The organism is Bartonella sp. AP258QHHD (assembly GCF_042196145.1).
GTDB lineage: Bacteria > Pseudomonadota > Alphaproteobacteria > Rhizobiales > Rhizobiaceae > Bartonella.
The window spans coordinates 5,935-48,876 of sequence record NZ_JBHIPR010000051.1 but is presented as its reverse complement, the minus strand read 5'-3'; the positions used below and the strand labels follow the sequence as shown (position 1 = coordinate 48,876).

Genomic DNA, 42,942 nt, shown 5'->3' with positions numbered 1-42,942 from the left:
ATTAGACATATCTGTAGCATTTTTATCTTCTGTCGAGATTGGCAAAAAATCTGTTCCTGTAGGACTGGAGGAAAAGATAATTGAACTCTATGCTTTAGATCAAGAGGTAGCAGAAATTTTGAGAAGAGAATCGGATGCTTGTCGCAAAAGTTTTACAATCAAGACTTCTGATCCGTTGAGAGGTGAAGCTGTTGGCATGTTTTTTAGAACTTTAAAAGATTTTTCACAAGAGGATTTAGAAGCATTCAAAACATTATTAGAGATGATTAGCGAAGCGCAAAGAAAAGAAAATGCTACTGTTGTAGACAAATGTTAGAAAATCCTATTCCCTAACTTTTATTTACGCGTCCCTCACAGTAAAAAAGCTGTATAAATACAGCAAGTTATTTTTACATAAAACTTACATGTTATCCATAAATGGTATAACCGTAAAGCCCCCGTAAAATAATCAAAAAATCTATCGAACCTCACTCTCTTTATGCTGAATAAAAGAGTAAGCGAGCACCATTATCGTATTTATATTTTTTTCCAAGACAGTGTTAATATACGTATTCATTGTAGGCATTTTTTCAGTTTTTATCTACATGCTAACCACGTTTGGAATGTGAGAAACATGCTTTTGATTGATTTAATATAAATAGGCTTGCCATGAAACAATCTTACAGTATTGAGATTTCTCATTTAAGTTGAAAGACAATTCATTATTATTATAAATCAATATGATGTATAGATTGTCGACATTACAAGCAGTGTGTGAACGCTCAATGGTTAATGCCAATGTTTTTGTTATGGGGAGGGGTATCTGGTGATAATGAAGTTTTGTATAGCGTGAGAGACGTAATTGAGAGATGCTTGTTTAGAGGTGCGTTTAGTGAAAAAACTTTGAAAGCAAATGCGCATTCCCTCTGCACTTTAAAAGCGCAAAGAATTTCCAGTGAAAGAGTGGTTGGAATAAGTATGTGTGTTATTTTGAGAGGAGCGATTTTTCAGAGCTTCTTAAGTGTGTCCCGTTGAACCAAAACCTCCTGTTCCACGGCTCTCGTTATGGCTTTGGGTATTTTGCTCTGGTTCAATGGCGCAAACATTAACTTGGGATACGGGGGCGATGACTGTTTGGGCAATGCGCATGCCCCGTTTAAATGGAAAAGTCTTCTTGGTCTAAATTGATAAGAAGGAGTTTGACTTCACTTCCGGATAGTCACACTCAATCGTTCTTGGAGTGTTGAGGCATGTAATGCCCGTGTTTTAAGGCTAAGCCAGAGCGTGGACGGATGCGTGCTTCACAAGCCCCACGTGATAAATGAAAAATTGAGACCTGTTGGAATAAGTGTCCGCTGCTCAGGGGCAAGAACCAGTGTTTCTTCTTTACCAATTGCTGCTTGTAAATCCAAGACCAGCAGAACCAGCCGTTGTGTAGTGAGGAAGTTCTAAATCTTGTCCCAAGTGCAAGACACTGAACGGATAAAGTCAGGGGATGTGAAGATCGAGAAGAGACAGGAGAAGAGTAAGGATACTTGTTTAGAGGGGCGTTTAGTGAAAAAACTTTAAAAGCAAATGCGCACTCCTTGTGTACTTTAAAAGCCCAAGGGGTTTTAAGTGAAAGAGTGGTTGGAATAAGTGTGTGTGTTATTTTAAGGATAGCGATTTTTTCAGAGCTTCTTAAGTGTGTCCCGTTGAACCAAAACCTCCTGTTCCACGGCTCTCGTTATGGCTTTGGGTATTTTGCTCTGGTTCAATGGCGCAAACATTAACTTGGGATACAGGGGCGATGACTGTTTGGGCAATGCGCATGCCCCGTTGGATTGAAAAGTCTTCTTGGCCTAAATTGATAAGAAGGACTTTGACTTCACCACGGTAGTCACTATCAATCGTTCCTGGAGTGTTGAGGCATGTGATGCCGTGTTTTAAGGCTAAGCCAGAGCGTGGACGTATTTGTGCTTCAAACCCAAGGGATAAATGAAAAATGAGACCTGTTGGAATAAGAGCACGCTGCCCAGGGCTAAGAACAAGCGTTTCTTCTTCTCCAATGGCGGCGCGTAGATCAAGGCCAGCAGAACCCGCTGTCGCGTAGCAAGGAAGTTCTAAACCTTGTCCGTGTGCAAGACGCTGAACAAATAAAGTCTGGGCATGTGAAGGTTGAGAAGAGACAGGATGATTGTTTAGAGGGGCGTTGGTTTCAGTGTGCGACATGATCGAGGCATTTCCAAAATATGAGGTCTAGAAGAAAATGATACTTTAACAAAAGATATCTATAAAACCAAGTCGATAAAGGTGTGTGGATATAGGTTGTCCCCAGAGCTTGCTTATCATCTTTGGCTGACCTAAAATATTCCACAACACCACCTAACATCATCAAAGGCATTTTTCAATAATGGCATCATCAAGGATGGCTTATGCCTAGGGGCATGCGCTTATTTGAGATCTAAATTATGGTTACAGATAAGATTTTTTAGATACTACCGATAAGTATACCCGTGGCAAAAACCAGAGCTCCCCCAATGATAACCTGTAAAGAAGCGCGCCAAAAGGGAGTTGACATGAATTTGTTCTGAATCCAGACGATGGCGCCTAGTTCGAAAAAAACAATGATAAAAGCAATAATTGTCGCTACATAAAAAGAGTTGATTAAATAGGGAAGCGTATGGCCTAATCCTCCTAATGTGGTCATAATGCCGCTGGCAAGGCCTCTTTTTAATGGCGAACCACGCCCTGATAATTTTCCGTCATCATGGGCTGCTTCTGTGAAACCCATTGAAAGTCCCGCACCAATTGAAGCTGAGAGCCCTATCAAAAAAGTTTGATGCGTGTCTCCCGTGGCAAAAGCTGCGGCAAAAATGGGGGCAAGGGTAGAGACAGAGCCATCCATTAACCCTGCAAGACCTGGTTGAATCCAAGTCAAAAGTGTTTGTCTTTGCGTTTTCGAAGGCTTTTTTATGGTGTGATTTGCCGCTGTTGTTTTTTGGGAGGGATGGCGGTTCTTGCCTTTCACAAGAGAAGTTTTGTCACATAATGAACCGATAGTGTTTGCACGATTATGGCAAGAAAGGCACAAAAGTTGCTTATAATTTTTAAGCTCTTGAAGCCCCATGGCGGTAAAAACCGCGGCTTCCTTAGAGGAATAAGGTTCTAGAGCTTTTGCATATTTTAAATAGAGCGCCGCATGTTGCTCTTTTAATTTGAGCGCTTTAAGTATCACGTTTTGTGCTGAACGAAAGGACAGAGCTTTACGTTGTACAAATGAAAAAAACAATTTCAACATTTTCTGTTCCTTTGCACTTTAGAATAATTCTAAAACATAAGAAAAATAAACCGAAAGTCAATCTAAAAGTTCAAAACTGAAAAATTGCAAAAAGGTTGCAGTAAAAAAATGCTGGGATGTTGAGAAAGTACAAGGAGATTTGTCAAATGGAGACGACAGGGGCGCATGAAAGAAATGATTACGTGAAAAAATTTAAGAGACAATGTGCTTTATTTTGCTAAAGGGGCGTTTGAATGGAGCATTTCAATGTATTGATGCTCGAGAATATAGGAAAGGAATAAGCTAGCATCATCTTCATTCGATGCGTTCAAAAGACTGTACAGCTCTTAGAATTTGAAATGATTCTTTAAAGGAGATCTTTATTCAAGGGATAAAAGCCCATTTCGCGAGGGGGCCCCGTGAAGAGTATAGAAGGGTAGAGCGGCAAAATTTCCATGAAATAATATAAACTCCATTGAGTCTTCTTAATCTTTACGCTTCATAAAAGAGCAAGCCGGCATCATCATACACCTTAGCTCCCAGTGTTGCGACAGTCTTTAGCACTGTTCATTATAGGCATGACATTTTATTGTACAGTTTTACGCCACTCATTCTGCTTGTGGAGGTGTAAGACAGTATTCTTATGATATTTACGCGCATTTTAGCGTTGTTACAGCTTTTGCATTTAGGTGGATTTGTTAGCGTGTAACGAATTATCTTTTGTGCTGTAATTGCAGGGACAGATAAAGGTGGGAGTGCATAAATGACAGAGATATTATCATATCAAATTGTTTGATCACGCATAAAAATTTATGCTTTATGAAGGGGCATTTATCGCCTTGTAACTGGCCTGATATCTTGCATGAAAGCCCAAAATTCAGTAAAATTCTCTCACTTCAAAACTTCTTATCTTAAATCAATTCAAATCATTTGCTTGTGTATCACAAGGAAGGGTGTGGGTGCTGTGTTTTTATTTAAAGTATGGGATGAGTTGAAATGTGAAAAGTGCATAATCTCTACGCGTTAACAAACGTTTTTGATGTTTTTAACAAAGAGTTAAGTTGTGCAGAAAAAAGAGGAACTCTATGGAAATTGATGATAGTTTAGAATGGTTTTTGGGTTTGCACAAACTAACAATACCGCAGGCAGCGCTTTTAATAGTTGGATTAAATCCAGGAAAGTGTCTGTTTGACGATGAAACGGAACCAGAAAAGAGTGATATTTACGAAGATAACCTTTCCGTATCATCAGAGAAAACTGCTTGTTTCCGAGGAGCTTATAATGCCATAATTCAGGCAGGAAAAGAAGGGCAATTAAAGATGAAATTGTCGTATAGTTATTCGAGTTATATAGATCCAGATTCTTCATATGTTCGCGTTGATGATTTAAAAGAATGGCTTTCATCGCGTGGTAAGAGACCTGCGTTTTTTTCCTGAGGATGATTCTGCTGAGACTAAGGATCAGAAATATTATGCGTTTCAAGATCCAACGCATCCACGTTATGCTCCAAAGCTTGCTGCTATTGTTGCAGCATGGGAAGCGGTGAGTGAGGCTGAGGGTGGTAAAACTGTTAAAGGAACGCTTATAAAGTGGCTTAGTGAACATGCCGTTCAGTACAAGTTGGTGGATGATGATAATTTACCAAGAGAGAAGCTCATTGAGGAATTAGCGGCTGTTGCGAATTGGGAACCTACCGGAGGGGCGCCTAAGACACCTGCCAGCTCTCTTTTATCAAAAGAAAAAAAATAAAAAGATCAGTAAAATTGCGCTGTTTTTTTTTGATAATTTTGAAGATAATCTCTTTTTCTGGGGGATATTTTTACTTTTCTTCCCTAGATTATAAGTAATTGTTTTTCAATGAAAATAATTTTTATAGTGTTCCTCTGACTGTTCAGGCGGGGAAAAATAGACATTTTGGGGCAGTAAAATTTACCCTGTAGTTTTCGTAACTTACCTCTCTATTTTTGTTTGATTTTTTGGGGCACTTTTAAAATCCATTATAAATTGAAATGAGAATGCAACATGAGAAAAATATTTTCTTTTTTTACGGTGCGTGGAAGTGCAAAAAATCCTCAAGTCAATGCACCGATATTGGAGCAGCCTGTTGCCGATGAGGTGGTGCGTAAATCGTTTAGAGTAGGTGTATTGTCGTGTTGGTTAAAGTTTGAACTTACCCTTGTTATGGAAAAGGTCAAAGCTGAGCGTCATGTGCGCTCTCCATAAAGAAATCTTGTCATCTATGAGCGAATGAGGATTTCTCTTGAAAAATTTGCACAATAGTAAAACTCGTTAGCAAAACCCGTTCTTTGGCGTAACAAAAAGGATGTCATAAATGATTATCTCATCATAAATATGCTTTAAGAATAACCCTTGCGTGGCGAAAGTCTATGGCGTAGTCTCTATAGACTTTTGTTCCGTGTGTGGTGATTAATGCTCTTGTTTATCTCTTGTCAATGCAAGTGCCCATGAAAGTGATGGGTGTCTATTGCTCCATTGTGATGCTTGGTTGTTCATGTTTAGAAACGACAAGTGTATTAAATGCGATAGGGCTGATAGAAAGGAAAACGTATCCTGTAAAAAATAGGTATGTCTTTAAAATAAAGCTGATAAACGAAATTATTTTTTTATCTACCTTTTATATGGTGAGAGAAAGGTATTCAAAGTGCAAGCATACGCAATTTAGCAGTAAATCCCAAAATAGCATAGATCGTTTCTCGGAAAAGGGGAAGAAAATCTATCTGTAAAAGCTATGTTGGGTCGTGTGACAGGTGAAATAATGCGGTTAGGGCAATAAACAATTGTTATTGGTGAAGAGATAGAAATCGGTTGGGTGTTGATTTCTGGTTTATTAGAGAATTTTCTTTGTTATTTTGTCAAATACGATCGTTTGAGGTGTGGTCATATAAAGCGAAGCTTTTTTTCAATCTTGGAAAGATATTCTTATTGCGGAAAATCATATAAAGTTTAAGCAACGGCAGCACGATTTTTTGTGCAATGAAATGATAAGTATGTACAATATCTCGGTAATCTCCATGGGAAACTTTACCGGATCCAAGGTGTGGATATTGTCTTCTGCTTACCCCAAATCGCAGATATTTCAAAACAACAACGGTGGAGCAAAACAACAACGGTGGAGAATGAATGTTGGATATGTTCTAGGGAAGGTTGCAAAAAATGGCAGTTTTCAAAAAAATACTAAAAATGACGAAAGGAGCGGTTTCCCACTCCTTCGTTCCTATCTCCCCTTGCGGGGAAGCGGCCACCATTACTGATGCCGTGTATGCTGATATAGGTACACTTATTTTTCTCAAAAGTCAATACTGTAAATGCGGTAAATATTTGAGCATCAGAGCTACAACTTTATGAAAATCTTCGCAGGATAACCTTGGAACGGTACGTGAGCAACTTAAACGACTTACAGAAACTGTTGTGACATAATTGCAGATAATCCACGCTTTTTTATTCTCTATGGGAGATTGTATTGGATACGCAGCGGGATTATTGGGTTGTGATTTCGTTGAAAAAGGTAAAACTGTCACATTTCCATATAATTTTGCATTCTTAGAAAGCACTAAAACAGGCCGCTTTTTCCAAAATTCAGGGAGTATCGAATCATGAGGAAAATCACACCAAAAAACTTGTCTGATGCGTGGTGCCGATTTGATTCGTGGTTTTATATGAGGTGGTTTTTCGTAAGGCGCATTTAAATCCCTTTCTTTTATATGCTCACGCCATGCATTATGATCATGTTCCATCATAACACATGGTTCTTCAAGTTTGGTTATATCTAAGGAAATAGGTGATAGGGTAGAAGGCTCTGTGTTCTTATCTTCAGCCATAGCAGACCATTTATATTTATTGGTCCCCTCACTTATTATTTTACGGCTTTTCTATCACGAGTTTTTATCAAAATGTTGCTTATAAGTACAGAGAGGTGAAACCATAAAATGGATGTATCTGCTTATTTTTGTCTTTTGAGTACAACGCTAGAGGAGGGATGTTGGTGACTCGTTGGTGTGGGTGGGTTGGTTTGGCGGTGGGTGGTTTTGGGTGGGGATTGGTGATTGGAGGGTTGTTGGTAGGGGAAAGCGATTGGAGAGAACGAGTGCACGCGGTTTCGTTTCTATTTTATGGTTAGAGTTTTTTATGGATTGAAAGGAGCCCTTTTGAAGTAATATAGAGGCTTATAAGGGAGAAAAATAGGCTTGAGACGACATTCCAACCGGCAAATGAAAGAAAAAGAAAGCGTGCGGATGCTTCAGAACAAGAAGGGGGATGAATGCTATTTAATTGGTTAAGCAGCTGGTTAATGTCTGAGGTTTTTCTGACTGCGCTTAAACCACAGCTGAGGGGAGCTTCCCAAAAGCCATATTCAACACCCGCATGATAAACGGCTAAAACAAGGCTGATGCACATTAAGACAAAAACACACAAAAACAAAAGTTGTATCCAAGCAGTTATGCGAAAAAAATATGCCCCAAAACCTGCTAAGAGCAAAAATGGTATGGCTCCATAATAAGGAAAACGCTCTATGAGACATAAATCGCAAGGAAGATACCCTCCGAAATATTCAAAACCAAGGGCAATACCTATTGTGGCAGACAAGCAAAAAGCGAGAAAAAAAGCCCATAAACTTTGTTCTTTTCTGCTGGGTTCAAGATGAAGGTGTTTGTGTAAAAGTGGGTGAGAAGACAAAACGCATGCCATTAAGTCTATTCCTTATAAAAGCTTCTTGTTTAAAAAAGCTATGAAAATCCCATAAATTAAAAGGAGGCTAACACAACCAATGAGAACAATCCATTTGAAATGCTGTACTAGAAAATTCATTGCTTTTTGTCCAAAATGTTTAATCAGCCACGCGAGAAGATAAAAACGAGCGCCTCTGGAAAAAATACAAATAAGAATGAAAAATTCAAGACGCACACTCATAACACCGGCCAAAATTGTGACAATCTTGATGGGGGGAAGATGAAAAAAACCTGATGTTATCAGTAAAATGATTAGAAATTGCAGGGTTGCACTATTTTTCAGAGATTCAAAACTTTCAACCTTACCATAAATTTCTAAAATGGGTTTGGCAAGGGTATCATAGGCAAAATGTCCGATAAACCAACCGGCAATGCCTCCTAATACAGAACAGATCGTCGCAATCAAAGCATAGCGATAAACCCGTTTTTGATGGATAAGAAGCATCGGAATATATAAAACATCTATGGGAATTGGAAAAACAGAACTTTCAATAAAGGCAATGAAACCAAGCCAGTGTGGTGCTGTACGCCGATTTGCTAAAGAAATCGTCCAAAGCTTTAATTTGTTTAATATCATGAGGCTTTTTATAAGTTTAAGAGGTAAAGACTTTACAAATGAGATTGCTATAAATCCGGTAGAGAAATCCAATAAAGAAAGTATTTCATAAAATAGATAAGAAAATGATATGAATTCTTAAAAAATGAGAAGTCTTCTGTTGACGAATCTGTTCTTCTTCATATAGTGCAAAGGAATAATCGACAAGTCTGTCTTTTATAGTCCTGTCTTTTATAGCAGTGTGCGGGTGTGGTGGAACTGGTAGACGCGCCAGACTCAAAATCTGGTTCCGAGAGGAGTGTCGGTTCGAGTCCGACCACCCGCACCACTTCATAAATATTTTCCTTTATCCTGTTATGGCGCATCGCTTTGATTTATAAAACATGGGGGGTATAAAACGTGGGATTTATAGACCGTGTTCAATGTTTTGTATGTTGAATGAAAAACCTCGAATACCGTAGGATTCTTTCATTTCAAGTCTGTTTGTAGTAAATCAACTAAAATCATGTCGCTTGTACGTTACAAGCTAGATGAGCTCGCGTGGAGTGAAATTTTACAAAAAATGAATAAAAATGCCTCTTATGAACCGTTTCAAGGGCATCATTGGAGGTAAAGTATATGATGGATGGTGCCAGCTTGCATTTTTATGAAGTGTAGAGATGGTGCTCTATAGATTTTATATTCCTGTGGGTGCTTTCGCAAAATGGGCTTGAGGGTTTTGAGAGCTGTTTCTTTAAAACACGCATGTGAATTGGCAACCAAAGTGTCTTGAATTTGAGTGTGTTTGGTTTGAAGCGTTGTCGTATGACATGAGGGGCGTGATCGCCAAAAAGATATGTGAGCAACAAAAACATGGGGTAGTGCGTAATCTCCACTCTTTAAAAGGCAGGAGCATGAGAGGCTTAAAAGATTTTGCTTTAGAGGCTTTTGAAAGTCGTAAAGCAGAGGGAAATGGTAAGATTGGAAATTGGTTTTTACCTTGACAACTTCATGTTCTCCCTAAATGAAGCTGTCTCTCCGTTATAGAAATTACATAAACAGAGAACCGCAATATCCTCTCTCCACTCTGGCATACAATAGCGGTAAAATACTGTCGTTTGAAGTGTGGTCATATAGGGCATACTTCCTTGAAACGTTACAGTATTTTTTTCGGTGTGTGTTGGATATTCTTCAGTGTTTGTCTTGCTTGAGATTTAAGGGCATTCCATGAGGAGGAGCCCAAAGAAGCCCGCCCAATATCCCCCAATATCCCCCAAGAGTCTCCAAGGGTTTTTGTGCTTTTATAAACGGACATGGTGTTTAAAAATGGGTGTTTAAAAATGGGTGTTTAGAATCTTTATCCTTTAAGAGCGGGGAGGCCAAGTCAACATCATCTTATAAAACTGCAATTGATGCACAATATCCATATTTATTTTAAAGAAATATCTCTTAAATAACGGCTCTCATTTATTTTACGATGGCGCCCAGTGGTATGATGGTAAAGCTTTTATATTCCAAAGGCATTACATGAAAGGCTGAGAGGATAGGAGCTTGCTTTAAGAGAGGGAGAGGCTTTATTGTTTTGTGACTATTTGTTTACAGTTTAGTACAGGTTTTTAGAATCTACGTCTTTTTAGGGGGAAAGGGGCATTAAAAAACCCCGTTTTTAACAGGGTTTTTTAATCGTTCAACTTTTCTAAAAAATTTAGAATTTATAAGCGATACCAAAGCGAACATCATGCGTTTGAGAAGAGATTTTAAGGTTATCGTTTGCAAATTTCTTTTTAAAAAAATCTGAATAACGATATTCTGTCCGCATAATGATATTATCTGTCATTGCAAGATCAAAACCACCACCAACAGTGTAACCAAACATTGTTTTTGTCTCATCTAACACATTGCCAGAAGCAAAAATTGTCGAATCTTCTTGCGATTTTGATAAAAGTGACATGATATATTGCATCTGTCTATAGGCTATACCCCCTGCAATATAAGGCATAAGACGATGGGAAGCAAAACCAATGCGCGCGCGCGTGGCACCAGACCACGTTTCTTTCAATGTTACACTGCTAACAACAATGTCACCATAGTTGGATATCGTTTCACCCTGAGCTGCAGGTTTTATGATAGGAATCCCAGCTTTTTTAAAGGCAATGTTAATGGAGTTTGATTCATCTAGAATTTTCTTTCCATTGTCTGTTTGGGTGCTTTTCCTTCCAGACCAGACCATATCGGTATCAAAACCGAAAACAAGATCTCCCAGATCAATATTAGAACCTGCATACAAACCTGCTCTCAATCCTGATAGTTTCGGTGATAAATCTCTATCAACCCAAGCCCATTTTCCGCCCCTAGCTTCTTGTGCGTAATTTAGAGTATTTTTATTGGAAAAATATCCAATTTGTCCTCCAAAATAAAAACCAGACCAAGAAAAAGGCGCAGAAACAGTAACCGGTGAAATACGTGACGATGAAACATCTTGCAATGAAACCTTCGGTTCTGATTGCTTAAAGATTACCGTATCTGCTGCTTGCGCTGTTGAAGCGGTAATGAAGGTGAAAATAGATAGTGCAACTAAACATTTTGTTTTCATAAAAACGTCCCCAATTTATTTCAGATACAAATCGTATTATATACAAATTGGTTAAAAAAATCTATACTTAATATCATTATGAAAACTAAAACACTCAAAAACTCTATAATTATCCATATTTAAGCGTTCTTAAAACTTGTTTTCATGCTATTATGCCGGGTTTATATTGATTTTTCAGGATTTTTTTATACGCCTTCAGTGTTCTCTGTGTTTTAGAAAAAATTATAGTATAGTAAATAAGCTTTCTATTTGTTAAAAAAACATTATTTTATATATATTAAAACACTTTTTGTTATTAAATGTATTATCCATTATGATTGACATCAATGTGCTTACATATTCAATTGATCGTAAAAAATGCATATTGGCACCATCATATTCTTTGCTCGTTTCTGATATTGCATAGCTTTGTATTGCGATAGCCTTTTGAGCACTTGAGGGGATGAGCGACTTTTTTATCTATATGCCACTTTTGCTTATGATAATCCAAGCGAATAGTTTTGATTGATTGAATGGAATACGAAGAATAAGAAGGAGTAAAGTGCGAGAATCTCAAGTCTCATGAGGTTTCTTATGCGCCATGTAAAACGGATAAACTCTCCGTTCCGTTCACTTAAAGCCAGAACGTGGATGAGAGCCTAAAAACTGAAAGTCGTTGGCGATTTTAAAGAGATTAGCGCGTGCCATTCAGGTTTTTGTGGAAATGGGTGAGGGCGCTATAATGGGCAAATGCCTCCAATTTCTTGCGAGCTGTCAAGGATATCCCCGTTAGAGAGCTGATTGTTTCAGCAAAGGTCAAAACCTTTCGGTGCATTGAATTTTGTTCCAACAGCTGTTCCTCTATTGAGCACTCCCATCTTCACGCTTCATAAAGGAGCACGCCGGTACCATTACTATATTTGCCAGTTCGTGGGGTTGTTGTGACAGTCCTCTCCACAATGTTGTGACAGAGGCCCCTTTGTCCGTTGTGACAGTCCTTGGCACTTTAGGTGGTTCATTAGAGGCGTTTGTAGTCCTTATCGGATACAATTTCTATTCACACATTCATTGCGTTTGTGATGTGCAAGTCAGTGATTTTGATTGATGCAACATGGGACCGATTTAAAATGAGAAAATCTTACGGTCTTTAGGATTCTCATTCAATATGGATAACGCTAGATTATCATTATAAATAAACACATTATCTCATTGAGATAAGAGTTATCTACCCAATGTTATCAATAATGATAACATTGTAAAGCGTAACTACGATGAATTCATTAATCTTTTTATACTTCGATTGAAATTATGTCTATTAATACCGATAACACCGATTTTTTTGAGCTAATTCTGTTTAGTTGATAGCTAATAGATTTTCAAAATCAAGACGCGAAGCTAGAATGAAAAACACCTTAAGGTCATATCCATTTAAATCACTTTCTGCCAGTATAGCCATTGGGTGTTGAGCTATGACTATCCATGCCTTTGCAAAACCGTTGTGCCTTTTAAGTACAATATAAGCAACAAAAACACCCATAGCATAAATGCGGCTCAGAGCCTAAAATGAACGCTGTGGGTAATTGTTATCGGTCATCATCGGGGTGTTTACACCCCGATCTTTTGACAAAAAGATTTGTTTTAAGATGTTTGCATCTTTTTTAGTGGGTTGTTTATTGGGGAGCAATCATCTTTTTAGGATCAACTAATCGGTCATAATCCTCTACAAAAACGCCTGCTTTTAATGCTTCGGTGCGCAAAGTTGTATCATTTTTATGCGCTGCTTTGGCAATTTCAGCAGCTTTTTCATAGCCAATTTCTGGTGCAAGAGCTGTGACTAACATGAGTGAGCGCTCCATGAGCGAGTGAATATGAACACGATTGGCCCGTAATCCTTGAATGCAATGCATATCAAAAGAACGCATGCAATCACCAAGAAGGGTAATTGATTGTAAAACGTTATAGCCAATAACAGGTTTATAAACGTTGAGTTCAAAATGTCCTTGGCTTGCGGCAAAGGTTACGCTGGTGTGATTACCAAAAACTTGGCATGCAACCATGGTTAAGGCTTCACATTGCGTGGGGTTGACTTTGCCGGGCATAATAGAAGAGCCTGGTTCATTTTCAGGAAGACTGAGTTCCCCTAAACCGGAACGTGGACCAGAGCCTAAAAACCGAATGTCATTGGCAATTTTAAACAGATCAGCAGCGAGAGCATTCAAGCTCCCGTGGAAATGCGCAAGGGCACCATGATGGGCAAGTGCTTCAAATTTATTGCTGGCAGTTTGGAACGTTATTTCTGTGAGAGTGCTCACTGTTTGCGCAAAAGCAACGTCAAAACCTTTTGGCGCATTCAGCCCTGTGCCAACAGCCGTACCACCTTGAGCAAGCATTTGGACATCGGTTAGAGCATTTTCAATACGCTGAAAATTGGCTTCTAATGCGGCACGATAGCCTGAAAATTCTTGCCCTAAGGTTAAAGGGGTTGCATCTTGCGTATGGGTGCGGCCGATTTTAATGATATCTGCAAATTCTTGCTCTTTTTGTTTTAATGTCGCAATAAGAGCTTCAAGGATTGGCAGTAAGTGTTGGCGTGTTTGCAACGTGGTGGCAATGTGAAGCGCCGTGGGAAAGGAATCGTTCGATGATTGGCTCATGTTGACATGGTCATTGGGATGAACTGGTTTTTTGCTTCCAAGTTTTCCTCCCAAAATCTTACTAGCACGATTAGCAATGACTTCATTGACATTCATATTGCTTTGTGTGCCAGAACCTGTTTGCCAGACGGACAGTGGAAAATGCGTATCAAAATCGCCAGCAAGCACTTCATCAGCGGCGGCAATAATTGCTTTTCCAATATTTTCTGGTAGTTTTCCTTTGCCCATATTTACAATCGCTGCTGCTTTTTTGACAAGGACTAAGGCATAGATGATGGCAAGAGGCTGCTTTTCACTGCCAATATTAAAATTATGCAGAGAACGTTCAGTTTGTGCGCCCCAATAACGATCTTGACGTACCGAAATCGTTCCAAAGCTATCCGTTTCCTGACGTGTTTCAACCATGATAAGATCCTTTTTTGTTCACGGGTTCTCAAAAAAGATAGATAACGCGAAAGTGCAATAAGAGGCAAGACTTTGAAGCTTCGTTTAGAGAAATTATTTTTATGGCTATTCTTGACATTGAGAGATGCCGATTTTATATCTAACACATGCTAGCACTCGTAATTTGAGAGTGCTAGCAAGAACTTTTAAGATTAATTCAATTATGTTCAGTTTTAAGGATTTAAAACATGGCTAATATACAATTCCGCCCACTTCACGACCGTGTCGTTGTCCGTCGGGTTGAATCTGAAAATAAAACGGCTGGTGGGATTATCATCCCTGATACAGCAAAAGAAAAACCCCAAGAAGGCGAAGTGATTGCTGTTGGCAATGGCGCTCTCGATGATAACGGAAAGCGCGTGCCTTTAGAAGTCAAAACAGGAGACCGTATTTTGTTTGGAAAATGGTCTGGAACTGAAGTCAAGATTAATGGGGAAGACCTCCTCATCATGAAAGAATCTGACATTATGGGAATTATGGGCTAATTGAAGCACTTAGTTTTTCATTGTGTACTATTTTGAGAAAACTCCAAGGAGAAATTAAATGGCTGCTAAAGAAGTCAAATTTGGCCGTGAAGCGCGTGAGCGTTTGTTGCGCGGTGTCGACATCCTTGCTAATGCTGTTAAGGTGACACTCGGCCCTAAAGGTCGCAATGTGGTGATTGATAAATCATTCGGTGCGCCTCGTATCACAAAAGATGGTGTATCCGTTGCAAAGGAAATCGAACTGGAAGATAAGTTCGAAAATATGGGTGCACAAATGTTGCGCGAAGTTGCTTCTAAAACCAATGATATCGCTGGTGATGGAACAACAACAGCAACTGTTTTAGGACAAGCTATTGTGCAAGAAGGTGTTAAAGCTGTTGCTGCGGGCATGAACCCAATGGATCTTAAACGTGGGATTGATGCTGCTGTTGAAGAAGTGGTGGCAAACCTCTTCAAAAAAGCAAAAAAAATCCAAACTTCAGCAGAAATTGCACAGGTGGGAACAATTTCCGCTAATGGCGCTGCTGAAATCGGTAAAATGATCGCTGATGCTATGGAAAAAGTGGGCAATGAAGGCGTCATTACCGTTGAAGAAGCTAAAACTGCTGAAACGGAATTAGAAGTCGTTGAAGGAATGCAATTTGACCGTGGGTATCTTTCCCCTTATTTTGTCACAAATGCTGAGAAAATGGTCGCTGATCTTGATGATCCTTACATTCTCATTCACGAAAAGAAATTGTCTAATTTGCAATCTCTTCTTCCTGTGCTTGAAGCTGTTGTTCAGTCTGGAAAACCACTTCTCATTATCGCTGAAGATGTGGAAGGTGAAGCTTTGGCAACGCTCGTTGTCAACAAATTGCGTGGTGGTTTGAAAATTGCTGCTGTAAAAGCTCCTGGATTTGGTGACCGTCGTAAAGCAATGTTAGAGGATATCGCTATCTTGACATCCGGACAGGTTATTTCTGAAGATGTGGGCATTAAACTTGAAAATGTCACTTTGGATATGCTTGGACGTGCAAAGAAAGTGAATATTTCTAAAGAAAACACCACCATTATTGATGGTGCTGGACAAAAGGCTGAAATTACTGCTCGCGTCAATCAAATCAAGGCTCAGATTGAAGAAACAACTTCTGACTATGACCGTGAAAAATTGCAAGAAAGACTTGCTAAACTCGCTGGTGGTGTTGCTGTTATCCGTGTGGGTGGTGCAACAGAAGTTGAAGTGAAAGAAAAGAAAGACCGTGTTGATGATGCTTTGAATGCAACACGTGCTGCTGTTGAAGAAGGTATTGTTGCTGGAGGTGGTACCGCATTGTTGCGTGCAGCAAATGCGTTGACCGTTAAGGGAAGTAATCCTGACCAAGAAGCTGGTATTAGTATCGTTCGTCGTGCTCTACAAGCACCAGCGCGCCAGATTGCAAGCAATGCTGGTGAAGAAGCCGCTATTATTGTGGGCAAAGTGCTGGAAAATAATGCTGACACTTATGGTTACAATACCGCCACGGGTGAATTTGGTGATTTGATTGCTTTGGGAATTGTTGATCCTGTGAAAGTTGTGCGCTCTGCTCTTCAGAATGCGGCTTCAATTGCGAGCCTTCTGATCACAACAGAAGCAATGGTTGCTGAAGTTCCAAAGAAAGATACACCAATGCCTCCGATGCCTGCTGGTGGAATGGGTGGAATGGGCGGAATGGATTTCTAAGCTCTTATTCCATAGAAGTAATAAAGAAACGGGCCTTCTGTGCCCGTTTTTTTTTGTGCTTTTTCATGTTTTTCAACCGGTGAATTCGGTGATTTGATTGCTTTCAAGAATTGTTGATCCCGTGAAAGATGTGCGCTCTGCTCTTCAGAATGCGGCTTCAATTGTGAGCCTTCTGATCACAACAGAAGCAATGGTTGCTGCAGTTCCAAAGAAAGATACACCAATGCCTCCGATACCTGCTGGCGGAATGGGTGGAATGGGCGGAATGGATTGCTAAGCTCTTATTCCTAGACGTAATAAAGAAACGGGCCTTCTGTGCCAGTTTTTTTTATGCTTTTTCATGTTTTTCAACCGGTGAATTCGGTGATTTGATTGCTTTCAAGAATTGTTGATCCCGTGAAAGTTTTTGCGTTCTGCTCTTCAGAATGCGGCTTCAATTGCGAGCCTTCTGATCACAACAGAAGCAATGGTTGCTGAAGTTCCAAAGAAAGATACACCAATGCCTCCGATGCCTGCTGGCGGAATGGGTGGAATGGGCGGAATGGATTTCTGAGCTTTTTTCCATAGAAATAATAAAGAAACGGGCCTTCTGTGCCCGTTTTTTTTATGCTTTTTCACGTTTCATACAGTTTTTCCTTTTATGATAGTTTCTTTATCTTATAGGATTGTTCTATTCTCCTCTGGTTGATCTACCGTTATTGTGAATGAATTTCACTCTTAATCCATAGCTTTTTCTCTTGTTTTTATGAAATGTTTCTATTGTGCGGGGATCGTGGTTTCCTTTGAAAATATTGTGCTAATAAAAATATAACTATTTGATTTATAATCATTTATTCATAATACAGTTCTGTTTTTTCATTTCAGGTTTATGCATGCACCGTTAAAAAATCCTGTGTTTGTGCTTCATAAGGTGAGAGGTCACTACGGTTTTTATGAACCAACGCAATCATTAAAAGTCAGTAGTTAAGAGTTAGTACCTATTGAGCGTTGGAAAGACAGAGTTGAAAAGAGCATGATGGGGCTGGTTTGTTTTTTATGAATAAGATGCTGGTATTTCAAGCTTTTGCATAGGAGAATAAGCATCTCTCTGTTTCGTTGATCTCTGAAATGGGGAGACTGCTCCATTTGAGAAGCTTAAAGATAAAAGCTAATTTTTCGCCTTGCTCTCATCTTTTTTTCGGTAAGCTCATCACCTAAACTGGAGCCAAACCCATATTGTTATACTCAAGTTCTGTTTGTTGCCTATATTGTGACAGAAAATTCTTGAGTGGGGAGCAATTTTTGAACTAAGGGGACCATGACAGGTAGCCGAAAAAAATCATTACGAGACAGTAGGCGCGCTTGTGTTAGAATTTTTAATGCTTCTGATGATAAAGGCACGCGAAATTCTGTTGTAGCCTCATGCCTTCTTTTCATATTTTCGAGCCAAGGATTTTCCATATATTCTCTTCAACTTGACCTTTATGCATAGAACATAAGGGAATTGAGAGGGTGGAAATTGAGAGGCAGGGAATTGGGAGGCAGGGTATTTAGAGGCAGGAAATTGAGAGGCAGGGCATTGAGAGGGTGGAAATTGGGAGGCAGGGCATTGAGAGGGTGGAAATTGGGAGGCAGGGCATTGGGAAGGTGAGAGGAGCCGGCTTGCTTTTTTATTCAACGTAAAGATGAGAGGCTTTATGTAAGGCTACCATTACATTGCTTGTTTATGCACTTCTTTAAAAGAAATGTCTTTTAATACAAATTCTTGGCAATGCTATTTATGAAGAGTATAAAATCATTTGGATATCAATAGTTTATTAAAAAAATGTATGTTGGTATGATCCTTTTCTTATGTTACCAAAGTTGCTGACTTACGCGTTGGTTAAAAATCTCTCTTCATACCCCTAAATTCATTTCATGAAAGTGTTTGTGAAGAGTGTATAAAAATTTCTCGTGAGACATGAAAAATCATCAATAAAATCTCCATGTTTTCAAAAAATAACGAATGGCTTTTTATATTTAAAAGATTTAACACGTCTCACGTTTTTTATTTATTTTAGAGCTGAATATTCGATTTTTGTGTAAAAATACTTCCCAGCACATCTACGATCCGTGAAAAATCAAGTGCTAATAAGAAAATGATGAATATAATCCATTTCGTATAGCGTGACATCATTTTTACACTTTTATACGTTGTGATGATTTCTTGTAGGACTTCTTTTTCCTTTTCTGTAAGCTCTGTTTGTTTTTCCGTTTTTTTTCTAGCCATGTTTCCACCCACACATGTGTTCCCCTTGTTTGTTATGCTTTAAAATATCTCTTGCGAGATTTGAACTGATGATATTGAGATCTTTTTTGTCTAAATAAATGGGCATCCAACCAACGCAAGAAAAAGGCTCATTGATTGTTTTTATCGCGCAACCAGTGAGTAAGAGCAGCGCGTATATCAGCATCACTTTTTTGATTAATTTCATTTTCCACCTCTAGCCGTGTTGTTGATGACTTTAGCGTTTTTTCTATTTGCTTTTGTTGTTCAACCTTCTTTCCAAGAGTGAAAGCTTTTGCTAAAGCGATAAAAAAAGCGGTCAGAGCCGCTCCTGTTATCATCAGATTTTTTTCAACCACCACATCATAAGCGCTGCTCCCGAAACCGTTTTGCCACAAAGAAAATGCCAACGCAGGCGGCTAAAACCATAATGGTTGCTAATGCCCATTGGATGGGACCATTGCCTGCCAATAAGCCCCCAAGTCCAGAAAAAGAACCAATAATCGGTGTAAGCGCTTCTGCTTTGAAAAATCCCATTGGAGCTTGCGTTTCTACAGTTTGGTAGTTGGGAGAAACATAAGCCCCTTTTGCCCATAATCCCGATTCTGCTGCACGACGGTGCACTAAACCGTGAAGACGTTTCCCTCCTGCTTTAGTCCACTTTTGTAACTCAGCAGGGACGGCTTCATATTCGCCATTATTGAGTTTTTTGAGCAGGGTCGAATTACAAAAAGCCGATGTTCCTATATTATAGCAAAACGATACGAGCGCGGCGAATTGTTCATCCGTTAAAGAAACCGTCACATGTTTTTCAACGGTATTTTCAAATTGTCTTAAATCTTGAGAAAGAACTTCTTCTGCTTGTTTTTCAGTAATGATCATGCCCTTGTGAACGAACGGTTTGCCAGCCGCGCTGGTATGACCATAGCCAATTGTCCACACCCCGATGGCATCTTTATAGGCTTGTAAACGCAATCCTTCCCATTGTTTAATGAGCGCAAGCCCTGCTGATGATATTTTTCTCATTTGCTTCTCCATAAAATAAAGCCTCACGTTACCGTGAGGCTGGTTGACAGATTAAAAATGAATTTTTTCACGCTTCAAAAACAGAAGAGATGTGAAACTTTTATGAAATCAAAAGGTTGGTTATGACATCTTAGGGAATGGGGGAATGGTTGGTCAAAAGGGATAATAGTTGGGTAAGTGGAATAATGGCTGGGCAAGAGGAGTAATAGTTGGGCTGGTGTTTTCCGTTAAGAGAGGTTGTAGATTTTAAGAGCTTGTCCTGGTGTTTTTTTATGGAGCCTTCTTGGTGTGCGGGCAGTTGTTGGGTTGATGCACGATAAGTGTGGTCTATTGCGGTTGTTTGGTCGTATGGTATTGATGTGGGGGTGTTTGAGATACGAAGTGGATACTCTCAGAAAAAAAAGACATATGCTTTTACTGAAGACGAAAGCATTAAATATTTTATGTATCAAACGTTTTGCTTATCCAAAGAGTCTCATTGTTACACAGAGCTTTGGGCTAACAAGAGCTGTGGAATTTTGATACAATTTTAAGAGGGGCTGGTTTTTATAGGACAATGGTGCTTTTTCTTTAAGAGGAAAGTTGTTGGCTATTTTTGTTTTATGAGCGCAAAAGCTGGTTTGCTTAGAGAAATCTTAGCCGTAAAGTAGCCTCTCTTCGTTCTTTGATGAATAGGAATATGGAAAAAGCCTCAATTACATCGTTAAAGATTTGTATTCAGTGAGCCTTTTTTGGTGGGAAGAAACGGAAACAGTTTTTCCCTCTGTTGTTTTTAAGTTTTTTTCAAATCTCTCTCTCAGGGTTTCACCTTTTTTGTTGACTGTTTCATGTTCAGCTTCCGGATGGACTTTTAAATAGTGTTCTAGACGTCTTCTTCCTTGCGCATGTTTATAAAAAGTGGTTGGAAGATAGGAATCTAACTTTTCAGCAGATAAAGATGAGTTGGGTTCACATAATACACCCTTAACATTATCTTTGTGCAATCTTGCTAATTTATCAGATTCAAGATGAAGCTTTTTGGCAAGGCTTAAGCTGAACATCCCGCATTCAGAAGAGCTTCGCTGAATATCCATTTCTGCCGTGGTAAAAGAATAAGGAGGCAGTTGAAGACATTGAAGGGTTTGATTTATTTTTATCCCTAGTTTGCAAGCTGTGATATTCTGAAATGTTGTAGGTTCAAGCATAATCAAAGAGATTTTGTCATCAACTTTTTGATAATCAAGGACGGCAAAGTGGATTTTGCTTCCCGAATTGACTATAAATCGGGCAGAATTTGCGCCGCTCTCAACGACTTCTTTTAGTGCGTGCGAAAACTCTTCTGCTGTAAGAGCCAATTTGAGATTCATTTCTGGATATTTGCTGTTTGCTTTTTCTACGAGAGCCGGCATCAATCTAATATCTGTGTTTTCATAATAAGCGTTAATCCAACGGCCGGTGACAAGATCATCTTCTAAGCCTGTAATAATATCTTTTAATTCGTCAGAACTCGGTGCAACATGTTCTTCTTCTGTTTGGATGGAACTTTGCATCAAACGTGCAATAAGGTCTTCTAAAGATTCATTTGCACTTGCTCCTTCTGGTGTTTGTGAGGAATGAGGGAGGGGGGAATTTTGTGGCTTCATACTATTAGCCTCTATATTGATGATCGATAAATGATATTATTTCTTCAATTCTGGCTAAACAATGTTTGCAGGAAAGATTTTTTAGCTAAAAAAAACAAAGAGATGAAATCATCTTTATTAAAAAAACTGGTTACGAAAGACAAAACCCCACGCTTTTCAGAGTCAAAGGTAAGGTATCTTTTTATCTTTTTAGAGATCACGTTGCTTACTGTTTGCATCTTTACCTCAAAAGAAGATTTGCTAACAGCAATTTATGCCTTACCGTAAAGCCGCAGAGCTTCATTCTTTGTGGATGTGGAATATGGCTATGGCCAAAACGCTTATTACATCATTAGAGATTTGTATTCTGTGGCTCTTTTTCTGTGTTGTGAAACAGAAACAGTTTTTGTCTCTGTTTCCACTAAGCTTCTCTCAAATCTTTCGGTTAGGGTTTCGCCTTTTTTGTTTACTTTCTCCTGTGCTGCTTCTGGATTGGCTTTTAGATATTCCCCAAGACGTCTTCTGCCTTGCACGTGTTTGTAAAAAGAGGTTGGAAGATATGTATCTAACTTTTCAGGAGATAGAGGTGTATCTGGTTCACATAATACACCCTTAACATTATCCTTATGCAGTCTTTCTAATTTTTGAGATTCGGTATGAAGCTTTTTAGCAAGGGCTAAGCTGAACATTCCACATTCAGAAGAGCTTCGCTGAATATCCATTTCTACCATGGCAAAAGAACAATTGGGCAACTCATGCGCTTTAAGAGCCAATTGTGTTCTTAATGCCAGCACTGCTGGTTTCATATTGTTGAGTGTTGTAGGTTCAAAAAATATCACGGAGGTTTTGTCATCGATGGTTTGATGATCAATCACTGAAAAATGGATTCCCCTGTCCTTTGTGTGAATAATAAATCTAGAAGATTGAACGCCGTTTTCGATGGCTTCTTTGAGTGCAAGGGCAAAGTCGTGAGATGACGCTGCCAATTGAAGACGCATGTCGGGATATTTACGATTTGCCTGATCGACCAAGGCTGGCATTAGTTTAAGGTCTGTACTTGCATAATCAGCTGTGAACCAACGACCAGTTGAGATATCATCCTCTAAACGGGCAACAATATCTTTTAATTCTTCACGATTGAATGGGATATTTTTGCCTTTTTCGCTACTGGGTTGTTCTAAATGTGCAGTAAGAGTGTCTAACGATGCATTTGCACTTGCTCCTTCTGGTGTTTGTGAGGAATGAGGGAGGGAAGAATCTTGTGGCTTCATACTATTAGCCTCCATATTGATAATCGATAGGTGATATTATCTTCTTCAATTCTGGCTAAACAATGTTTGCAGGAAAGATTTTTATCTAAAAAAAACAAAGAGGTGAAATCATCTTTATTTTAAAAAATTTTGTTACGAAAGACAAAATCCCGCGCTTTTAAGAGTCAAAGGTAAGGTATCTTTTTATCTTTTAAGAGCTCACGTTGCTTACTGTTTGCATCTTTACCTCAAAAGAAGATTTGCTAACAGCAATTTATGCCTTACCGTAAAGCCGCAGAGCTTTATTCTTTGTGGATGTGGAATATGGCTATGGCTAAAACGCTTATTACATCATTAGAGATTTGTATTCTGTGGCTCTTTTTCTGTGTTGTGAAACAGAAACAGTTTTTGTCTCTGTTGCTACCAAGCTTCTCTCAAATCTTTCGGTTAGGGTTTCGCCTTTTTTGTTTACTTTCTCCTGTGCTGCTTCTGGGTTGGCTTTTAGATATTCCCCAAGACGTCTTCTTCCTTGCACGTGTTTGTATAAACGAGCTGGAAGATATGGATCTAATTTTTCAGCAGGTAAAGGCGTGTCTGGTTCACATAACACACCCTTAATATTATCTTTGTGTAGTCTTTCTAATTTTTGAGCTTCGAGATAAAGCTTTTTGGCAAGGCTTAAGCTGAACATCCCACATTCAGAGGAGCTTCGTTGAATATCCATTTCTACCATGGCAAAATGAATATTCGGAAATTGGTGATGTTCAATGGATTGTCGCGTTCTTAATGCAAGTAATGCGGGAAGCGTGTCACGCAGTAAGGTCGGTTCAAAAAAGATCAAAGATGTTTTATTATCAATGGTTTGATGATCGACAACCGCAAAATGAATTCCCCTATCTTGTGCGTTAACGATCAGCCTAGAAGATTTTATGCCCTTTTCGAGCGTTTCTTTGAGAGCAAGGGCAAAGCCGTCAGGGGGGCTTGTAAGTTTGAGATTCATCTCTGGATATTTACGATTTGCTTGATCGACCAAGGCTGGCATCATGTACAGATCTAGAATATCATAATAATTTTTGATCCAACTGCCATCGGCATTATGCTTTTCTAAACCGGCAATAATATCTTTTAATTCCGCACGATTAAAAGGGGTGTTTTTTATTTTTTCAATGTTAAGCCGTTCTAAATGTGCAGTAAGAGTGTCTAATGATGCATTTGCATGCGTCCCTTCAGGTGCACTTGCACCTTCTGGGGTTTGTGAGGAATGTGGTGGGGGAGAATCTTGTGGCTTCATAATCTTAGCCTCTATGTTGATGATCGATAAGTGATATTATCTTCTTCAATTCTGGCTAAACAATGTTTTGAAAAACAAGCCTTTGCATCTTGAAAGGTGAGGCGATGAGAGCATAATAATGCTGTTTTCATATTTTTATGCGTGTATTGCTCATCATTGCTGTGATGTATGATATTGGTATTTTATGGGGGGATTATTAGGGCGTTCTATTGAGAGCCCTTATTGAATACCACTTGTTTTGAAAATCTCAAAATTATAGAGTTGTTGGTGATGCAAATTGTGTAATGCAAAAGAAAACAGTCAGAAAAGGACGAAAGATACCTTCAAACCGTAAAGTTTTAAACATTGTCGCGAAACACACTGTTTTATAACAGTTTATAATAACTTATAATAGTCTATGATAATGCGAAAATTTTACGATGAAATCTGGACGCAGAAAACCCCTTGCCGCATCCATCATTAAATACGATTTTTCATATTCTGTCAACCGCAAAACGATTATTTTTCCTCCTTTATCGCGGGAAAAATCTACAGAAAAAAGCTCATTCATTAGCTATGCAGCAAAATATCTTGTTTTAATGGAAAAGTTTTTGATGTGGCAAAAAACATTTTCTCCTTTGAGAAAGGAGGGGAAAGGTGAAGGGAGAATTGTGGTTTTGAAATCCGTGGTATTTTATTGATGAAATTGGGAAGGCGGTGGTTGGAAGGTGTTGCGGGGCAAAGCTTTAGGTGTTGGCGATTTGTGGGGGTGATTGGGGTTGTGCTGGCTGTCGTATTAGTGGTGGTGTGATGGGTGTGGAGGGTTATCGGTGCAGTTGTTGATGAGGGAGAAGATTGTTAGTAGGGGCTTTTTCTTTCGTTTAAGGGATGATGCTTTTAATTGTGTCAAAAATCAACGGGTTGTTTTAATGATAAGCTATTGATTTATAGTGGATATTTTATCATTATTTATCTTGAATGAGAAAACCAGATTATGCTGAAATAAAAGCCATAGTTTTTGTCCGTCATAAGATCAGAAGAGCCATATAGAATTGTACAAGAAAAGACGTAAAATGACGATAATGAATTGTCTGAAGAGCTAAGGATGTTGCGATATTGGGTGAAGTGTATGATGAGGGTGGTTTGTTACAATGGGGGTAGAGAGAAGAATGTTGCTGTTTTTTAAAGAGGGGGCAATATTTATCCTGTCCATGCCGTGAAATATTGTCCTTTGAGGCATGGATTAAGTGAGGCACTGGTAGGTATAAGGTTAAGTCTCTTTGACAGTTGAAGTATTTTTTTAAAGGGCGTGGTGGATATTTTTAAGCTTGTTTGTTGTGCGCTTTAAGCTTGTCAATCCCATGAAATTCTATGAAAGGGCATGCTCAGAGGTTCTCAAGTGTCATTTGCCAAAGGGGGACTTTATAAAGGCGCTGGTTATAAAGAGGCATGTTATAAAAGAAGGGGGAGAATCTTTATCCTGTGAGGGGGAGGAAATGATGGGTGTTTTAGCCAAGGCTCTTTTGGGTAGAACTGTCAAAATGTTTATAAAGGGCATCAAGAATAATACGCAACGAACCAACAAGATTAGGCAGCGGTTGATCTTCTATAACAAGATAGTGTAATGCCGCATGAAAGTTGTGTTGACGATGTAGATATTGTGCTTCTTTAATCGCTTCTTGCATAGCTTCATAGTGTTCCGTTGCTCTTTGGACCCATTGCTTTTTTGCTTTCTCATCTGATGCGCTGTGCGTAAAACCATCATAATAACCGTTTGGTAAACCTTTTGCACATAAATAGTCGTTTCTAATTTGCAAGTATTGTTGCGCCGTGTCATATTGCTCTTTACTGATGCCTGATGAAGCTTCTTTATAGCCAAGCAAACAAAGACGCCCAATATAGGTTCCGACAAGCGGATTTTTCGCTTCTTCGAAGCTTAAACCAAAGTGTTTTGCACGCATTTCAATCGCAGATTGAAGCGCAGATTCGCTGGAATTTTGGGCACGTGAAATACAGCTATTGGGCTCTTGCTTTCCTGTTATTTTCGATCTACCGCGTTTTTTACGTATTTTCATGAACTTAACCATTTGAATGAAAAAGAAACTGTCTGTTGATGGGGGACAGTGATGTAAAAAGCACTTGGCGCAAATATTGGGGGGAGCAAATACTTAAGAGGGGGAAAATACTTAAAAGGAGGAAAATACTTAAAAGGAGGAAAATACTTAAAAGGGGGAAAATACTGGGGGGGAGTGAGCAAATACCGGGAAATATCAGCCGTTGCAGATCAAAAAACAAACGATACTAAAGGCGTTTTAAATGCAAAGAAAAGCAACGGTGTGGGGCGAAAAAATCATCTTTAAGGTGGTTTCTTACCTTTTTTATCTTATCCCTATCAGTCTTATCTTCCGCCCCTGTCATGCTTATTTTTTTATTGCTAGCGGATTATTTGCTTTCTAAATATTTCTTAACTGTTCTTGAGAGATTGAAGGAAAATTTTTGTCAAATGTGAATGAAAAAATAACAATGGATTTCAAGGGCATGTCATCGTCTTTCTAATAGGAAGTTTTTTCTAATGGGATTATTTGTCTCTTTTTTCACGAGCGCTTTGTGGAAATTTTTCAATTCCACTTTTGAAAGGTCATTGTTTTCTTAAGTTGGAAGCTTTTTATTTGGGTTCTCTTATTTTTTTGTTGTTGGGCGCTTTCCCAAGATATTTGATATACATCACGCTGTTAAGCATACTTTTATCCTTTATAGGAGATATATTGTCTTCTGTTGAGTGGCAGAGAGCGGCAAAAAGCAAACCTCCGCATTCTATTATAATAACATAAGATGCCCTATATTTTCAAATAAAATATCGTTTATCGGCTTAAAATAAACTGTGAATGATCTCGCTATTTTGTTTGGTGTATCCTTTGTAAGTATCCTTTATAGAGTATAAGTTTTCCGTTTTAATGGATCTCATCATAAGACGAGGGGATGTCGTTTAAAGGACGGAATGCATTATCGAAAGAGGCTGTTTTTATAAGAAGAAAATGCCTTTATAAAAAGATGCTTTTATAAGAGATGCCTTGATGAATGTAGGGGCTATACAAATGTAGGGGCTGTGAGATATTTCATCTTTAATGAAGAATTTTTAAAATGAAGCCTTTTTGATTAAGAAGCTTTCAAATGAGGATTAAGGTTGTTTGTCGCACGTTTTTTATACTGGATAATCGATTGCTTGTTTGACTTTGTTTTGTGTTGTGTTGCTTTTTAAAGAGCCATGTCTTAGGGCTCTCTTTTGCCCATTTTGCAAGGGTGCTCATGAAGGGTATAACGATAAAGTCCCCAATGAAATCCATATAAAGTTTGAATAATATAAAATCTATTGCACACTTCCATTTTTACGCTTGTGAAGAAGAAAGTCTATAGCATCACACATTTTGCCAGCTCTCATTGTTGCGGACAGCTCTTGGCATTTGAGGCGCTTCCTTAGAGGCATTTATCATCCTTTCTTAATGTTTTACTCTATATGGCTCTTTCTGCTTGTAACGCACAAGAGACATGGTTTGGGTTGATTTAATATGGAATAGGTTTGGAATAAGACAATCCTACGGTATTTAGGGTTCTCATTTAATATGAAAAACAATAAATTGTTATAAATCAGCGTATTGTTTGTAAACTTTACACATCAGATATTTCTTAGATTGAATATTTTTGCTTGTTGAGTTTTGTGAAACATTGTCTTTTGAAGTGTGGGTAATAGATAAGAGGATACAATGGCATTTGTGCTTGTAAGGTTTAGGGATTGTATGTTGTCACGTATGAGGAATTTAAAAATAGACTTAAAGGGGCTTATAGCGTGTGTTTCATGGTGAAAAGAGTGCTAGATAAACCGGTTTTGCTGGTTGCATGTTCTCAAAGAGTGAGTGGGCATGTTAGAAGTGAGAAAATATCCGTATGATCGAAGATAAATCACAACACCAATCTGCCCATAAGGGAAATACGGCTTTTGCGTCACAGCCCGTGTTGAATCAGTGTGCGGTTTTCAAAAAATGGACGGCTCTCTCAAGAAAAGATTACGTCATCATTTTGTGTTTGGCTATCCTCTTGTTGGTGCTTTTTGCCGCGACTGTCTATATGAATCCTTTGGAGTTTTTTCACGTTATATCCAAAGAACAGTTTCAAGCACTGGGACAAATGGAACAAGGAGATCTTCGAAAAATGATTATGGAGATCTTGAAACAGCCTTTTGAAAATAATCCTGCAATCGTGTTTTTGCGTGACGCGGGATGGAATAGTGTTTGGGCTTTTTTATGTCTCTTGCCGCAAATGATTTTTGGTGTTCTTGTGGTGTTCTTTCCACTCTTTTTTGTCTTTAACGCTATCTCTAAACGGGAGGTGAAGGAAATGATGAAGCTGTGGGATACATTGCCAGAGCAGCAACAGCTAGACAACCAATCTCTCAACAAAACACAATAGGGAAACAAGTGGCTGCTTCTTTTATAAGTACTTTTGTAATTTTGACTACAGTATGGTGGAGTACTGTCATGTTTCTCGGGGAGATCATGATACTTTTTTCTACTCTGATGACAATCTTGGTACTTTATTATTCTTTGATAAAACGGACAATATTGTTGTGTGGGATGCGGCGGAAATTAAAAAAGGGTGCATTACAGAATTTGGGGCATAATCAGAAAGTCAGCATAGGACAAAATACAGTTTTTGCAACAGAGCTCAGCTCCCTTTCTTTTAAAGAATCTTTGGAACTTTCAAGAAAAGATTATTGTATCATCTTTTTTCTAGCTTTCATTGTGATTGTGGTTTTCGCAGTTTTGCTCGCTTTTTTTGCTTTTTTTCCAAAATCTGTGATTTTTTTACACAATTATATGCCTCTATTGTTTAAGGTTGGCGTTTTTGGCATGCAGCTGCTGTTTTGGTTTTGTGCGTGTATTGTTGTCGCTTTACCTGTCATTTTAATCTTCCATAGTCTCCTTCATTATGGCGTGAAAAAAACAATAAAGAAATTAGAAATGGTTGCTTGAGAAGAGAATAAAAATGATGATTTCACATCAATGCGATAGGGGAAACACGTGACTATTGTTATAAAATTTTTGGCTTTTTTAGGGTTCACCATCATTGCCATTGTAATGTTTATGGTTATGATCCGGCTTCCTTACCGGTTGATCAAACATATCAGGTTATCTTTTAAACTCTCTCAAGACTTGAAAAAGAGTACAACGCAAAAAAAGCAAGCCATACAACAATTGTGCAATGATCTGGGAGAAATGAAAAGACACAATCTCGCCCATAAGACCCTTGATGCGACAATGCGCTTTCTTAACTTCAAAGAATTTCTGCCTCTTTCTTCAAAAGAATGTAAAATAATCTTTTTTATCTTTATCCTCTTTACTGTTTTGCAATCTGCTTTCTTTGTCGCAAATTTGGTATGGTGGAAGAGCGATATGGTCGGCGTTATCATGCAGCTGTTGAGCATTCTATGGTTTGGGCTTCTTCTCTTTTTTCCGATCATTGGGATCATGTGTATAAAATTAACGAGAAAATTGAACAAAAAACTTCAACAATTGAAAGAAGCAATACAACAACGCGATCAGGCAATTCGTATGAAGAATGGGCGTGGAGGATAAAATGACCAGTAGTCTTATAACATTAATGGCCTTTTCTTTCCTGTTCTTTATGGTCTTAAATGTTTTATTGTGGGTGCCAATCGTTGTCATTTATTACCTGTTTATCAAGCGTGCGCGGCTTTATTGTCGCGTGAAAAAGGAACTGAAATGCGTGCTGAATGAACGCGATATCGCCTTAAAACAGATCTCTCAAAAATAAAAAGCAGCTTTCTCTTGTTTGGCAAGACTATAAAAAAATATGCTATCTTTCTACGGTCATAGTGACAGCTCCAACGGTTATAACTGTTGTCGTTAAGATATGGAGAGGGCAGGACTTTGTTTCTCTTGTCGTATTCGAGCCACTGGCATGGCTGCTTGCCTGTACTTTTTTATTCTTACCGATTGTTTTTATTATGCGTTTTATCGTGACCCGTCAGTTGAACAAAATGATACGGCAATTAGAAGAAGAGGTTGAGCAGAAAAAAGCACCCGTCATATTATACGATGTGAGTGAGGGGAAAATGAGCGAGGGGAAAAAGTGAAGAGAGGCTTTCGTTGAGCCTTGCTTTTGACTTGTTCATTAAGGAGCATGGGGGACACTTCTCGTTTTATGCTTTTTTTATATTTGTGTCGTGTTTTTTTAAAGAATTGAGGCTCTTACTTGAGTAGGATTCTTGCTTGAGTGCTGAGGGGAAAGTGAAGAGAGGCCGCTCTTGGACTTTACTTGCTGTTTCTGTTCTCTTAAAGAGAGAAAATCTTGTAACTTATTTTCTTTTTATCAAGCATAAAAATGTGTTTTACCAAGCGATATTGAGAGCGAAAAATCTATACTTAAAGCAAAAGATATTCTGGTGTTTGGGGAAGAAGAGCCCATTTTCTTGCAGGTGGAGAGGTAAGACGCATAGAGAAGATGAGCCAAAAGCACACGTTTTGCTCCATAGAAAGTGTAACAGTGCTTTTAAAGAGCCTGGGGTAGAGGGGGAAATTGAAAGAAAAGAGGGACATCTATTTATTTACGAGACCGTGAAGGACAGTTTCTCTCTCTGGATGAAAAAGGTTTTGTGCAATTTGGTTATGGAATTGTGAGAGACGCTGGTATCCATGCGGCGGCTTGCCAAATGATTAATCCTTATCATTTTAGGGCTTTATCATTTTGGGGGGGCCAGATTGACAACGAGGCATTGAGGCAAAGGGGTGGATTTTAAGGCAAAGGGATTGAAATTTTTTGAGGAAGAGGTAAGCGTAAGGCATTTATGCTGTGTACTTGAGGAAGTTTTTGATGAGGCAATGAATGAGGTTGATCTGGGACTGAGGTTGATCTTGGCCGCGTGTTTGGGCTTTCAATATGGGGGCACCACCTTGGAAAAAGGGGTGTTTGGGCTTGTAAGTGCCTCACGTATAGTGCTTTATGTATAAGCGCGTATAGGGCAAATGAATAAAATACGTAGAGGGGATTTATAGTGCTTGCATTACTCTGAGAAGGGTGCTAAGCGAATTTACCGCGCTGGTGGCGTGCTATCAAATATTGAAGAGTGGGAATTTTAGAAGTGGGGGAGTATCCGTATGATCGAAGATAAATCACAACACCAATCTGCCCATAAGGGAGATAAGGCTTTTGTATCGCAGCCAGTGTTGGATCAATCGGCAACTTTCAAAAAATGGATGGCTCTCTCAACAGGCGATTATATCATCATTTGTTGTTTGGCTATCCTCTTGTTGGTGCTTTTTTCCGCGTCTGCCTATATGGATCCTTTGGAATTTTTTCACATTATATCCAAGGAACAGCTCCAAGCACTGGGAAAAATGAAACAAGAAGATCTTCAAGAAATGAGTCAGATTTTTATACAGATTCCTGCGATCGAATTTCTTCGTAACTTAGGGTGGAATGGTGTTTGGGCTTTTTTATGTCTCTTGCCGCAAATAATTTTTGGCTTTCTTTTTGGGTTGTTTCCGCTCTTTTCTATTTTTAACGCCATATTTAAACGGGATGCGAAGGAAATGATGCTACAATGGGAAAACTTACCAGAGCAGAAACAGCTAAACAACCAATCTCTCAACAAAATATGATAGGGGGGAAAAGTGATCACTTCTATAATGCCTCTTTTAATAACTACATTATTGATCTCCTTAGGGATAGTTATCGTTATTTATTCTGCGTGGAGCATGATACTCTTTTCTACCGTGAAGATCATCTTGTCCATTTATTATTCTTTGATAAAACGGGCAGTACTGTTATGTAAGATGCGAAGGAAATTAAAAAAGGGTGCAGCGCAGAATTTGAGGCATTATCAGGCAGGAGGGAGAGGACAGAATACAGTTCTTGCAACACAGTTGCGTGCCTTTTCTTTTCAAGAATCTTTGCTTCTCTCAAAAAAAGATTATAAAATAATCTCTTGGATGGCTTTCATTGCAGTTGCGCTTTTTATACATGCTGTGCTTTTTTCGTCTTTTACTATACGATATGCGATTGTTTCACACAATAATCCGTTGTTTTTTTTGTTATTGATTGAAGCGCTGCCGTTTTTGTTTATTTTGGTATGTAGTGCCATCACTTTGCCTGTTATTTTAATTCTCCATAGTCTCCTTCATTATGGCGTGAAAAAAACAGCAAAGAGATTAGAAACATTTGTTTGAGAAGAGAATGAAAATGATAATTTCACATCAATGTGATAGGGGAAAAAAGTGAGCATTATAATACTACAACATTTGGCTTTTTTAGGGGGCATCATTATTGCCATTTTAATGTTTATGGTTATGATCAGGCTTCCTTACCTGTTGATCAAGCATATGAGGTTATCTTTTAAATTCGCTCAAGACTTGAAAAAGAGTACGACGCAACAAAAACACGCCATACAACAATTGCGCAACGATCTGGGAGAAATGAAGAGACACAATCTCGCGCATAAGACCCTTGATGCGAAAATACGCTTTCTTAACTTTAAAGAATCTCTGCCTCTTTATTCAAAAGAATGTAAAATAATTCTTTTTATTTTTATCCTCTTTACCGTTTTGCAATTTGCTTTCTCTATCGTACATTTGGTATGGTGGAAGGATAGTATGGTCAGTTTTATAATACCGCGGTTTTCAATAGGTCGCATTATTTATGGCCTTCTATGGTTAGGGGTTCTTCTCTTTTCTCCGATCATTGGGATCATGTGTATAAAATTAACGAGAAAATTGAACAAAATACTTCCACAATTGGAAGAAGCGATACAACAACGCGATCAGGCAATGCGTATGCAGAATGTGGAAGGGGGACAAAATGACGAGTAGTCTTATAACATTAATAGCCATTTCTTTCCTGTGTTTTACGCTCTTAAATGTTTTAATATGGGCGCCAATCGTTGTCATTTATTACCTGTTTATCAAGCGTGCGAGGCTTTATTGTCGCGTGAAAAAGGAACTGAAATGCGTGTTGAATGAACGCGATATTGCCTTAAAACAGATCTCCCAAAAATAAAAAAGCAGCAGAATGTTTGATAAAAAACAGCTTTCTCTTGTTTGGCAAGACTATAAAAAAATATTCTATCTTTCTACGGTCATGGCGACTGCTCCAATAGTTATAACTGTTGTCGTTAAAATATGGAGAGGGCAGGACTTTGTTTCTCTTGTCGTATTCGAGCCACTGGCATGGATGCTTGCCTGTGTTTTTTTATTCTTACCGATTGTTTTTATTATGCGTTTTATCGTGACCCGTCAGTTGAACAAAATGATACGGCAATTAGAAGAAGAGGTTGAGCAGAAAGGAGCTCCCGTCATATTATACGATGTGAGCGAGGGGAAAGTGAGCGAGGGAAAGTGAGCGAGAGAAAGTGAGCGAGGGGAAAGTGAGCGAGGGGAAAGTGAGCGAGGGGAAAATGAGCGAGGGAAAGTGAGCGAGGGGAAAGTGAGCGAGGGGAAAATGAGCGAGGGGAAAGTGAGAGAGGGAAAGTGAGCGAGAGGAAAGTGAGCAAGGGGAAAGTGAGCGAGGGAAAGTGAGCGAGGGAAAGTGAGCGAGGGAAAGTGAGCGAGAGAAAAATGAGCGAAGAGAGGCTTTCGTTGAGCCTTGCTTTTGACTTGTTCATTAAGGAGCATGGGGTGCACTTCTCGTTTTATGTTTTTTTATATTTGTGTCGTGTTTTGAGAAAAATTGAGGCTCTTGCTTGAGTTGGTGCTCTTGCTTGAGTGCTGAGAGGAAAGTGAAGAGGGCTTTTATTGAGCCTTGCCTTTGACTTGTTCATTAAGGAGCATGGGGGACACTTCTCGTTTTATGCCTTTTTATATTTGTGTCGTGTTTTGAAAAGAATTGAGGCTCTTGCTTGAGTAGGATTCTTGCTTGAGTGCTGAGGGGATAAGTGAAGAGGGCTGCTCTTGGGTTTCACTTGCTGTTTCTGTTCTCTTAAAGAGAGAAAATCTTGTAACTTATTTTCTTTTTATCAAGCATAAAAATGTGTCTTACCAAGCGATATGGAGAGCGAAAAATCTATATTTAAAGCAAAAGATATTCTGGTGTTTGGGGAAAAAGAACCCATTTTCTTGCAGGTGGAGGCAAGGCGCATAGAGAAGGTGAGCCAAAAGCACACGTTTTGATCAAGAATTTTTGCTCCATAGCAAGTGTAACAGTGCTTTTAAAGAGCCTGGGGTAGAGGGGGAAAATTGAAAGAAAAGAGGGACATTTATTTATTTACGAGACTGTTATTTATTTACGAGACCGCTAAGGACAGTTTCTCATCTCTGGATGAAAAAGGTTTTGTGCAATTTGGTTATGGAATTGTTGGAGACGCTGGTATCCATGCTGCGGCTTGCCAAATGATTAATCCTTATCATTTGGGGGCTTTATCATTTTGGGGGGGGGGCCAGATTGACAACGAGGCATTGAGGCAAAGGGGTGGATTTTAAGGCAAAGGGATTGAAATTTCTTGAGGAAGAGGTAAGCGTAGGGCGTGTCGTGTACTTGAGGAAGTTTTCGATGAGGCAATGAATGAGGTTGATCTGGGACTGAGGTTGATCTTGGCCGCGTGCTTGGCTTTCAATAGAACACCCTTCCTTGGGAAAAGGAAATTGTACTATCTCTCAAGTGGCTTCTTCTTTACTTGCACACCCTTGGGGCTTTGGTATTGAGGGCTGATATTAACATTTGGCAGCTTTCTCATAAAAGCTTTATGGAAGATGAAAGTTTGGGTTTTGAAAAAAAATATCGAAAAAATCAATTTGGGCCGGTTTTGTTGATGATTCAAATCGTCATAAAGACAAAGCAACTTCGTTACGATTTTCTTGCACTCGTTTGCTTCTTCTTTGGAAAGCAGCTTATCTTCCTGAAAATAAAAAGAGCACTTAGAATTTTAGAGTCAGAGACCCAAATTTGTGCAATAGAAGAAGATATTTTATGAAAATTTGATCGAGGAGAAAAGAGAAGCCTTAAGACAATAGGGGGTACACTGTGAGTGATGAAAACATGATGTTTGAAGGTGATGAAAAAAAGGCACCCCTGATATTGTCTTTATAAAAAATGAGGGATACAAGCGCTTGATATTGATGAACCCTCATTCATTGTGAGGACGAAAGCTTCGGTTCATGAAAATGGCTTAAAAATTGAGACAAATGAGGGATAAAAAATGAGGGGCAATGGAAAAAATGCATCATTGGATGAAGAGTTACGGTCTTTTTCGCTGGAAGAAGCGTTTCTGACACGCAAAAATTATAAAGTCATCTTTTGCATTGCTTTCATTGTGTCAGCTTTTATAATGGCATTCTTTATGTTTTTTAAGTGGGATTTGACAGGGTGGTGGAATTATATCCTGTTCATTTTAACATTAATATTGGTTTTTATATCAGCGCTTCTTTTTGTACTCATTCCTGTTGCCTTTGTGGTCGGTATCATCTTTACGCGTTTGTTGAAAAAAAAGATCGATAAGTTGGATCAAGAAATCTGGCAGAGAAGAAAAACGGCTTACCAACAAAACAGCGTGTGAAGGGAGGGCAGAAAATGAATACTGGTCTTTATATATTCTCATGCGTTGTAGGAGAGACCTTCTCTTCGTGCGATGTTTGAAGGTGATGAAAAAATGCACCCTTGATATTGTCTTTATAAAAGATGAGGGATACAAGCGTTTGATATTGATGAACCCTCATTCATTGTGAGGACGAAAGCTTCGGTTCATGAAAATGGCTTAGAAATTGAAACAAATGAGGGATAAAAAATGAGGGGCAATGGAAAAAAATCACCATTGGATAAAGAACCACGGTCTTTTTCGCTGGAAGAAGCGTTTTTGACAAGCAAAAATTATAAAGTCATTTTTTTCATTGCTTTCATTGTGGCAGCTTTAAGAACGGCTCTTCTCTTCTTACTCATGTGGCTTGAGTGGAAGTTGGCGGGGTGGGAAGGGGATGTTATAACAGTTCTCTTTTGCATCGTGCAGGTTATATTAGATTTAATTTTTGTACTCATTCCTGTTGCCTTTGTGGTGCGTATCATTTTTACGCGTTTGTTGAAAAAAAAGATCGAGCAGTTGGATCAAGAAATCTGGCAGCGAAGAAAAACGGCTTACCAACAAAACAGCGTGTGAAGGGAGGGCAGAAAATGAATACTGGTCTTTATATATTCTCATGCGTTGTAGGAGAGACCTTCTATTCGTGCGATGTTTGAAGGTGATGGAAAAAAATGCACCCTTGATATTGTCTTTATAAAAGATGAGGGATACAAGCGCTTGATATTGATGAACTCTCATTCATTGTGAGGACGAAAGCTTCGGTTCATGAAAATGGCTTGAAAATTGAAACAAATGAGGGATAAAAAATGAGGGGCAATGGAAAAAATTCACCATTGGATAAAGAACCACGGACTTTTGCGCTTGAAGAAGCGTTTCTGACACGCAAAAATTATAAAGTCATCTTTTGTATTGCTTTCATTGTGGCAGCTTTAAGAATGGCTCTTCGCTTCGTACCCATGTTGCTTGGGTGGAAGTTGGCGGAGTGGGAAGGGGATGTCGTGGCAGCTCTCTCGTTAATTATGGAGCTTATATCATGGTTTATTTTTTTGTTCATCCCTGTTGCCTTTGTGGTTCGTATCATTTTCACGGTTCTGTTGAAAGAAAAGATCGATATGTTGGAGCAAGCAATCTGGAAGCGGAGAAAAACCGCTTCTCAACAAAACAGCGCATGAAGGGGCGGAGAAAATGATAGATATTAAAATGATGGATATTATTGTTGTACTCTCGTGGGGTGTGGGCTTGACGCTTTTCACGCTGCTTTCTGCTGTGGTCATGATGTTTATTTGGGCATTGTATTACTCTACTTTCAAGCGGGTGAGGCTGTATTGCCAAGTGACAAAAGAATTAAGCCGCGTGCTTGAACAACCTGTCGTTTTTGAGCCGTCTAGTGGAGCAATGCCGATGATTAAGCCGTTATCTGAGGAAAAAGAGTTTTCTCTTTCTGATGAGGAAATCTTAACGATGGAAAGTGCAACGGCGCTTTTAAAGAGTTTGGGGTGGAAGGTGGAAATTGAAGGAAAAGGAGATCATTTGGCCACCTATTATTTACCAGATCGTGAAGTGCAGTTTCTTTATAATGCTGAGAAGGGGTATCCGCGATTTGATTGTGCAATTGCGGTGGTTTCTGGTATCCATGCGGCGGCTTGCCAAACAATAGACCCTTATAATTCTGGAGGTTTGATTGCTCTTGAATTGAGTTTTGATGTGAAGGGGTTGGAAATTTTTGAAGAAAAGGTAAGCGTTGGATGTTTACGTCGTGTACTCGAGAAAGCTTTAGATGAGGCAATGACTGAGGTTGATCTTGGCAAGATGCTTCACTCTCAATATAGAATCCTGCCTTGGGAAAACAAAACTGTGGTCCCTCGGTTGGCTTCTTATTCCTTGCGTTATCTTGCTGCTCTGGCTTTGATGGGCGATGTTGAAACTTTACACTCTTATCACAAAAGCTTTATGGAAGGTGAGAAGCTGGGCTTTGAAACAAGCATCGAAGAGGAGCATCTGGAACGCGCAATGGTGATTGCTCAAGCGGTAGAAAAGACAAAGCAACCCAGTTACGATTTGCTTCAACAGGCGGCAAAGAATTTTTCCATGGAGGTGGAAAGCTATGAATGTTTTAGAGCTACAGATCCCAATTTGTGCAATAGAAGAAGAGATTCTTATGAAAATTTGATCGAGGAAAAAAGACAAGAATTAAGGCAACAGGGATATTTTGTTTATGAAAAGGACGCGATTTGTGAGGTTGATGGAAAAAACTATCGTCCTCATATTCTTTACATAAAGGATGGGGAGTTAGAATATATGGATGTAGAAATTAGGATTGATGAAAAAATTTATTGAGAAAAATAAAGAGTTTAGATAATTTAAAAAGAGCTTAAACCTAAAAATAATGCGTAAAAAGCGCGAAGCGTAAAAGCAGAGGGGAACAATGCAGGAGAAAAAAGCAACATTTGAAGAGTCTTTCTTTTCATTTAGAAAATTTATGGTGTCTTCAGTGGAAATGCGTAAAGGGGTGGGATGGTGTAAAATAATAGGGCACCGCTTTTTTATCATGTTTTGTACATGCCTTATCATGATGGCTTTAGAAGTTCCTGCGGGTGCAAAGTCTCTGGTACAGCCGTTGCAATGGACAAGATGGGAAGGAATTGGTTCTCTTATTTTTCTCTTACCAGTGTTGATATGGTTTTGTCTTCTCACACCCCTTTCTATTTTGTGGGGGATTTGTCGTTTTAAAGAGCGTAAATTGGAAAAAATAAAGAAAAAACTAAAAGAAAAAATAAAGCAGCAAGAGATTAATCAATGAGGTTATACGCATGAGGAGTGAGATCGCGGTTTTTATTTTTTTTCTGCCGATTGGATGTTTTTTTCTAAATGCAGTTACAGTTTTTGCCATTTTTGTGAATATGATTATTGTGGCGCCTTATTATTCTTTAATCAAGCGTTTGAGGCTCTATTACAGAGTGAAAAAACAAAGAGGTTTGATGAAAGAACAGCCGCAGCATTTTTGTTTCTTTGAAAAAAGCGGAAAAGAAAAAGAGAGAGTGCCGCAAAACTTAACACTAGAAACACAGATAAGTTTCTATTCGTTAAAAAAATGGCTCGCTTTTTCACGCAAAGATTATATCCTCCACGCATGCCTTTCTTTCATCATTATGTTTTTCAAAGCTTATGTCTATGTGATTTTCTTTAAAGAGATAGATGAGATCAGATTTGAATATTTTGTCATTCTCTTGCTTTTCTGGATTTTTTTATCGGTATGTATTTTTGCAACGATCCCTGTTGTTGTGATCCTTCGTGAAATTTTAACCCATCGATTGAAAAAGAAGATTCAGCAGTTGGAAGAAGTGACTGAAGCAACCCAATCAATCAATTTATAAAGGGAAGGGGATAAAATGCATTACGAAATAGCGGCATTTTGGACGGTGATTTTGATCATTCTGCTGGGGGGTGTTTTTGATTTTTTCTTAACAATACCCATTGTGGCACTGTATATTTCTTTTATCAAGCGTTTGATCTCGTATTACAAGGTTACCAAACAATTAAACGCAGCGCTGAAAAAGCGCATGTAGTGCTCGTGTCATGGGGGAGGCGTAAGTTTTAGATCATGCCATTTCTTCACGGCTTGGGAGGAGGGCATCGATTGTTTTTCTCATTTTACGCTGATCTCTGGGGGAAAGGACTAATGGCAATGAATAGGCTGATGATAGGTTTGTAATAGGCTGATGATAGGCTGGTGATAGGCTTTAATGGGGCGGTTTATCGGAAGTTTGTTGTTTTCTGTGAATTTGCAAAATCGTAAAAACGTGAAACTGTAAGAGGGTGTGTGGTTGCTCAAGAGCCGTGATGGTTGTGGGGAGGATATGGGGCGGAGCGGGTGCCAATGGAGGCAGAAAGGTTGGATTGTGCAATGCGTCAAAATTGGAATGTGGGAATGGGGGATTGGGGGAATGGAGGGCGATGGGGGAAAAGGGCGGTTGGCAATGAATAGGCTGATGATAGGTTTGTAATAGGCTGGTGATAGGCTTGTATAGGCTTTAATGGGGCGGTTTATCGGCAGTTTTGTTGTTTTCTGTGAATTTGCAAAATCGTAAAAACGTGAAACTGTAATAGGGTGTGTGGTTGCTCAAGAGCCGTGATGGTTGTGGGGAGGATATGGGGAGAAGAGGGTGCCAATGGAGGCATAAAGGTTGGATTGTGCAATGCGTCAAAATTGGAATGGGGAAATGGAGGGCGTTGGGGGAATGGAGGAATGGAGGGCGCGTTGGGGGAATGGGGGAATGGAGGGCGTTGGGGGAAAAGGGCTGTTGGCAATGAATAGGCTGATGATAGGTTTGTAATAGGCTTGTATAGGTTTTAATGGGGCGGTTTATCGGAAGTTTGTTATTTTCTGTGAATTTGCAAAATCGTAAAAACGTGGAACTGTAAAAGGGTGTGTGGTTGCTCAAGAGCCGTGATGGTTGTGGGGAGGATATGGGGAGAAAAGGTGCCAATGGAGGCGTAAAGGTTGGATTGTGCAATGCGTCAAAATTGAAATGGGGGAATGGAGGGCGTTGGGGGAAAAGGGTTGNACCAAACAATTAAACGCAGCGCTGAAAAAGCGCATGTAGTGCTCGTGTCATGGGGGAGGCGTAAGTTTTAGATCATGCCATTGCTTCACGGCTTGGGGAGAGGGCATCGATTGTTTTTCTCATTTTACGCTGATCTCTGGGGGAAAAGGGCTGTTGGCAATGAATAGGCTGATGATAGGTTTGTAATAGGCTGGTGATAGGCTTGTATAGGCTTTAATGGGGCGGTTTATCGGAAGTTTTGTTGTTTTCTGTGAATTTGCAAAATCGTAAAAACGTGAAACTGCAAAAAGGCGTGTGGTTGCTCAAGAGCCGTGAGGGTTGTGGGGAGGATATGGGGAGAAAAGGTGCCAATGGAGGCGTAATGGTTGGATTGTGCAATGCGTCAAAATTGGAATGGGGTAATGGGGAATTGGGGTAATGGAGGGCGTTGGGGGAAAAGGGTTGATGGCAATGAATAGGCTTGTATAGGCTTGTAATAGGCTGATGATAGGCTTTAATGGGGCGGTTTATCGGCAGTTTGCTTGTTTTCTGTAAATTTGCAAAATCGTAAAAACGTGAAACTGTAAAAAGGCGTGTGGTTGCTCAAGAGCCGTGATGGTTGTGGGGAGGATATGGGGTAAAGAGGGTGCCAATGGAGGATGGTTGGATTGTGCAATGCGTCAAAATTGGAATGTGGGAATGGGGGATTGGGGGAATGGAGGGCGTTGGGGGAAAAGGGTTGGTGGCAATGAATAGGCTGAGGATAGGCTTTAATGGGACGGTTTATCGGCAGTGTGCTTGTTTTCTGTAAATATGCAAAATCGTAAAAACGTGGCACTGTAAAAAGGTGTGTGGTTGGTCAAGAGCCGTGAGAGTTGTGGGGAGGATATGGGGAGAAGAGGGAGCCAATGGAGGTGTAAAGGTTGGATTGTCCAATGCGTCAAAATTGAAATGTGGGAATAGAGGGCGTTGGGGGATAAGGGTTGATGGCAATGACTAGGCTGATGATAGGCTGGTGATAGGCTTTAATGGGGCGGTTTATCGGCAGTTTGCTTGTTTTCTGTAAATTTGCAAAATTGTAAAAACGTGAAACTGTAAAACGGTGTGTGGTTGCTCAAGAGCTGTGATGGTTGTGAGAAGGGGATAAGCCCGTGTGAGAAGGGTTAGAAAAACGTTTGGTTTTGGAGCTGTTGATATAGGCATGCTGTTTAGAGGCGTAAGGGAGGGGATTGTTCGTTCTCAAAGCCTATGATGTAAGAGAGTATGGGCTATTCAAGAGGGTGTTCGGGTATGGATAGAGATTGAAGGGGTACTGCTTCTTTGCAAAGCAGAGGTATTGATCATAAGTTTTGTTTATTCATATGTTTTTTTATGGCATCCAGTACCTGTTGGCTTATCTCCTTATGGGTCAGCCATCGTAAACCTTTGGGCGTTGTTGTTTGTCCTAATTGAATGGGGATAAAATCAACCTTGTTTTTGCGCGCGCACTCGAGGATCATTTGATCATGCATGTTGGAACCAAAAATATGAAGAATACATGGCGGTTTAGGCAAAAGAGCCAACTGCTCAATTAATGCGCAAGAAAATGCATAGGCGGGCGAATGAATCCATAATATGCAATATTTTAGATCATGCCATTGCTTCACAGCTTCTAAAAATTGCGCCTTTGATGCCGCACAATCATAATCCAACGACACGCACAACTGTTTGTTGTGCAATGCCTCAAGCTGGACTTTATGGGAAAGAAAGCGTGCAGCAATAATCACTTTTTGCGGCTCTAGTGATTGATACAAAGGGGCAAGCATCCCTGTGCCCCCTACCACTAAATAACGATAGTGCGCATCCTTTTTTTTCATGCCCCCTCCCTTATTGCTTTAAATCCCACCTCTTTGCTTTAAAAATGTGTACATTTCATCAGCAAGTCTTTCACAACGTGTTTGTACCTCTTCACTTGTAACTTTCCAAGTACGACCTTCATCATCTGAGGAAAAATCTTCGTTGGAAGAGGCGATTTGACATTGGAGTGTATAACCATAAAGCGTGTGTACCACCGGCACTAAATGTTCACACGGTTGTGCGCATTTTTTGGCCGTACTCCCATGAGAGATAAGCCCAACAGGTTTATTTAAAAAGGCATTATAGCTCAAATTATCAAGAGCATTTTTTAAAACACCCGAATAAGACCCTTGATAAACGGGGCTTGCTAGAATAACGCCATCAGCCGCTGCAATGGTTTTTACAAACTCACGGACCGCAGCACTTGGATTAGCCTCTACCTGCTGATGATAATCTGGATCTGTCATCGGCAAGGGCTGTTCACGCAAATCAACCCACTGAAGTGATGCACCCCGCTTTATGAGGCAATCCGCTAAATAATTGGCTAAAGTTCTTGTTAAGGAAGGTTGACGCACAGACCCCAAAATAATTGCTATATTCAACAGGATTCTCCTTTATCTTTTCCCCACAAGCCTATAACGCAAGGCTTATAAAGAAGTGTGAGTAAAATGGCGCGTATCAATGCTGTTTATAAAGAGCAATTGTGCTGATATCGCATAGTTATAGAATCAATCCATGCTAACAAGATTGTTGACAAAACAACACCTCAAACTTGCAAGGGAATGTTAGTGCTTTCATTAATATTAAAATGCTTGATCTCAAGAATTGCGGCTGTCTCTCTGTCTTAGAAGCGCTTTGATGAATATATTCTAAGCTATTGGCTTGCAAGATCCCCAATGAAAAATGGAATATATCGTCATATTTTGAATGATCATTGATCCTTTTTAATTGGAATAAGAAAGTTGTAAGATTTTCTCATTTCAAATGCTCTTATTGCGCGATCATTTGCAAATCAATGGAAGTTCCTTTTTTCATGTCTTAAGTGGGCGGAAAACAATAGAGAAAAGAATAAAAATGCTTCTGTCTTTTCAAGGGATAAAGGCTATCGTAGAAGCTAGATAGGGCTGTTTTTTGGGCAGGGGTGGGGTTGTCGTAGGAGCCTTAGGCTAATGGGGTTGTCCGTGTTGAGGAACGAGTTATGGCGTGGCTTGTTG

45 protein-coding genes, 1 tRNA gene and 5 pseudogenes are annotated in these 42,942 nt (G+C 39.3%); 32 read left to right on the top strand and 19 right to left on the bottom strand.

What is annotated here, in order from left to right; all coding sequences use genetic code 11:
* The coding region (locus ACFIMM_RS05940) for an XRE family transcriptional regulator (protein ID WP_375682722.1) at nt 1–316 on the top strand (316 nt) is incomplete at its 5' end.
* 680 nt (nt 317–996) lie between these two features.
* Here the strand turns inward: ACFIMM_RS05940 and dut (ACFIMM_RS05935) are convergent.
* The 3 genes and pseudogenes from dut (ACFIMM_RS05935) to ACFIMM_RS05925 form a co-directional block, all read right to left on the bottom strand.
* Nucleotides 997–1,471: pseudogene (dut, locus tag ACFIMM_RS05935) on the bottom strand (dUTP diphosphatase).
* A gap of 188 nt (nt 1,472–1,659) precedes the next feature.
* The gene (gene dut, locus ACFIMM_RS05930; protein ID WP_375610241.1) at nt 1,660–2,190 is read right to left on the bottom strand and encodes a dUTP diphosphatase; all 531 of its coding nucleotides are present in this window, start codon (nt 2,188–2,190) and stop codon (nt 1,660–1,662) included.
* 259 nt (nt 2,191–2,449) lie between these two features.
* On the bottom strand, nt 2,450–3,259 hold the full coding sequence (locus tag ACFIMM_RS05925) for a VIT1/CCC1 transporter family protein (RefSeq protein ID WP_375682721.1): 810 nt from the start codon (nt 3,257–3,259) through the stop codon (nt 2,450–2,452).
* A gap of 1,064 nt (nt 3,260–4,323) precedes the next feature.
* On the opposite strand from ACFIMM_RS05925, the gene ACFIMM_RS05920 reads away from it, so the two are divergent.
* The 3 genes from ACFIMM_RS05920 to ACFIMM_RS05910 all read left to right on the top strand — a co-directional run bounded on the left by ACFIMM_RS05920 (nt 4,324) and on the right by ACFIMM_RS05910 (nt 5,461).
* Nucleotides 4,324–4,674: a hypothetical protein gene (locus ACFIMM_RS05920; protein WP_375692667.1), complete on the top strand. Its 351-nt coding sequence runs from the start codon at nt 4,324–4,326 to the stop codon at nt 4,672–4,674.
* On the top strand, nt 4,646–4,987 hold the full coding sequence (locus ACFIMM_RS05915; RefSeq protein WP_375692666.1) for a hypothetical protein: 342 nt from the start codon (nt 4,646–4,648) through the stop codon (nt 4,985–4,987). The genes ACFIMM_RS05920 and ACFIMM_RS05915 overlap by 29 nt, the downstream gene beginning before the upstream one ends.
* A gap of 273 nt (nt 4,988–5,260) precedes the next feature.
* Nucleotides 5,261–5,461, top strand: a complete 201-nt coding sequence (locus ACFIMM_RS05910; RefSeq protein ID WP_375682718.1) for a hypothetical protein — start codon at nt 5,261–5,263, stop codon at nt 5,459–5,461.
* A gap of 1,091 nt (nt 5,462–6,552) precedes the next feature.
* Here ACFIMM_RS05910 and ACFIMM_RS05905 read toward each other — a convergent pair.
* A complete protein-coding gene (locus ACFIMM_RS05905) occupies nt 6,553–7,077 on the bottom strand; it encodes a type II toxin-antitoxin system PemK/MazF family toxin (protein WP_273790913.1) in 525 nt (174 codons plus the stop codon).
* A gap of 164 nt (nt 7,078–7,241) precedes the next feature.
* Between ACFIMM_RS05905 and ACFIMM_RS05900 the strand changes: the two genes are divergently transcribed.
* Complete coding sequence (locus ACFIMM_RS05900; RefSeq protein WP_375613250.1) at nt 7,242–7,376, top strand: hypothetical protein; 135 nt, start codon at nt 7,242–7,244, stop codon at nt 7,374–7,376.
* On the opposite strand, the gene ACFIMM_RS05895 is transcribed toward ACFIMM_RS05900, so the two are convergent.
* Both ACFIMM_RS05895 and ACFIMM_RS05890 read right to left on the bottom strand, forming a co-directional pair.
* A complete protein-coding gene (locus tag ACFIMM_RS05895) occupies nt 7,373–7,945 on the bottom strand; it encodes a disulfide bond formation protein B (protein ID WP_375668247.1) in 573 nt (190 codons plus the stop codon). The genes ACFIMM_RS05900 and ACFIMM_RS05895 overlap by 4 nt on opposite strands.
* 12 nt (nt 7,946–7,957) lie before the next feature.
* The gene (locus tag ACFIMM_RS05890; RefSeq protein WP_375662473.1) at nt 7,958–8,563 is read right to left on the bottom strand and encodes a YqaA family protein; all 606 of its coding nucleotides are present in this window, start codon (nt 8,561–8,563) and stop codon (nt 7,958–7,960) included.
* 222 nt (nt 8,564–8,785) lie between these two features.
* On the opposite strand from ACFIMM_RS05890, the gene ACFIMM_RS05885 reads away from it, so the two are divergent.
* A tRNA-Leu gene (locus ACFIMM_RS05885) sits at nt 8,786–8,870 on the top strand.
* A 1,356-nt stretch (nt 8,871–10,226) separates the two neighbouring features.
* On the opposite strand, the gene ACFIMM_RS05880 is transcribed toward ACFIMM_RS05885, so the two are convergent.
* The 3 genes and pseudogenes from ACFIMM_RS05880 to fumC form a co-directional block, all read right to left on the bottom strand.
* Entirely contained in the window at nt 10,227–11,114 is an 888-nt protein-coding gene (locus ACFIMM_RS05880; protein ID WP_375613252.1) for an outer membrane protein, read from the bottom strand.
* Between the two features lie 618 nt (nt 11,115–11,732).
* Nucleotides 11,733–11,953: pseudogene (locus tag ACFIMM_RS05875) on the bottom strand (lyase family protein); the annotation flags it as partial.
* 810 nt (nt 11,954–12,763) lie between these two features.
* Complete coding sequence (fumC, locus tag ACFIMM_RS05870) at nt 12,764–14,152, bottom strand: class II fumarate hydratase (RefSeq protein ID WP_375611602.1); 1,389 nt, start codon at nt 14,150–14,152, stop codon at nt 12,764–12,766.
* 227 nt (nt 14,153–14,379) lie between these two features.
* On the opposite strand from fumC, the gene groES reads away from it, so the two are divergent.
* The 4 genes and pseudogenes from groES to groEL (ACFIMM_RS05850) all read left to right on the top strand — a co-directional run.
* Complete coding sequence (gene groES, locus ACFIMM_RS05865; protein ID WP_005774667.1) at nt 14,380–14,676, top strand: co-chaperone GroES; 297 nt, start codon at nt 14,380–14,382, stop codon at nt 14,674–14,676.
* 58 nt (nt 14,677–14,734) lie between these two features.
* Entirely contained in the window at nt 14,735–16,378 is a 1,644-nt protein-coding gene (groL, locus tag ACFIMM_RS05860; protein WP_375606493.1) for a chaperonin GroEL, read from the top strand.
* Nucleotides 16,379–16,450: 72 nt separating this feature from the next.
* A pseudogene (gene groEL, locus ACFIMM_RS05855) lies at nt 16,451–16,655 on the top strand (chaperonin GroEL); the annotation flags it as partial.
* Nucleotides 16,656–16,725: 70 nt separating this feature from the next.
* Nucleotides 16,726–16,931: pseudogene (groEL, locus tag ACFIMM_RS05850) on the top strand (chaperonin GroEL); the annotation flags it as partial.
* A 758-nt stretch (nt 16,932–17,689) separates the two neighbouring features.
* Here the strand turns inward: groEL (ACFIMM_RS05850) and ACFIMM_RS05845 are convergent.
* The 8 genes and pseudogenes from ACFIMM_RS05845 to ACFIMM_RS05810 all read right to left on the bottom strand — a co-directional run.
* Nucleotides 17,690–17,859, bottom strand: a pseudogene (locus tag ACFIMM_RS05845) (integrase); the annotation flags it as partial.
* A gap of 554 nt (nt 17,860–18,413) precedes the next feature.
* Entirely contained in the window at nt 18,414–18,626 is a 213-nt protein-coding gene (locus tag ACFIMM_RS05840) for a hypothetical protein (protein WP_375610233.1), read from the bottom strand.
* A gap of 128 nt (nt 18,627–18,754) precedes the next feature.
* Complete coding sequence (locus ACFIMM_RS05835; RefSeq protein WP_375692668.1) at nt 18,755–18,964, bottom strand: hypothetical protein; 210 nt, start codon at nt 18,962–18,964, stop codon at nt 18,755–18,757.
* Nucleotides 18,965–18,986: 22 nt separating this feature from the next.
* Entirely contained in the window at nt 18,987–19,649 is a 663-nt protein-coding gene (locus ACFIMM_RS05830) for a lysozyme (RefSeq protein WP_375611604.1), read from the bottom strand.
* Nucleotides 19,650–20,344: 695 nt separating this feature from the next.
* The gene (locus ACFIMM_RS05825; RefSeq protein ID WP_375682715.1) at nt 20,345–21,271 is read right to left on the bottom strand and encodes a YopJ/AvrA family T3SS effector serine/threonine acetyltransferase; all 927 of its coding nucleotides are present in this window, start codon (nt 21,269–21,271) and stop codon (nt 20,345–20,347) included.
* Nucleotides 21,272–21,594: 323 nt separating this feature from the next.
* A complete protein-coding gene (locus ACFIMM_RS05820; protein WP_375682714.1) occupies nt 21,595–22,521 on the bottom strand; it encodes a YopJ/AvrA family T3SS effector serine/threonine acetyltransferase in 927 nt (308 codons plus the stop codon).
* A 325-nt stretch (nt 22,522–22,846) separates the two neighbouring features.
* Nucleotides 22,847–23,791 carry a YopJ/AvrA family T3SS effector serine/threonine acetyltransferase gene (locus ACFIMM_RS05815; RefSeq protein WP_375682713.1) on the bottom strand — a complete coding sequence of 315 codons (945 nt, stop codon included), beginning with the start codon at nt 23,789–23,791 and terminating at the stop codon, nt 22,847–22,849.
* A 1,487-nt stretch (nt 23,792–25,278) separates the two neighbouring features.
* Nucleotides 25,279–25,845, bottom strand: coding sequence for a hypothetical protein (locus ACFIMM_RS05810; protein ID WP_375668241.1), 567 nt, complete (start codon nt 25,843–25,845; stop codon nt 25,279–25,281).
* Nucleotides 25,846–27,712: 1,867 nt separating this feature from the next.
* Here ACFIMM_RS05810 and ACFIMM_RS05805 point away from each other — a divergent pair.
* From ACFIMM_RS05805 to ACFIMM_RS05700, 22 genes are all read left to right on the top strand, one after another.
* On the top strand, nt 27,713–28,234 hold the full coding sequence (locus ACFIMM_RS05805) for a hypothetical protein (RefSeq protein ID WP_375682712.1): 522 nt from the start codon (nt 27,713–27,715) through the stop codon (nt 28,232–28,234).
* A gap of 8 nt (nt 28,235–28,242) precedes the next feature.
* Complete coding sequence (locus ACFIMM_RS05800; RefSeq protein ID WP_375611610.1) at nt 28,243–28,797, top strand: hypothetical protein; 555 nt, start codon at nt 28,243–28,245, stop codon at nt 28,795–28,797.
* A 48-nt stretch (nt 28,798–28,845) separates the two neighbouring features.
* A complete protein-coding gene (locus ACFIMM_RS05795) occupies nt 28,846–29,400 on the top strand; it encodes a hypothetical protein (protein ID WP_375630091.1) in 555 nt (184 codons plus the stop codon).
* Nucleotide 29,401: 1 nt separating this feature from the next.
* Complete coding sequence (locus ACFIMM_RS05790; protein ID WP_375647100.1) at nt 29,402–29,599, top strand: hypothetical protein; 198 nt, start codon at nt 29,402–29,404, stop codon at nt 29,597–29,599.
* Nucleotides 29,600–29,660: 61 nt separating this feature from the next.
* Nucleotides 29,661–29,921, top strand: coding sequence for a hypothetical protein (locus ACFIMM_RS05785; RefSeq protein WP_375682710.1), 261 nt, complete (start codon nt 29,661–29,663; stop codon nt 29,919–29,921).
* Between the two features lie 1,021 nt (nt 29,922–30,942).
* Nucleotides 30,943–31,446 (top strand): hypothetical protein, encoded by a 504-nt coding sequence (locus ACFIMM_RS05780; RefSeq protein ID WP_375682709.1) that lies wholly within the window; start codon nt 30,943–30,945, stop codon nt 31,444–31,446.
* 174 nt (nt 31,447–31,620) lie between these two features.
* Nucleotides 31,621–32,013 (top strand): hypothetical protein, encoded by a 393-nt coding sequence (locus ACFIMM_RS05775; protein WP_375631951.1) that lies wholly within the window; start codon nt 31,621–31,623, stop codon nt 32,011–32,013.
* 48 nt (nt 32,014–32,061) lie between these two features.
* Entirely contained in the window at nt 32,062–32,652 is a 591-nt protein-coding gene (locus ACFIMM_RS05770) for a hypothetical protein (RefSeq protein WP_375682707.1), read from the top strand.
* Nucleotides 32,642–32,839 carry a hypothetical protein gene (locus ACFIMM_RS05765; RefSeq protein ID WP_375682706.1) on the top strand — a complete coding sequence of 66 codons (198 nt, stop codon included), beginning with the start codon at nt 32,642–32,644 and terminating at the stop codon, nt 32,837–32,839. Before ACFIMM_RS05770 ends, ACFIMM_RS05765 begins: the two co-directional genes overlap by 11 nt.
* Nucleotides 32,840–32,851: 12 nt before the next feature.
* Nucleotides 32,852–33,181 (top strand): hypothetical protein, encoded by a 330-nt coding sequence (locus tag ACFIMM_RS05760; protein WP_273790893.1) that lies wholly within the window; start codon nt 32,852–32,854, stop codon nt 33,179–33,181.
* Between the two features lie 833 nt (nt 33,182–34,014).
* A complete protein-coding gene (locus ACFIMM_RS05755) occupies nt 34,015–34,257 on the top strand; it encodes a hypothetical protein (RefSeq protein ID WP_375692665.1) in 243 nt (80 codons plus the stop codon).
* Nucleotides 34,258–34,520: 263 nt separating this feature from the next.
* A complete protein-coding gene (locus ACFIMM_RS05750) occupies nt 34,521–34,748 on the top strand; it encodes a hypothetical protein (protein ID WP_375682704.1) in 228 nt (75 codons plus the stop codon).
* A gap of 225 nt (nt 34,749–34,973) precedes the next feature.
* On the top strand, nt 34,974–35,330 hold the full coding sequence (locus ACFIMM_RS05745) for a hypothetical protein (RefSeq protein ID WP_375638447.1): 357 nt from the start codon (nt 34,974–34,976) through the stop codon (nt 35,328–35,330).
* Nucleotides 35,331–35,558: 228 nt separating this feature from the next.
* Nucleotides 35,559–35,924, top strand: coding sequence for a hypothetical protein (locus ACFIMM_RS05740; protein ID WP_375682703.1), 366 nt, complete (start codon nt 35,559–35,561; stop codon nt 35,922–35,924).
* 230 nt (nt 35,925–36,154) lie between these two features.
* Nucleotides 36,155–36,520, top strand: a complete 366-nt coding sequence (locus tag ACFIMM_RS05735) for a hypothetical protein (RefSeq protein WP_375627744.1) — start codon at nt 36,155–36,157, stop codon at nt 36,518–36,520.
* Nucleotides 36,521–36,533: 13 nt separating this feature from the next.
* Nucleotides 36,534–37,685, top strand: coding sequence for a DUF6990 domain-containing protein (locus ACFIMM_RS05730; protein ID WP_375682702.1), 1,152 nt, complete (start codon nt 36,534–36,536; stop codon nt 37,683–37,685).
* Nucleotides 37,686–37,773: 88 nt separating this feature from the next.
* On the top strand, nt 37,774–38,148 hold the full coding sequence (locus ACFIMM_RS05725) for a hypothetical protein (protein WP_375682701.1): 375 nt from the start codon (nt 37,774–37,776) through the stop codon (nt 38,146–38,148).
* Between the two features lie 10 nt (nt 38,149–38,158).
* The gene (locus tag ACFIMM_RS05720; RefSeq protein WP_375692664.1) at nt 38,159–38,722 is read left to right on the top strand and encodes a hypothetical protein; all 564 of its coding nucleotides are present in this window, start codon (nt 38,159–38,161) and stop codon (nt 38,720–38,722) included.
* 450 nt (nt 38,723–39,172) lie between these two features.
* Nucleotides 39,173–39,352, top strand: coding sequence for a hypothetical protein (locus ACFIMM_RS05715; protein WP_375692663.1), 180 nt, complete (start codon nt 39,173–39,175; stop codon nt 39,350–39,352).
* A gap of 128 nt (nt 39,353–39,480) precedes the next feature.
* Nucleotides 39,481–39,663 (top strand): hypothetical protein, encoded by a 183-nt coding sequence (locus ACFIMM_RS05710; protein WP_375682699.1) that lies wholly within the window; start codon nt 39,481–39,483, stop codon nt 39,661–39,663.
* An 844-nt stretch (nt 39,664–40,507) separates the two neighbouring features.
* Nucleotides 40,508–40,648, top strand: coding sequence for a hypothetical protein (locus ACFIMM_RS05705; protein ID WP_375692662.1), 141 nt, complete (start codon nt 40,508–40,510; stop codon nt 40,646–40,648).
* A gap of 121 nt (nt 40,649–40,769) precedes the next feature.
* Complete coding sequence (locus tag ACFIMM_RS05700; RefSeq protein WP_375692661.1) at nt 40,770–40,892, top strand: hypothetical protein; 123 nt, start codon at nt 40,770–40,772, stop codon at nt 40,890–40,892.
* Nucleotides 40,893–41,232: 340 nt separating this feature from the next.
* Here the strand turns inward: ACFIMM_RS05700 and ACFIMM_RS05695 are convergent, their stop codons facing one another.
* Nucleotides 41,233–41,748 carry a short-chain dehydrogenase gene (locus ACFIMM_RS05695; protein WP_375682698.1) on the bottom strand — a complete coding sequence of 172 codons (516 nt, stop codon included), beginning with the start codon at nt 41,746–41,748 and terminating at the stop codon, nt 41,233–41,235.
* An 18-nt stretch (nt 41,749–41,766) separates the two neighbouring features.
* Nucleotides 41,767–42,330 carry an NADPH-dependent FMN reductase gene (locus ACFIMM_RS05690; protein WP_273790873.1) on the bottom strand — a complete coding sequence of 188 codons (564 nt, stop codon included), beginning with the start codon at nt 42,328–42,330 and terminating at the stop codon, nt 41,767–41,769.
* Nucleotides 42,331–42,942 lie beyond the last annotated feature (612 nt).

Bases quoted from the DNA above. Each gene is read 5' to 3' on its own strand.
- ACFIMM_RS05890 (WP_375662473.1), bottom strand. From the start codon at position 8,563: ATGATATTAAACAAATTAAAGCTTTGGACGATTTCTTTAGCAAATCGG.
- ACFIMM_RS05835 (WP_375692668.1), bottom strand. From the start codon at position 18,964: ATGATAACAGGAGCGGCTCTGACCGCTTTTTTTATCGCTTTAGCAAAA.
- ACFIMM_RS05765 (WP_375682706.1), top strand. From the start codon at position 32,642: ATGACGAGTAGTCTTATAACATTAATAGCCATTTCTTTCCTGTGTTTT.
- dut (WP_375610241.1), bottom strand. From the start codon at position 2,190: ATGTCGCACACTGAAACCAACGCCCCTCTAAACAATCATCCTGTCTCT.
- fumC (WP_375611602.1), bottom strand. From the start codon at position 14,152: ATGGTTGAAACACGTCAGGAAACGGATAGCTTTGGAACGATTTCGGTA.
- ACFIMM_RS05820 (WP_375682714.1), bottom strand. From the start codon at position 22,521: ATGAAGCCACAAGATTCTTCCCTCCCTCATTCCTCACAAACACCAGAA.
- ACFIMM_RS05740 (WP_375682703.1), top strand. From the start codon at position 35,559: ATGAGGGGCAATGGAAAAAAATCACCATTGGATAAAGAACCACGGTCT.
- ACFIMM_RS05735 (WP_375627744.1), top strand. From the start codon at position 36,155: ATGAGGGGCAATGGAAAAAATTCACCATTGGATAAAGAACCACGGACT.
- ACFIMM_RS05775 (WP_375631951.1), top strand. From the start codon at position 31,621: ATGCGAAGGAAATTAAAAAAGGGTGCAGCGCAGAATTTGAGGCATTAT.
- ACFIMM_RS05695 (WP_375682698.1), bottom strand. From the start codon at position 41,748: ATGAAAAAAAAGGATGCGCACTATCGTTATTTAGTGGTAGGGGGCACA.
- ACFIMM_RS05805 (WP_375682712.1), top strand. From the start codon at position 27,713: ATGATCGAAGATAAATCACAACACCAATCTGCCCATAAGGGAAATACG.
- ACFIMM_RS05760 (WP_273790893.1), top strand. From the start codon at position 32,852: ATGTTTGATAAAAAACAGCTTTCTCTTGTTTGGCAAGACTATAAAAAA.
- ACFIMM_RS05815 (WP_375682713.1), bottom strand. From the start codon at position 23,791: ATGAAGCCACAAGATTCTCCCCCACCACATTCCTCACAAACCCCAGAA.
- ACFIMM_RS05925 (WP_375682721.1), bottom strand. From the start codon at position 3,259: ATGTTGAAATTGTTTTTTTCATTTGTACAACGTAAAGCTCTGTCCTTT.
- ACFIMM_RS05720 (WP_375692664.1), top strand. From the start codon at position 38,159: ATGAGGAGTGAGATCGCGGTTTTTATTTTTTTTCTGCCGATTGGATGT.
- ACFIMM_RS05810 (WP_375668241.1), bottom strand. From the start codon at position 25,845: ATGAAAATACGTAAAAAACGCGGTAGATCGAAAATAACAGGAAAGCAA.
- ACFIMM_RS05910 (WP_375682718.1), top strand. From the start codon at position 5,261: ATGAGAAAAATATTTTCTTTTTTTACGGTGCGTGGAAGTGCAAAAAAT.
- ACFIMM_RS05840 (WP_375610233.1), bottom strand. From the start codon at position 18,626: ATGGCTAGAAAAAAAACGGAAAAACAAACAGAGCTTACAGAAAAGGAA.
- groL (WP_375606493.1), top strand. From the start codon at position 14,735: ATGGCTGCTAAAGAAGTCAAATTTGGCCGTGAAGCGCGTGAGCGTTTG.
- ACFIMM_RS05710 (WP_375682699.1), top strand. From the start codon at position 39,481: ATGGTTGTGGGGAGGATATGGGGAGAAGAGGGTGCCAATGGAGGCATA.
- ACFIMM_RS05780 (WP_375682709.1), top strand. From the start codon at position 30,943: ATGATCGAAGATAAATCACAACACCAATCTGCCCATAAGGGAGATAAG.
- ACFIMM_RS05745 (WP_375638447.1), top strand. From the start codon at position 34,974: ATGAGGGGCAATGGAAAAAATGCATCATTGGATGAAGAGTTACGGTCT.
- ACFIMM_RS05705 (WP_375692662.1), top strand. From the start codon at position 40,508: ATGGTTGTGGGGAGGATATGGGGTAAAGAGGGTGCCAATGGAGGATGG.
- ACFIMM_RS05895 (WP_375668247.1), bottom strand. From the start codon at position 7,945: ATGGCATGCGTTTTGTCTTCTCACCCACTTTTACACAAACACCTTCAT.
- ACFIMM_RS05880 (WP_375613252.1), bottom strand. From the start codon at position 11,114: ATGAAAACAAAATGTTTAGTTGCACTATCTATTTTCACCTTCATTACC.
- ACFIMM_RS05750 (WP_375682704.1), top strand. From the start codon at position 34,521: ATGGAAGATGAAAGTTTGGGTTTTGAAAAAAAATATCGAAAAAATCAA.
- ACFIMM_RS05825 (WP_375682715.1), bottom strand. From the start codon at position 21,271: ATGAAGCCACAAAATTCCCCCCTCCCTCATTCCTCACAAACACCAGAA.
- ACFIMM_RS05725 (WP_375682701.1), top strand. From the start codon at position 37,774: ATGCAGGAGAAAAAAGCAACATTTGAAGAGTCTTTCTTTTCATTTAGA.
- groES (WP_005774667.1), top strand. From the start codon at position 14,380: ATGGCTAATATACAATTCCGCCCACTTCACGACCGTGTCGTTGTCCGT.
- ACFIMM_RS05905 (WP_273790913.1), bottom strand. From the start codon at position 7,077: ATGGCTGAAGATAAGAACACAGAGCCTTCTACCCTATCACCTATTTCC.
- ACFIMM_RS05730 (WP_375682702.1), top strand. From the start codon at position 36,534: ATGATAGATATTAAAATGATGGATATTATTGTTGTACTCTCGTGGGGT.
- ACFIMM_RS05920 (WP_375692667.1), top strand. From the start codon at position 4,324: ATGGAAATTGATGATAGTTTAGAATGGTTTTTGGGTTTGCACAAACTA.
- ACFIMM_RS05830 (WP_375611604.1), bottom strand. From the start codon at position 19,649: ATGAGAAAAATATCATCAGCAGGGCTTGCGCTCATTAAACAATGGGAA.
- ACFIMM_RS05790 (WP_375647100.1), top strand. From the start codon at position 29,402: ATGACCAGTAGTCTTATAACATTAATGGCCTTTTCTTTCCTGTTCTTT.